This window comes from Mesocryomonas lacus, assembly GCF_055730105.2.
On sequence record NZ_JBUZWF020000001.1, the window covers coordinates 954,802 to 1,012,472 of the forward strand.

47 protein-coding genes and 1 pseudogene (2 of these 48 only partly in view) are annotated in these 57,671 nt (G+C 68.7%); 37 read left to right on the plus strand and 11 right to left on the minus strand.

The window, feature by feature from the left end; all coding sequences use genetic code 11:
• A protein-coding gene (locus tag ACZLZQ_RS04410; RefSeq protein WP_472948308.1) for an aq_1923 C-terminal domain crosses the window boundary here: on the minus strand, positions 1-1,280 show its 5' portion. It extends 448 nt beyond the left edge of the window; only the first 1,280 of its 1,728 coding nucleotides appear in the window; its start codon is at positions 1,278-1,280; its stop codon lies beyond the left edge, outside the window.
• Between the two features lie 247 nt (positions 1,281-1,527).
• Between ACZLZQ_RS04410 and ahcY the strand changes: the two genes are divergently transcribed.
• The 9 genes from ahcY to trxA all read left to right on the plus strand — a co-directional run bounded on the left by ahcY (position 1,528) and on the right by trxA (position 15,910).
• Positions 1,528-2,928, plus strand: a complete 1,401-nt coding sequence (gene ahcY / locus ACZLZQ_RS04415; RefSeq protein ID WP_472934347.1) for an adenosylhomocysteinase — start codon at positions 1,528-1,530, stop codon at positions 2,926-2,928.
• A gap of 228 nt (positions 2,929-3,156) precedes the next feature.
• Positions 3,157-5,730, plus strand: a complete 2,574-nt coding sequence (locus tag ACZLZQ_RS04420) for a PAS domain-containing sensor histidine kinase (protein ID WP_472948309.1) — start codon at positions 3,157-3,159, stop codon at positions 5,728-5,730.
• A complete protein-coding gene (gene tsaE / locus ACZLZQ_RS04425) occupies positions 5,727-7,253 on the plus strand; it encodes a tRNA (adenosine(37)-N6)-threonylcarbamoyltransferase complex ATPase subunit type 1 TsaE (RefSeq protein ID WP_472948310.1) in 1,527 nt (508 codons plus the stop codon). Before ACZLZQ_RS04420 ends, tsaE begins: the two co-directional genes overlap by 4 nt.
• 17 nt (positions 7,254-7,270) lie before the next feature.
• Positions 7,271-8,017 carry a nucleotidyltransferase family protein gene (locus ACZLZQ_RS04430; RefSeq protein WP_472948311.1) on the plus strand — a complete coding sequence of 249 codons (747 nt, stop codon included), beginning with the start codon at positions 7,271-7,273 and terminating at the stop codon, positions 8,015-8,017.
• Between the two features lie 96 nt (positions 8,018-8,113).
• Positions 8,114-8,311 (plus strand): hypothetical protein, encoded by a 198-nt coding sequence (locus tag ACZLZQ_RS04435; RefSeq protein WP_472948312.1) that lies wholly within the window; start codon positions 8,114-8,116, stop codon positions 8,309-8,311.
• Entirely contained in the window at positions 8,304-8,594 is a 291-nt protein-coding gene (locus tag ACZLZQ_RS04440) for a type II toxin-antitoxin system RelE/ParE family toxin (RefSeq protein WP_472948313.1), read from the plus strand. The genes ACZLZQ_RS04435 and ACZLZQ_RS04440 overlap by 8 nt, the downstream gene beginning before the upstream one ends.
• Before the next feature lie 76 nt (positions 8,595-8,670).
• Positions 8,671-11,829 (plus strand): double-strand break repair protein AddB, encoded by a 3,159-nt coding sequence (addB, locus tag ACZLZQ_RS04445; RefSeq protein WP_472948314.1) that lies wholly within the window; start codon positions 8,671-8,673, stop codon positions 11,827-11,829.
• Positions 11,826-15,530: a double-strand break repair helicase AddA gene (gene addA, locus ACZLZQ_RS04450; RefSeq protein ID WP_472948315.1), complete on the plus strand. Its 3,705-nt coding sequence runs from the start codon at positions 11,826-11,828 to the stop codon at positions 15,528-15,530. The genes addB and addA overlap by 4 nt, the downstream gene beginning before the upstream one ends.
• A 56-nt stretch (positions 15,531-15,586) precedes the next feature.
• A complete protein-coding gene (gene trxA / locus ACZLZQ_RS04455; protein WP_472934341.1) occupies positions 15,587-15,910 on the plus strand; it encodes a thioredoxin in 324 nt (107 codons plus the stop codon).
• 364 nt (positions 15,911-16,274) lie between these two features.
• Here trxA and ACZLZQ_RS04460 read toward each other — a convergent pair whose 3' ends face one another.
• The 4 genes from ACZLZQ_RS04460 to ACZLZQ_RS04475 all read right to left on the minus strand — a co-directional run bounded on the left by ACZLZQ_RS04460 (position 16,275) and on the right by ACZLZQ_RS04475 (position 20,449).
• Complete coding sequence (locus tag ACZLZQ_RS04460) at positions 16,275-17,609, minus strand: bifunctional folylpolyglutamate synthase/dihydrofolate synthase (protein WP_472948316.1); 1,335 nt, start codon at positions 17,607-17,609, stop codon at positions 16,275-16,277.
• A 120-nt stretch (positions 17,610-17,729) separates the two neighbouring features.
• Complete coding sequence (gene accD, locus ACZLZQ_RS04465) at positions 17,730-18,638, minus strand: acetyl-CoA carboxylase, carboxyltransferase subunit beta (protein ID WP_472948317.1); 909 nt, start codon at positions 18,636-18,638, stop codon at positions 17,730-17,732.
• A gap of 96 nt (positions 18,639-18,734) precedes the next feature.
• Positions 18,735-19,568: a tryptophan synthase subunit alpha gene (gene trpA / locus ACZLZQ_RS04470; protein ID WP_472948318.1), complete on the minus strand. Its 834-nt coding sequence runs from the start codon at positions 19,566-19,568 to the stop codon at positions 18,735-18,737.
• A 128-nt stretch (positions 19,569-19,696) separates the two neighbouring features.
• Positions 19,697-20,449 carry an SDR family NAD(P)-dependent oxidoreductase gene (locus tag ACZLZQ_RS04475; protein WP_472934337.1) on the minus strand — a complete coding sequence of 251 codons (753 nt, stop codon included), beginning with the start codon at positions 20,447-20,449 and terminating at the stop codon, positions 19,697-19,699.
• Between the two features lie 193 nt (positions 20,450-20,642).
• On the opposite strand from ACZLZQ_RS04475, the gene ACZLZQ_RS04480 reads away from it, so the two are divergent.
• The 9 genes and pseudogenes from ACZLZQ_RS04480 (at position 20,643) to ACZLZQ_RS04520 (ending at position 30,347) form a co-directional block, all read left to right on the plus strand.
• The gene (locus ACZLZQ_RS04480) at positions 20,643-21,866 is read left to right on the plus strand and encodes an ABC transporter substrate-binding protein (protein ID WP_472948449.1); all 1,224 of its coding nucleotides are present in this window, start codon (positions 20,643-20,645) and stop codon (positions 21,864-21,866) included.
• A gap of 313 nt (positions 21,867-22,179) precedes the next feature.
• Entirely contained in the window at positions 22,180-22,506 is a 327-nt protein-coding gene (locus ACZLZQ_RS04485; RefSeq protein ID WP_472948320.1) for a hypothetical protein, read from the plus strand.
• Between the two features lie 225 nt (positions 22,507-22,731).
• Complete coding sequence (locus ACZLZQ_RS04490; RefSeq protein WP_472948321.1) at positions 22,732-22,986, plus strand: type II toxin-antitoxin system Phd/YefM family antitoxin; 255 nt, start codon at positions 22,732-22,734, stop codon at positions 22,984-22,986.
• Positions 22,987-23,006: 20 nt separating this feature from the next.
• Positions 23,007-23,255: pseudogene (locus ACZLZQ_RS04495) on the plus strand (Txe/YoeB family addiction module toxin); the annotation flags it as partial.
• A gap of 40 nt (positions 23,256-23,295) precedes the next feature.
• Entirely contained in the window at positions 23,296-25,074 is a 1,779-nt protein-coding gene (locus tag ACZLZQ_RS04500; RefSeq protein WP_472948322.1) for an ABC transporter permease, read from the plus strand.
• On the plus strand, positions 25,074-25,766 hold the full coding sequence (locus ACZLZQ_RS04505; RefSeq protein ID WP_472948323.1) for an ATP-binding cassette domain-containing protein: 693 nt from the start codon (positions 25,074-25,076) through the stop codon (positions 25,764-25,766). Before ACZLZQ_RS04500 ends, ACZLZQ_RS04505 begins: the two co-directional genes overlap by 1 nt.
• Before the next feature lie 8 nt (positions 25,767-25,774).
• Positions 25,775-28,219, plus strand: coding sequence for an ATP-dependent helicase HrpB (hrpB, locus tag ACZLZQ_RS04510; RefSeq protein ID WP_472948324.1), 2,445 nt, complete (start codon positions 25,775-25,777; stop codon positions 28,217-28,219).
• A 139-nt stretch (positions 28,220-28,358) separates the two neighbouring features.
• Positions 28,359-29,639, plus strand: coding sequence for an ActS/PrrB/RegB family redox-sensitive histidine kinase (locus ACZLZQ_RS04515; RefSeq protein ID WP_472948450.1), 1,281 nt, complete (start codon positions 28,359-28,361; stop codon positions 29,637-29,639).
• A 132-nt stretch (positions 29,640-29,771) separates the two neighbouring features.
• Positions 29,772-30,347, plus strand: coding sequence for an ActR/PrrA/RegA family redox response regulator transcription factor (locus ACZLZQ_RS04520; protein WP_472948325.1), 576 nt, complete (start codon positions 29,772-29,774; stop codon positions 30,345-30,347).
• A 46-nt stretch (positions 30,348-30,393) separates the two neighbouring features.
• On the opposite strand, the gene ACZLZQ_RS04525 is transcribed toward ACZLZQ_RS04520, so the two are convergent.
• Positions 30,394-31,089, minus strand: a complete 696-nt coding sequence (locus ACZLZQ_RS04525) for a superoxide dismutase (protein WP_472948326.1) — start codon at positions 31,087-31,089, stop codon at positions 30,394-30,396.
• Between the two features lie 427 nt (positions 31,090-31,516).
• On the opposite strand from ACZLZQ_RS04525, the gene ACZLZQ_RS04530 reads away from it, so the two are divergent.
• The 8 genes from ACZLZQ_RS04530 to ACZLZQ_RS04565 all read left to right on the plus strand — a co-directional run bounded on the left by ACZLZQ_RS04530 (position 31,517) and on the right by ACZLZQ_RS04565 (position 38,125).
• A complete protein-coding gene (locus ACZLZQ_RS04530) occupies positions 31,517-33,112 on the plus strand; it encodes a peptide ABC transporter substrate-binding protein (RefSeq protein ID WP_472948327.1) in 1,596 nt (531 codons plus the stop codon).
• Between the two features lie 262 nt (positions 33,113-33,374).
• Positions 33,375-34,298 carry an ABC transporter permease subunit gene (locus tag ACZLZQ_RS04535; RefSeq protein WP_472934327.1) on the plus strand — a complete coding sequence of 308 codons (924 nt, stop codon included), beginning with the start codon at positions 33,375-33,377 and terminating at the stop codon, positions 34,296-34,298.
• Positions 34,295-35,215 (plus strand): ABC transporter permease, encoded by a 921-nt coding sequence (locus ACZLZQ_RS04540; RefSeq protein WP_472948328.1) that lies wholly within the window; start codon positions 34,295-34,297, stop codon positions 35,213-35,215. The genes ACZLZQ_RS04535 and ACZLZQ_RS04540 overlap by 4 nt, the downstream gene beginning before the upstream one ends.
• 2 nt (positions 35,216-35,217) lie before the next feature.
• The gene (locus tag ACZLZQ_RS04545; protein WP_472948329.1) at positions 35,218-35,478 is read left to right on the plus strand and encodes a hypothetical protein; all 261 of its coding nucleotides are present in this window, start codon (positions 35,218-35,220) and stop codon (positions 35,476-35,478) included.
• Positions 35,475-36,482 carry an ABC transporter ATP-binding protein gene (locus ACZLZQ_RS04550; RefSeq protein ID WP_472948330.1) on the plus strand — a complete coding sequence of 336 codons (1,008 nt, stop codon included), beginning with the start codon at positions 35,475-35,477 and terminating at the stop codon, positions 36,480-36,482. Before ACZLZQ_RS04545 ends, ACZLZQ_RS04550 begins: the two co-directional genes overlap by 4 nt.
• Positions 36,475-37,530, plus strand: coding sequence for an ABC transporter ATP-binding protein (locus ACZLZQ_RS04555; RefSeq protein WP_472948331.1), 1,056 nt, complete (start codon positions 36,475-36,477; stop codon positions 37,528-37,530). Before ACZLZQ_RS04550 ends, ACZLZQ_RS04555 begins: the two co-directional genes overlap by 8 nt.
• Before the next feature lie 69 nt (positions 37,531-37,599).
• Complete coding sequence (locus ACZLZQ_RS04560) at positions 37,600-37,842, plus strand: type II toxin-antitoxin system ParD family antitoxin (protein WP_472948332.1); 243 nt, start codon at positions 37,600-37,602, stop codon at positions 37,840-37,842.
• A complete protein-coding gene (locus tag ACZLZQ_RS04565) occupies positions 37,823-38,125 on the plus strand; it encodes a type II toxin-antitoxin system RelE/ParE family toxin (protein ID WP_472948333.1) in 303 nt (100 codons plus the stop codon). The genes ACZLZQ_RS04560 and ACZLZQ_RS04565 overlap by 20 nt, the downstream gene beginning before the upstream one ends.
• A gap of 22 nt (positions 38,126-38,147) precedes the next feature.
• Here ACZLZQ_RS04565 and ACZLZQ_RS04570 read toward each other — a convergent pair whose 3' ends face one another.
• The 3 genes from ACZLZQ_RS04570 to ACZLZQ_RS04580 form a co-directional block, all read right to left on the minus strand.
• A complete protein-coding gene (locus tag ACZLZQ_RS04570; RefSeq protein WP_472934321.1) occupies positions 38,148-38,930 on the minus strand; it encodes an ATP-binding cassette domain-containing protein in 783 nt (260 codons plus the stop codon).
• The gene (locus tag ACZLZQ_RS04575; protein WP_472948334.1) at positions 38,927-40,018 is read right to left on the minus strand and encodes an ABC transporter permease; all 1,092 of its coding nucleotides are present in this window, start codon (positions 40,016-40,018) and stop codon (positions 38,927-38,929) included. The genes ACZLZQ_RS04570 and ACZLZQ_RS04575 overlap by 4 nt, the downstream gene beginning before the upstream one ends.
• Before the next feature lie 241 nt (positions 40,019-40,259).
• Positions 40,260-41,294 (minus strand): sugar ABC transporter substrate-binding protein, encoded by a 1,035-nt coding sequence (locus ACZLZQ_RS04580; protein ID WP_472948335.1) that lies wholly within the window; start codon positions 41,292-41,294, stop codon positions 40,260-40,262.
• A gap of 421 nt (positions 41,295-41,715) precedes the next feature.
• Between ACZLZQ_RS04580 and ACZLZQ_RS04585 the strand changes: the two genes are divergently transcribed.
• Positions 41,716-42,954 carry an ROK family transcriptional regulator gene (locus tag ACZLZQ_RS04585; protein WP_472948336.1) on the plus strand — a complete coding sequence of 413 codons (1,239 nt, stop codon included), beginning with the start codon at positions 41,716-41,718 and terminating at the stop codon, positions 42,952-42,954.
• 21 nt (positions 42,955-42,975) lie between these two features.
• Here ACZLZQ_RS04585 and ACZLZQ_RS04590 read toward each other — a convergent pair whose 3' ends face one another.
• Positions 42,976-44,592: a bifunctional metallophosphatase/5'-nucleotidase gene (locus ACZLZQ_RS04590; protein WP_472948337.1), complete on the minus strand. Its 1,617-nt coding sequence runs from the start codon at positions 44,590-44,592 to the stop codon at positions 42,976-42,978.
• 165 nt (positions 44,593-44,757) lie between these two features.
• On the opposite strand from ACZLZQ_RS04590, the gene betI reads away from it, so the two are divergent.
• The 6 genes from betI (at position 44,758) to ACZLZQ_RS04620 (ending at position 51,732) form a co-directional block, all read left to right on the plus strand.
• Positions 44,758-45,381: a choline-binding transcriptional repressor BetI gene (betI, locus tag ACZLZQ_RS04595; RefSeq protein WP_472948338.1), complete on the plus strand. Its 624-nt coding sequence runs from the start codon at positions 44,758-44,760 to the stop codon at positions 45,379-45,381.
• A gap of 72 nt (positions 45,382-45,453) precedes the next feature.
• On the plus strand, positions 45,454-47,118 hold the full coding sequence (gene betA, locus ACZLZQ_RS04600) for a choline dehydrogenase (RefSeq protein ID WP_472948339.1): 1,665 nt from the start codon (positions 45,454-45,456) through the stop codon (positions 47,116-47,118).
• A 40-nt stretch (positions 47,119-47,158) separates the two neighbouring features.
• Positions 47,159-48,139: a small ribosomal subunit Rsm22 family protein gene (locus ACZLZQ_RS04605; protein ID WP_472948340.1), complete on the plus strand. Its 981-nt coding sequence runs from the start codon at positions 47,159-47,161 to the stop codon at positions 48,137-48,139.
• A gap of 187 nt (positions 48,140-48,326) precedes the next feature.
• Positions 48,327-50,492, plus strand: coding sequence for a malate synthase G (locus tag ACZLZQ_RS04610; protein ID WP_472948341.1), 2,166 nt, complete (start codon positions 48,327-48,329; stop codon positions 50,490-50,492).
• A gap of 90 nt (positions 50,493-50,582) precedes the next feature.
• Positions 50,583-50,813: a hypothetical protein gene (locus ACZLZQ_RS04615; RefSeq protein ID WP_472948342.1), complete on the plus strand. Its 231-nt coding sequence runs from the start codon at positions 50,583-50,585 to the stop codon at positions 50,811-50,813.
• Positions 50,814-51,045: 232 nt separating this feature from the next.
• Entirely contained in the window at positions 51,046-51,732 is a 687-nt protein-coding gene (locus tag ACZLZQ_RS04620; protein ID WP_472948343.1) for a ceramidase domain-containing protein, read from the plus strand.
• Between the two features lie 173 nt (positions 51,733-51,905).
• Here ACZLZQ_RS04620 and ACZLZQ_RS04625 read toward each other — a convergent pair whose 3' ends face one another.
• Positions 51,906-52,700: a L,D-transpeptidase gene (locus ACZLZQ_RS04625; protein ID WP_472934310.1), complete on the minus strand. Its 795-nt coding sequence runs from the start codon at positions 52,698-52,700 to the stop codon at positions 51,906-51,908.
• A gap of 243 nt (positions 52,701-52,943) precedes the next feature.
• Here ACZLZQ_RS04625 and cueR point away from each other — a divergent pair, with 243 nt between their 5' ends.
• From cueR to dnaJ, 4 genes are all read left to right on the plus strand, one after another.
• A complete protein-coding gene (cueR, locus tag ACZLZQ_RS04630; RefSeq protein WP_472948344.1) occupies positions 52,944-53,369 on the plus strand; it encodes a Cu(I)-responsive transcriptional regulator in 426 nt (141 codons plus the stop codon).
• A 125-nt stretch (positions 53,370-53,494) separates the two neighbouring features.
• Positions 53,495-53,995: an MmcB family DNA repair protein gene (locus tag ACZLZQ_RS04635; protein WP_472948345.1), complete on the plus strand. Its 501-nt coding sequence runs from the start codon at positions 53,495-53,497 to the stop codon at positions 53,993-53,995.
• Positions 53,996-54,442: 447 nt separating this feature from the next.
• Entirely contained in the window at positions 54,443-56,404 is a 1,962-nt protein-coding gene (gene dnaK / locus ACZLZQ_RS04640) for a molecular chaperone DnaK (RefSeq protein ID WP_472948451.1), read from the plus strand.
• Positions 56,405-56,669: 265 nt separating this feature from the next.
• A protein-coding gene (gene dnaJ, locus ACZLZQ_RS04645; protein WP_472948346.1) for a molecular chaperone DnaJ crosses the window boundary here: on the plus strand, positions 56,670-57,671 show its 5' portion. It continues 144 nt past the right edge of the window; 1,002 of the gene's 1,146 nt are visible here — the first part of the coding sequence; it begins with the start codon at positions 56,670-56,672; the stop codon falls past the right edge of the window.

The following is a 57,671-nucleotide window of genomic DNA, read 5'->3' on the forward strand; positions in this document are numbered from 1 at the left end:
GCGGCGCTGTCGGGCGTCACCGCAGAATCCGGGTCGAGCACGATGCCGCGCACGACGATGGCCGAGGCTTCCGGCTTGCCGGCCGCGATGTCGGACAGCGCCAGCGCGACGCCGCGGCGGACGTCCTGCGGAAGGCCGACGCCCTCGACCAGCCGCCGCGCCAGCGGCATGTCGGCAAGGCCGGCGGCGGTGCCGGCCGCCTGGCCCGATGCCGGATCGACCAGCGCCGTCCGCTCGCTAGCCGCGGCCGAAACCGACGGATTGAGGGCGAGGATCATCGGCTCGTCGAGCTGCACGCCGGGCTTGATCCGGCCGAGGTCGAAAGGCGTCTCCGGCTGGAAGCGGATCTCGATGTGCTCGGGCTTGGCGAGATAGGTCTGCAGCGCGCCGGACCAGCCGACCGCCCGCTCCATCAGTGCCGGGCTGGCACCGCCCGGCATGTCCTGGAACAGGCTGGAGATCATCGGCGTCAGCATGGTGGTGATCGCCCCTTGCAGCTGGCCGGCCGTGAGGTTCTGCGCCTCGGCGGCGATCCCGAAGCCGACGGCGGTGAGGCCGGCATCGTCGTAGCGCAGCGTCGCGCTGTGCAGCTTGCCGACGACCACCGGCGCATCGCTCGCCGGCACCGGCTCGGCGGGCATCTCGCCATCGGTGACCGGCGGCCCCTCAAGATCGGCGGCGACCTCGTCCAGCGGCACCAGCACGTGAAACCCCTCGACCTTGGCGGCAAGGCTCAAGGCGCCGATGTTGCGGAACGTCGCCTCGACGTCGACATCGTAGGTGGCGGAACCGACATCGGCATCGACGGACGCGACGATGTCGCCGCGGATGACCTCGGAATCCAGCTTCTTCAGCGTATCGCGGGCCTCGGCGTCCATCGGGATCGCGCGGGTGTCGACCGAGATGCCCTCGTAGAGCTGGTTCTCGGCGTTGATCCGGATCCGGTCGACGGCGACGTCGACGCCCGCCCGCCCGATCTTGAGGCCGGACACGACGAAGTCGCGGGTGACGGGATCGTAGCCGCGCGACTGGTAGGTGATCACCGCGGCGCTGCGGCCGAAAGTGACGACCACGTCGAAGATCATCGGGGCATAGGGCAGCAGCCATTGCGAGAAGCTGAGGTCCGGCGCGCCCGCCAGGCCGGCCAGCGGCGCCATCGCGCCGAGCGCCTCGGCACCCGCCCCTTGGGCACGCGCCGGCGCCTGCCCGACGACGAGCGCTGCAGCGCAGCAGCCGGAGAGCGCCAGATGGCGAAGGGCGCGATGGGTCGGACGGGACATTCGGGGATCTCCAGGCAGCGGTGACGGCGACGATAGCCGGTTTTTCCGGTGGCGTGAAAGGGATTGGTTCAGGATGTCATATAAAGAAATGCTTATATCCGCTTGTGTCGATCTGGGCCGGCTGGTACACCATGGCGGACGCCACGGCCCTCGACGGCCGCGCATTGGAGGCCCCGCGCCCCTCCCCGCATTCGCTGGACGCAGAGGGCCGAGGCCCTCCCTCATTCTCTTCAGGAAGGACTTTCCCATGGCATTCGCCCAGGACTACGTCATCAGGGATCCCGAGCTCGCCTCGTGGGGCCGCAAGGAAATCGAGATCGCCGAGACCGAGATGCCCGGCCTCATGTCCTGCCGCGAGGAATTCGGTTCGGACAAGCCGCTGACGGGTGCCCGCATCACCGGCTCGCTGCACATGACGATCCAGACCGCCGTGCTGATCGAGACGCTGCAGGCGCTCGGCGCCGAGGTCCGCTGGGCCTCCTGCAACATCTTCTCCACCCAGGACCACGCCGCCGCCGCGATCGCCGCGACCGGCACCCCGGTCTTCGCCGTCAAGGGCGAGAGCCTCACCGAATACTGGGACTACACCGACAGGATTTTCCAGTGGACCGATGGCGGTCTCACCAACATGATCCTCGACGATGGCGGCGACGCCACGATGTACATCCTCACCGGCGCCCGCGCCGAGGCCGGCGAGGACGTCCTGTCCAGCCCCGGCAATGAGGAAGAAGAGATCTTCGTCGCGCAGATCAAGAAGCGCATGGCGGCCAGCCCCGGCTTCTTCACCAAGCAGCGCGACGCCATCAAGGGCGTCACCGAGGAGACCACGACCGGCGTCAACCGGCTGTACCAGCTGCAGAAGAAGGGCCTGCTGCCGTTCCCGGCGATCAACGTCAACGACAGCGTCACCAAGTCGAAGTTCGACAACAAGTACGGCTGCAAGGAGAGCCTGGTCGACGGCATCCGCCGCGCCACCGACGTGATGATGGCCGGCAAGGTCGCGATCGTCTGCGGCTATGGCGACGTCGGCAAGGGCTCGGCCGCTTCGCTCCAGGGCGCCGGCGCCCGCGTCAAGGTGACCGAGGTCGATCCGATCTGCGCGCTGCAGGCGGCGATGGACGGCTTCGAGGTCGTCCGCCTCGAGGATGCGGCGCCGACCGCCGACATCATCATCACCACCACCGGCAACAAGGACGTGGTGACGCTCGCCACCATGCGCCTGATGAAGGACATGGTGATCCTCGGCAATATCGGCCATTTCGACAACGAGATCGAAGTCCTGTCGCTGCGCAACATGAAGTGGACGAACATCAAGCCGCAGGTGGACATGATCCACTTCCCCGACGGCAAGCGCATCCTGCTGCTCTCCGAGGGTCGCCTCTTGAACCTCGGCAATGCCACCGGCCACCCGTCCTTCGTGATGTCGGCCTCGTTCACCAACCAGACGCTGGCGCAGATCGAGCTGTTCACCAAGGGTGAGAAGTACGGCAACGAGGTCTACGTGCTGCCGAAGCACCTCGACGAGAAGGTCGCCCGCCTCCACCTCGCCAAGCTCGGCGCCAATCTCACCGAGCTCAGCGAAGAGCAGGCCGCCTATATCGGCGTGACGCCGCAAGGCCCGTTCAAGGCCGAGCACTACCGCTACTAGGACCCGGCAGAGACCATCAGGGTCTCTTCGGATTTCCCGATTCAGAAAGGCCGCCGGCGAGCAACCCTCCCGGCGGCCTTTCTTTTTGCGTGTCAGCGCCTTCGCATGCTTTGCCCGGATTCGCGTTGGGGTTAGGTTGCTCGAATCGCGCGGGACCGGAAGGGACGCCGTCCGCAGCGACGGGGCCACGGCCCCTCCCATTCCAATGCGACTGCGAAGGACGAGGGTATGCCTTCGATCATGCGATTGACCGGCTCGAGACATGCCGCGGACGCCGGACGACCGAAGCCCCGCACGGCCAGGGCTGCGGCCCGTTGGGCGCGGCTGCCGCTTTCCCGCGGCGGCTGCGGGCTCGGTGCTGCTATCGGCCTAGCGCTGACCGCGACCGCCGCCCGGGCGCAGAGCATGGAGGAGAGCCTCGGCATCGCGGTGGCGCCGAACGACATGCTCTACCTCGCGCTGTTCGCGCTCTCGGTCGGGGCCGCCATGCTGATCGCCGTCTGGCTGATCCGGCAGCGCTCGCTCGTCATCGCCGAGAACGGCACGCTCCGCGCCGCGCTGGCCGAACGAAGCTTCGAGGCCGACAAGCGGGCGGCATTGCTCGCCGGCGACGACCAGCGCGTCGTCATCTATGCCGGCAACGGCCAGCCCGAAGTCCTCGGCACTCTGCCCGCCGCCACCGGCGCCCCCGCCGACAACCGCCGCTTCCTCGCCTTCACCGACTGGCTGCCGCGCGAAACCGCAGTGCGGCTCGACGCGGCGATCGAGCGGCTGAAGGGCAAGGCGGAAGCCTTCAAGATGACGCTCGCCGACAGCGAGGGCCAGCCGGTCGAGGCGGTGGGCCGCACCCATGGCGCGCTCGCGGTCGTCCGCTTCACGCCGCTGTTCGGGGTGCGCGAGGAACTGACCCGGCTGCAGGTCGAGCATGCGCGGGTGATCGCCACCATCGAGACCATGCAGCGGCTCTGCGATGCCCTGGACATGCCGGTCTGGCTGCGCGACCGCGAGCGGCGGCTGGTCTGGGTGAACCGCGCCTATGCCGGCGCGGTCGATGCCACCGGCGTCGCCGACGCGGTGGACCGCCAGATCGAGTTCCTGACCGAGACCGACCGGGGCGCCATCGCCGCGGCGGTGGAGACCAAGGGCGTCTTTGCCGACCGCATCTCGACCGTCGTCGACGCCGACCGGCGCAATTTCAGCGTGGTGGATGCCGCGGGGCCGCTCGGCTCGGCGGGTGTCGCCACCGACATCTCCGAGACCGAGGCGGTCCGGATGGAATTGAAGCAGACGATCAAGAGCCATTCCGAGACGCTCGACCACCTGACGACGGCCGTCGCCCGCTTCGACGACAAGACGCAGCTGATCTACTACAACTCCGCCTTCCAGCGGCTGTTCGACCTTGCCGGCACCTATCTCGACACCGCGCCCGACCATGTCGCCATGATGGACCAACTGCGCTCGCGCGGCACGCTGCCGGAAGACCGGCCGCTGCGCGACGTCAAGGCCGAGATCATGGCCGCCTACCGCGCGACCGAGCCGACCGAGCTGCTCTGGCACCTCGCCGACGGCCGCACGCTGCGCATCTTCGCCAGCCCCCAGCCGCAAGGCGGCGCCACCTGGGTGTTCGAGGACCTCACCGAGAAGCTCGAGCTGGAGAGCCGCCTCAACGCGCTGGTCCGGCTGCAGGGCGAGACGCTCGACTTCCTCAACGAGGCGGTGGCGGTGTTCGGCCAGGACGGCAAGCTGCGTCTGTCGAACCCGGCCTTCGGCGAGCTCTGGGGCCTTTCCGACGAGTTCCTCTCCGCCAAGCCGCACATCAAGACGCTGTCGAAGACCACCTCGACGCCGATCCGCCGGGCCGAGGACGGCGAGGACGGCGTCGGCTGGCCGGAATTCTGCCAGGCGGTCACCGCCTTCGACGAGGGCGCGCGCACCGCGACCGCCGGCGAGTTCGTCTTCGCCGACGGCCGCGTCGCCAGCTACGGCATCGTGCCGCTGCCGAACGGCCAGACCATGCTGACCTTCGCCGACATCTCCGATGCCCGCCGGGCCGAGCTGATGCTGCGCGAGCGCAACGACGCGCTGGAGGTCGCCGACCGCATCAAGACCGACTTCGTCAAGCACGTGAACTACGAGCTGCGCTCGCCGCTGACCAACATCATCGGCTTCTCCGCGCTGCTGCGCTCGACCGAGACCGGCCCGCTGACGGCGCGCCAGAGCGAATATCTCGACTACATCTCGGTCTCGACGGCCTCGCTGATGACCATCGTCAACGACATCCTCGACCTCGCCTCGATCGACGCCGGGACGATGGACCTCGAGATGACCGACGTCGACATCGCCGAGACCGCAGAGAAGGCCGCCGAAGCGATCCGCGACCGGCTGAAGGAGAACGACATCAAGATCGCGGTGGACGTCGCCGGCGCCGGGGCGACGCTGCGCGCCGACGAGCACCGGGTCACCCAGATCCTGTTCAACCTCCTATCCAACGCCGCCAATTTCGCGCCGGCCGGCTCGACCATCGGCCTCAAGGCCGTGCGCGAGCCCGGCGCCGTCGCCTTCCTGGTGCGCGACGAGGGCCCGGGCATCGCCCCCGACCAGATCGCCCGAATCTTTGAGCGCTTCGAGTCCGACCCCGTCGGCGGCCGCAGCTCCGGCGCCGGCCTCGGCCTGTCGATCGTCAAGAGCTTCCTCGAGCTGCACAAGGGCTCGATCGATATCGAATCTTCTGAAAACGGCGGCACCACCGTCATCTGCCGCTTCCCCGTCGCCGACCGGGCCATCGATTTGGCGGCCGAATGATGGATGCTGCGACCGACACCCTCGTGACCCTGTCGCTGGCCGACGAGGCCGCCACGAAAAGGCTTGGCGAGGACCTGATCCTGGCGCTGCGCGCCGGCGACGTCGTGGCGCTGTCCGGCGATCTCGGCGCCGGCAAGTCGACGCTGGCCCGCGCGATGATCCGGACGCTCGCCGACGATCCGGACTTCGAGGTGCCTTCGCCCACCTACACGCTGGTGCAGGTCTACGAGACGGACCCGCCGATCGCCCATATCGATCTCTACCGTCTCGGCGACGGCTCGGAGCTCGCCGAGCTCGGCTTCGACGAGGCGGCCGAGGCCGGCATCGTGCTCTGCGAATGGCCTGAGCGCGCTCCCGAGGTCGGCGAGCGCGCGAGGCTGCAGGTGACGTTGGAAACCACGGGCGACGGTCGCACCGCGCAGGTTTCCGGCGCGCCCGCCACGATGGCGCGGGTCCGGCGCAGCCTGGCCTTGCGTGCCTTCCTCAATGCGCAGGTGCCGACAGCCGACAGCCGCCGCCGCTTCTTCGGCGACGCCTCGGCACGCCGCTACGAGACCGTGCAGCGGGCCGGCGCGACCGCCATCCTGATGGACGCGCCGCGCGTCAGCCAGGGGCTGCCGGTGCGGAACGGCCTGACCTATGCGCGGATCGCCCACATTTCCGAAGACGTCACGCCCTTCGTTGCCATCGCCCGCGCCTTGAAGGCGAACGGCTTCACCGCGCCTGAGGTTTTCGCCTGCGACCTCGATGCCGGCTTCGTGCTCCTGGAGCATCTCGGCGACGACACCCCGCTCGACGGCGAGGGCCGGCCGATCTCCGAGCGCTACGAGGCGACCGCGCTGACGCTGGCCGCCCTCCACGCCCGGACCTGGGATCCCGCCATGCCGGCGGCGGACGGCATCATCCACCACGTCCCCGATTTCGACCGCGGCGCGATGGCCATCGAGACCGAGTTGCTGCTCGACTGGTACGTGAAGCGCAGCCGCGGCACGCCGCCGACCGAGGCCGAGCGGGCCGACTACGTCGCGGTGTGGCGCGACCTCTTCGACCTCCTGCGCGACGCTGAGCCGAGCCTTCTCCTGCGCGACGTCCACTCGCCCAACATCATCTGGCGCGGCGACCGGATCGGTACCGACCGGATCGGCCTCATCGACTTCCAGGACGCGATGATCGGCCCCGCCGCCTACGACCTCGCCTCGCTGGCGCAGGATGCGCGCGTCGACATCGCACCGGAACTCGAAATGCGGCTGACGGCGGCCTATGTCGCGGCGCGTAAGGCGCAAGGACCGTTCGACCAGGAAGGCTTCGAGCGCGCCTATGCGATCATGGCGGCGCAGCGGGCGTCCAAAATTCTCGGCATTTTCGTGCGTCTCGACGAACGCGACGGAAAACCGCAATATCTGCGTCACATACCGCGGCTTAAGACCTATCTAGACAGGACGCTCGGGCATCCCTCGCTCGCCGCGCTCCGCCATCTCTACCAGGAATGGGGCATCGTCGGCCGTCCGCCGGGGTCCCGCTGACCGACAAAGGCCAGACCATGACGCCACGCGAAAAATTCCGCCCGAAGACCGCCATGGTGCTCGCCGCCGGCCTCGGCAAACGCATGCGGCCGATCACCTCGACCATTCCGAAGCCGCTGGTCGAGATCCGCGGCCGGGCGCTGATCGACTACGGCCTCGATGCGCTCGCGCGCAACGGCGTCGAGAAGGTGATCGTCAACGTCCACTACCTCGCCGACCTCATGCGCGCGCATCTGCGCCGCCGCAAGGACATGGAGATCGTCATCTCCGACGAGACCGACACGCTGCTGGAATCGGGCGGCGGCATCGTGCGCGCTTTGCCGCTGATCGGCGAGGACCCGTTCTTCGTGGTCAATTCCGACACGTTCTGGATCGACGGCTACCGCGACAATCTCGATCTGATGACCGACCTCTGGGACCCCGCCCGCATGGACGTGTCGCTCCTCATCGCCGACATGCGCCAGGCCACCGGCTACGACGGCAAGGGCGACTTCACCATGGACGTCGAGGGACGCCTCGCCCGCGTTGGCGAGCGCGACATGTCGCCCTTCATCTATGCCGGCGCGGCGATCCTGAAGCCCTCGTCCTTTGCTGGGATGAGGGAGGAGAAGTTCTCGCTCAACCGGATCTTCGACCAGGCGATCGAGGCCGACCGCCTGTTCGGCACCCGCCTCGACGGCCTCTGGCTGACCGTCGGCACCCCCGGCGCCATCGCCGAGGCCGAGGCGACCTTCACCGCCAGTGCCAGCGCCAGCGCGGCTTAGGCGGCGCGCTGTGCGAACGGGCGCGGCTTAGCTGGCTGTACGAGAGAGGCTTGGTGACGGCTTGATCGACCAAGGCCCCTCATGACACTCTGGCGCATGATCAGGACGCCATCGACGGCCGAGGCCGCAGCAATCTCCTCCGACGCGGCTCCCGCCACGCCCAAAGCCTCGGAAGAGGTCTTGGCATGGCAGGCGGAGAAGATCCGCGCCGGGCTGAAGGCCGCGGACGAGGGTCGCTTTGTGACGCCCGAGGCGGTCGCGGCCGTGGTGCAAAAATACAGCCGGAATGCATGAGCTGATCTGGACGGAGGATGCCCTCCAGGATCTCGACGACATCGGCGCCTTCATCGCTCAAGATAATCCCCGCGCCGCCGCAAACCTTGTGACGCGCATCGCCAGAAGCATCGCGTCCTTGGCCACACATCCGCAGTTGGGGCGGATCGGACGCGATCCCAGCACCCGCGAGCTTGTCGTGCCCGGGACGGCGTACATTGCGGCATACCGCTTGCGACAGCGGATCGAGGTCCTGGCGATCTTCCATGCCGCGCGCCGATGGCCGGATCGCTTCGAGGGTTAGACCGGACTGCTGCCGATCGGCGAAGGGCACGGTGCCCCCTGCTGCGAATCGCACGGCAAGGCTGTAGGCTCAGGCCATGTCAGCCAATCTCCTGTCGATCGCCCCGGGCCTGCCCTTCCTGAAGACGCTGGCGGAGGCGGTGCTGGATGGGCGCGTGCTCCGCGGCGCGGCGCCGCCGGACGATCCGCTGGCGCTGGCCGGCATCACCATCTACGTGCCGACGCGCCGCGCCGCGCGCACGCTCGCCACTGAATTCGTGCGCGCGCTCGGCGGCCGCGCGGCGATCCTGCCGGCGATCCGGCTGATCGGCGAGGAAGGTCCGGGCGCGCTGTTCGAGACCCCGGAGGCGGCGGGCCTTCTGCCCACCATCGGCGCCCTGGAGCGGCGCATGCTCGTCGCGCGCTTCGTCCGGCAGTGGAAGGCGAGCCTCAATGCCGACGCGCTGCAGGTGCTCGAAGGCGAGGACGTGGTGCTGCCGGCCTCGGCCTCGGATGCGCTCTGGCTCGCCGCCGATCTCTGCAGCCTGCTCGACGAGGCCGAGAACGAGAGCACCAGCCTTGCCGGGCTTTCGGCGCTCGCCCCGGACCGGCTGGCGCACTGGTGGCAGCTGACGCTGACCTTCCTCAACATCCTCACCGAGCATTGGCCGGAGATTCTGCGCCAGCGCGGCGTCGTCGACGAGGCCGGCGCGCGCAACGACTGGCTGCGGCGCGAGGCCGAGCGGCTCGCCCGCGAGGGCTCCGCCGGCCCGGTGATCCTCGCCGGCTCGACCGCCGCCGCGCCCGCAACCATCGCCCTGATGCGCGCCATCGCCAACCTGTCGAACGGCGCCGTGGTCCTGCCCGGCCTCGACCGGCACCTGGAGGACCGCGGCTTCGACGCGATCCGGCTCGGCGCCGCGCCCGGCACGTCGGGCACCGCACCCGGCCATCCGCAATACGGCCTGAAGCGCATCCTGACCGGGCTCCTGGTGCCACGCGAGGCGGTCGACCACATCGCCCCCGCCGACGGCGACACGCTGGCGCTGCGCGAGGCCTTCGTCTCCGACGCGCTGCGCCCTGCCGAGACCACGGACCTCTGGTCGGTGATGGAAGCCGCAGACCTCTTTAGCGATAGTGGCCTCCGCCACCCCCCCGCAGCCCTCGACGGCATCGCGCTGGTCGAGGCGGTCGACGAGCGCGAGGAGGCGCTGGCGATCGCCTGCGCCATGCGCGACGCTCTGTCGGCGGAGAACAGCACCGTCGCGCTGACGACGCCCGACCGGAGCCTTGCCCGCCGCGTCGTCGCCGAGCTCCGCCGCTTCGGCATCGAGGCCAATGATTCCGCCGGCCGCCCGCTCGGCGCGACGCCGCCGGGCACGCTGCTCTCGCTGGCCGTCGCGGTCGCGCTGCAGCCGGGCGATCCGATCGCCCTCGTCGGCCTCCTGAAGCACCCGCTGCTGCGGCTCGGGCAGAAGCCGGGTGCCGCCCGGCGTGCCGCCCGCGCGATCGAGCTGATCGCGCTCCGCGGCACCGTCGGCTTCGCCGATGCCGCCACCATGGCAAAACTGTTCACCGATGCCCGCACGGCGATCGAGACCGAAAACGCCCGCGTCGCGCGGCCCGTACGGTTGGTGCCGGACGAGGACCGGGACCTCGCCGAGGCCGTCGCGCTCCGGCTCGAGGCGGCGCTGAAACCGCTCACCGACCTGCGCGGCAAGGCGCCGGCCGAGATCGGCGTCTTCGCGCGGGCGCTCACCGAGGCCCTGGAGGCACTCGCCGCCGATCCCGAGGGGAATGCGTCCGAGCTCTACCGCGAGGAGGCGGGCGCCAGCCTCGTCGCCTTCCTGTCGGGCCTCGTCGCGTGCCCCGCCACCGGCTTCGACTTCGCGCCCTCGGAACTGCCGGACGTGATGGCGGCGCTGATGGCGGGCGAATCGGTGCGGCCGCGCGGCGGCCTGTCGGCCCGCGCCTTCGTCTGGGGCACGCTGGAGGCGCGGCTGCAGCATGTCGACACCATGGTGCTCGGCGGCCTCAACGAGGGCACCTGGCCGTCGCGCGCGACGTCCGACGCCTTTCTCTCACGCCTGATGCGGGCGGAGATCGCGCTCGACCCGCCGGAGCGGCGGATCGGCCTTGCCGCGCACGACTTCACCATGGCGATGGGCGCGCGGCGCGTGGTGCTGACCCGCGCGCAGCGGGCCGGCGGCGCGCCCGCCATCGCCTCGCGCTGGGTGCAGCGCCTCCTGACGCTGGCGGGCCCGGACGGCGCAGCCCGGCTGCGCGCCGAGGGCACGGCCTATCTCCAGCACGCCCGCCGCCTCGACGGCGTCACCGAGGTGGAACGGGTGCAGCGCCCCGAGCCGAAGCCGCCGCTCGCCGCCCGGCCGCGCCGCTACTCGATCACCGAGGTCGAGACGCTGATCCGCGACCCCTATGCGATCCACGCCCGCAAGATCCTGCGGCTGGAGCCGATGCCCGAGCTGATGCGCGATCCCGGCGCGGCCGACCGCGGCAATCTCTACCACGCGATCCTCGCCGAGTTCGTCTTCCGGCAGATCGACCCCGCCGACCCGGAGGCCGAAGCCCGGCTGATCGAGATCGCCGAGGAAAAATTCCTGGCCGAATCGCTGCCACCCGAGACCGAGGCGATCTGGTGGCCGCGCATGCTGGCGCTGGCTGCGAACTATATCGTCTGGGAACGGGGCCGCGCGCCGCGCGTCGTGCGGCGGTTCGAGGAAGCGCGCGGGCGGGTGACCTTCGAGGACATCGACACCACGCTGTCGGGCTTTGCCGACCGGATCGACGTGATGGAGGACGGCTCGATCGAGATCATCGACTTCAAGACCGGCACCAGCCCCTCGGTGAAGCAAGCGCGCACGCTGCTCGCGCCGCAGCTGCCGCTGGAGGGCGCAATGGCGCGGCTCGGCGCCTTCGAGGCGACGCAAGGCCCGGTGACATCGGTCTCCGACCTCCTCTATGTCCGCCTGCGCGAGCGCGAGCTCTACCAGGAGACGCTCCGCCACACCGACCGCGCCACCGGCACCGAGACCACCGGCGACAGCCTGTCGGACGAGGCGCTGCTGCGCTTCCGCGGGCTGGTCGCCGCCTATCAGGATCCGGGTCGCGGCTTCGTCTCGCGGCCGCGGCCCTTCCTCGCCGGCGATTTCTCCGGCCCCTACGACCATCTCGCCCGCGCGCGCGAATGGTCGATCGGCGCCGACGGCGGCACCGAGCTTGCAGAGGATGCCGAATGACCGCCTTCCAGGTCTCGCCGCGCACCGAGGAGGCGCAGCGCCACGCCTCCGATCCCGTTAGCTCGGTCTTCGTCGCCGCCAATGCCGGCTCCGGCAAGACGCATGTGCTGACCGAGCGGGTCGTCCGGCTGCTGCTGGCCAAGGCGCCGCCGTCGAAGATCCTGTGCCTGACCTACACCAAGGCGGCGGCCGCCGAGATGTCGAACCGCGTCTTCCAGCGCCTGTCCGGCTGGGCAACGGCGCCGCGCGATGCGCTCGCCCGCGAGCTGACGCGCCTCGTCGGCCGCCCGCCCTCGGACGACGAAATCGCCGACGCGCGAAAACTTTTCGCCGAGGCGTTGGAGACGCCGGGCGGGCTGAAGATCCAGACCATCCACGCCTTCTGCGAGGCGATCCTGCACCAGTTTCCGCTGGAGGCGAACGTCCCCGGCCATTTCGAGGTGATGGACGGGCCGACGAGCGCGCTGCTGCTCGCAGAGGCGCGCCGGCTCCTGATCACCGGCGCCGGAGATCACACCGCAGAGGAGCGCCGACGCCTCGGCGAGGCTTTCGCGACCGCGCTGTCGGTCGGCGGCGAGTTCGGGCTGGACCAGCTGATCTCGGAGATCGTCTCGAAGCGCGACGGCATCCGCCGGCACATCACCGAGGCTGGCGGCGTCGATGCGGCGATCGACCGGCTCTATGCCGCCCTTGGCACCCGGCGCGACGAGAATGCCGACAGCCTCCTCGCCGCCGCCGGAGACGCGCCGGGCTTCGACCCGTCTTTTCGCGAGGAGCTGTCGGCGCTGGCGATGGCGAGCAGCAAGGCGACCGACCAGAAGCTCGTCCAGAAGCTCACCGATCTCGAGGCCGCCGAGACGCCGGTGGCGCATCTCGCCGCGCTGAAGGCGCTCTGCCTGAAGAAGGACGGCGACCCGCTGAAGCCCTCGAGCGTCGCCACCAAGACGGTGACGGACAAGATCCCGGATTTCGCCGAGCGCCTGGCGCTCCTCGTCGAGCACATCCTCGACCTCGACGACCGGCTGACCACGCTGCGGCTGGCCGAGGCGAGCGCCGCCGCGCTCACCATCGCCGACCGGCTGGAGGCGGACTATGCGAGCCTCAAGCGCCGGCGTGGCCGGCTCGACTTCGAGGACCTCATCGTGCGCACCGCCGACCTCCTGTCGCGCTCGGAAGCCTCGGACTGGGTGCATTTCAAGCTTGACCAGGGCATCGACCACGTGCTGATCGACGAGGCGCAGGACACCAGCCCGCGGCAATGGCAGGTGATGCGCTCGCTGGTCGAGGAGTTCTTCACCGGCCCCTCCGCCCGCAACGTGCTGCGAACGGTCTTTGCGGTCGGCGACGAGAAGCAGTCGATCTACTCCTTCCAGGGCGCTTCGCCGGCGATGTTCGCCGAGGAGCGGCGGCGGCTCGGCGCGCGGGCGCTGGCGGCGCAGCAGGCCTTCGCCGAGGTGCAGCTGCACCAGTCCTTCCGCTCGGCCGCAGCGGTTCTGGCTGCCGTCGACCGGGTCTTCGCCGACCCCGCCAACCGCGTTGGCCTCTCCTCCGGCGACGAGGCGCCGGTGCATGCCTCGGCGCGCGGCGAGGAGCCGGGCCTCGTCGAGGTCTGGCCGGTGGTGCAGGCCGAGCCGAGCCCGGAGCCGGACGACTGGCTGCGGGCCGTCGACGTGCAGCCGCAATCCTCGCCGTCGAACCGCCTCGCCCGCCGCATCGCCGCAACGATTGCCGACTGGCTGGGCGACCCCGTCACGGTGAAGGGCGTCACCCGGCCGATCGGGGCCGGCGACGTGCTGGTGCTGGTGCGCAAGCGCTCGGGCTTCGTCGAGGCGATGGGCAAGGCGCTGAGGGACGCCGGCATTCCCGTCGCCGGCGCCGACCGGCTGGTGATCACCGACCACATCGCCATCCAGGACCTGATGGCGCTCGGGCGCACCGTCGCCAATGCCGAGGACGAGCTGTCGCTCGCCGCCGTCCTGAAGAGCCCGCTTTTCGGCTTTTCCGACGACGAGCTGATGGGGCTGGCCCTGTCGCGCGACTCGGCCGAGCCGCTCTATCTCGGCCTTCGCCGTCTCGCCGGGCCGGACGGCCTTGCCCGCGTGCCCGACGTCATCGCCGACGCCGAGACCGAGGCCTTCCTCGCCAAGGCGCGTGCCGCCTTCACCCGGCTGGAGACGCTGCGCGACCGCGCCGGCTTCGAGAGCGTCTTCGCCTTCTACGCCCGCCTGCTCGGCCCCGAGGGCGGGCGGGCGCAGCTCACCGCCCGGCTCGGGCGCGATGCCGGCGAGGTGATCGACGCCTTCCTCGACCTCGCGCTCGCCGAGGAGGAGGCCGGCCAGCCCGGCCTCGACGCCTTCCTCGCCGATCTCGCGGCCTCGCCGCCAGAGATCAAGCGCGAGATGGAGCATGGCAAGAGCGAGGTGCGGATCATGACCACGCACGCCTCCAAGGGGCTTGAGGCGCCCGTGGTCTTCCTCGTGGATCCTGGCTCGGCGCCGTTCAGCCACGCGCACGGCGCCCGGCTGATCGCCTGGCCGGACATGCCCGGCCTCTTCCCCGGACAGGCGCCGGGTTTTCTCTGGCGCGCCGACAAGTCGCTCGAGAACGGCCACGTGCTGGCGCTGAAGGAAGAGGAGAAGCGGCTGGCCGGCGAGGAATACCGGCGCCTCCTCTATGTCGGCCTGACCCGCGCCGCCGACCGCTTGGTCGTCTGCGGCACCGCCGGCACCCGCGGCCCGCATGAGGAGAGCTGGCTGCAGCGCGTCGAGGCGGCATTGCGGCCGGGGTCGGAAGAGATCCGCGATGCCGGCGGCACGGTCACCGCCTGGCGCCATGGCGGGATCGCGCCGGGCGGCAAGCGCGCGGCTGATATCGCCGAGGCCTTGGCGCCGCGGCCGATCGACCTCTCGCCGCTGCCGCCGGAGGCGCTGGCGCCGCGCCCGCTCTCGCCCTCCTCCGCCGGCGAGGCGCACCGGCTGGAGACCGACGACACCCCTGCCTTGGCGCCTGCTACCGGCTACGTCTCGCCGGTCCTGTCGGGCGGCGCGCTGCCGTCCTTCGCCATTCGTCGCGGCCTCGTCATCCACCGTCTGCTGCAGGTCCTCCCGGATCTGCCGAGCGGCGACCACGCCGCGGCCGCGCACCGTTACCTCGTCCAGGCCGCCCCGGACTTCTCCCCGCGCGAGCGCGATGCGATCGTCCTGTCGGTGCTCGCCGTCCTCATGGATCCGGCCTTCGCGCCGCTCTTCGCCGCGGGCAGCCGCGCCGAGGTCGCGGTCTCCGGCACGCTGGTGCTCGGCGTGCCCGGTGAGCTTAGCTCGCCCGGTGAGCTCCGCTCGCCCAGCGCGCCCGGCTCACTCAAAGAGCCCGGCTCACCCCGTCAACGCCGCTATGCCGTCACCGGCACGATCGACCGGCTGGCGGTCGCGGACGGTGTCGTCCACATCGTCGACTACAAGACCAACCGCCCGCCGCCGGCCTCCCTCGCCGAGGTGCCGCCGGCCTATATACTGCAGCTCGCGCTCTACCGCAGCCTGCTCGCGCCGCTCTATCCCGGCGCCGAGATCCGCGCCGGCCTCCTGTTCACCGAGGCCCCCGTTCTCATCGACGTTCCCGCGCAAGCGATGGCGGCGGCGATGCAGCGCCGCACCGCCGTCGCGGGAACGGGAACGGACCGTCAAGCATTGCCCGACGTCGCTTGATTTACCCGATCCGGCCCCATAGCTATCAGTTCTGACACCACCGTGAGGAGCCTTTCATGGCCACCAAGAAGATCGACAGCAGCAACTTCAAGTCCGACGTCCTGGAGGCCTCGCGCCCAGTGGTCGTCGACTTCTGGGCCGAGTGGTGCGGCCCCTGCAAGATGATCGGCCCGAGCCTCGAGGAAATCTCGGATGAGCTCGATTCGGTTGACATCGTGAAGCTGAACATCGACGAGAACCCGGACATTGCCGCCCAGTTCGGCGTCCGCTCGATCCCGACGCTGATGCTCTTCAAGAACGGCGAGCCCGCTTCTGTCCAGGTCGGCGCCGCCGCCAAGTCGAAGCTCCTCGACTGGATCAAAACCGCCTCCGCGGCCTGATCCGCGCACACTGTTTCACGTGAATCAAACCCGGGTGATGAGCCCGGGTTTTTTGTTGCGCAGATGGTGCGTGCCCGTTTGCCACAGCACGCTGGTATGGTTTGCAGGCGCTGCCCTCGAAGGTCGTCATCCTCGGCCGCAGGCCGGGGACCCATGCCTTCCGCGGTGTTGCCGCAGGGCGGTTCAGGTTGGGAATGTCGAACGAATCGCGTTCTTAAAGCGCGTCGACATGGGTCCCCGGGGCTCGCGCCCCGAGGATGACGAACCTGCGAGGTTTCCGCCCGTAACAGCACGCGTCAAGCCCGCGCGACCATAGCTGATGCAGCGCCTCACGCTTGGCGCCTGACGCAGCCGCTCGCTCCTCTTACGTCGGCGCGAGCCCGCTCAGCGCCAGCACTTCCCCCACCAGATACAGCGAGCCGCAGATCAGAAACCGCGGCGCGGGGGCGCTGGACCAGCCGGTGCAGACGAGGCGGATCGCTTCCTCGACGCTGTTGCAGGGTTCGGCGTCGAGGCCGGCCTCGATGGCGGCGTCGGCCAGCGTGTCGGGGTCGATCGCGGCGTCGGAATGGGCGACGGGCACGGTGAAGACGTGCCGCGCCATGCCGGAGAAGGCCGCGAAGAAGCCAAGCGGGTCCTTGGTGTTGATCATGCCGACGATGAGGAAGAGCGGCCGCTGCGTCTTGTCCTCCATGTCGGCGATGGCCTCGGCGATGACGAGGCCGGCGCCGGGATTATGCCCGCCGTCGAGCCAGATCTCGGTACCTGGAAACGCCGCCTCGGCGAGCGGCCCGGTGGTGATGCGCTGAAGCCGGCCGGGCCATTCGGCCGAAAGGATGCCCTTCTCGATCGCCTGTTCGTTCGGATCGAAGCCGGCGCGGCGAACGGCGGCGATGGCGGTCGCCGCGTTCGACAGCTGGTGCCGGCCGGAGAGGCGCGGCATCGGCAGGTCGAGAAGGCCCCGCTCGTCCTGGTAGACCAGCCTTCCGTGCTCCTCGAAGGCGAAGAAATCCTCGCCGTAGAGCCAGACCGGCGCACCGGCGCGGGCGGCGACCGACTTGATGACGTCGACCGCCACCGCCTCGCTCTGCTGGCCGATGATCACCGGAACGCCGCGCTTGATGATGCCGGCCTTCTCGGCGGCGATCAGCTCGACGCGGTCGCCGAGGAACGCCTGGTGGTCGAGCGAGATCGAGCTAATGACGGTGGCGACCGGGCTGTCGATGACGTTGGTCGCATCGAACCGTCCGCCGAGGCCGACCTCGAGCAGCACGGCATCCGCAGGATGCTCGGCAAAGAGCAGGAAGGTGACGGCGGTGAGGATCTCGAAGACGGTGATCGGCTGGTCGTCGTTCGCCTTCGCCACCCGCGCGATGGCGTCGGCGAGCACGGCGTCTTCGACCAGCCGCCCCCGGCCGCCGGCGACGCCCAGACGGTAGCGCTCATGCCAGTTCACAAGATGCGGCGAGGTGTGGGCGTGGACGGCGAGGTTTGACGCCTCGAGGATAGCGCGCGAGAAGGCGACGACCGAACCCTTGCCGTTGGTGCCGGCGACGTGGATCGTTTTCGGCATCCGCTGCTGCGGATCGCCCAGCGCCGACAAGAGGCGGCGAATGCGCTCCAGCGCGAGGTCGAAGCCCTTCGGATGCTTCAGCATCAGGCGTTCGATCTCGGCATTGGCGAGGTTTTCGAAGGTCATGGTCGCCTGCTTGTTCCGGCGCGGAGGGTGAGCGGCGGCGACGGCCGCCGTCTGGCGGATGGGCCGTCGGCTGTTGCGTCTCCGCCTGATCCGGTCAGGCGGCCTCTCCGCCTGGACCGGTCAGGCGGCCTCGACGTTCATTTCGCTCGGCGCCGTGTCGACAGGAACGTCCTGCGCGGCGGGAGCCTTGGTCAGCACCTTCAGAAGCGTCGCGATGGTCTTCTTCAGCTCGTGCCGGTGGACGACCATGTCGACCATGCCGTGGTCCATCAGATACTCCGCGCGCTGGAACCCTTCCGGCAGCTTCTCGCGGATGGTCTGCTCGATCACCCGCTGTCCGGCAAAGCCAATCAGCGCGCCGGGCTCGGCGATGTGGACGTCGCCGAGCATGGCATAGGAGGCGGTGACGCCGCCGGTGGTCGGGTTGGTGAGGACGACGATGTAGGGAAGCCCCGCCTCCTTCACCATCTCGACCGCGACCGTGGTGCGCGGCAGCTGCATCAGGGACAGGATGCCCTCCTGCATGCGCGCCCCGCCGGACGCTGCGAACAGCACCAGCGGCCGGTGCTGGGCGACCGCGGTCTCGGCGGCGGTGACGATCGCCTCGCCGGCGGCAAGGCCAAGCGAGCCGCCCATGAAGGCGAAATCCTGCACCGCGACGACGATCGGCAGCGTCTCGATCGCGCCGGTGGCGACGAGGATGGAATCCTCCAAGCCCGTCTTGGTGCGGCTGTCCTTCAGCCGGTCGGTATAGCGCCGCTCGTCGCGGAATTTCAGCGGATCGACCGCGACCTTCTTCAGCTCGATCGCCTCGAAGGCGCCGCCGTCGAAGAAGGATTTCAGCCGCTCCTTGGCGGAAATCCGCATGTGATGGCCGGAAGCGGGGATCACCCACTGATTGGCCTCGAGGTCCTTGTGGAACACCATCTCGCCGGTCTCGGGACACTTGATCCAGAGGTTTTCCGGCACTTCCGAGCGGGTCAGAAGGCTGGTGATCTTCGGGCGGACGTAGTTGGTGATCCAGTTCAAGGTCTTATCCCGTTCGGATGGGCAGGCGCGCGCGGTCCCTTTGAAAGCTCCAGCGGCGCGTTTCCGGCATCTATTCTGCCTCACATGGCCTTAAATTCAGGCCTCGGCAAGGCTTGGGCTTCGAACGCCGCCGGCAAGCGCCCGCACCAGCTGCAACACCGCCTCCTTTGTCGCGGGCGTGGCAAGGCCATTCTCCAGCGAATTCTCGAGCGCGGCGACGAGCGCCGAGCCGACAACGGCCCCGTCGGCGCTGTGGCCGATGGCGTGCGCCTGCTCGGGCGTACGAATGCCGAAGCCGACGCAGACCGGGAGATCCGTGTGGCGCTTGATCCGCGCCACGGCGGCGCCGACCTTGCCGGCATCGGGCGCGGCCGCGCCGGTGATGCCGTTGATCGAGACGTAGTAGACGAAGCCCGACGTGTTCTTCAGCACCGCCGGCAGGCGCTTGTCGTCGGTGGTGGGGGTGGCGAGGCGCACGAAGGCGAGGCCCTTGGCGAGCGCCGGCAGGCAAAGCTCGTCGTCCATCTCCGGCGGCAGGTCGACGACGATGAGGCCGTCGACGCCGGCCTTGAGCGCAGCGTCGACGAAGGCCTCGACGCCATAGATGTAGATCGGGTTGAAATAGCCCATCAGGATCACCGGCGTCGCCTGGTCCCCCTCCCGGAAGCGGGCGACCGTCGCCAGCGTCTTGCGCAGCGTCTCGCCACCCTTCAGCGCCCGCAGGCCGGCCTTCTGGATCGCCGGCCCGTCGGCCATCGGATCGGAGAAGGGCATGCCGAGCTCGATCAGATCGGCGCCGGCCGCCGGCAGCCCCTGCATGATCTCGAACGCCGTCTCACCGTCGGGATCGCCCGCCATCAGGAAGGTCACCAACGCCGGACGGCCTTCGGCGGCGAGGGATTTGAACCGGTCGGCGATGCGTTGGGTCATGACGGGCTTTCGGTCGGGATCGGCGGAAGCGTCTATTGGCATTTTCGCACGGGCTCCGTCAAAGCCTGGCGCGTTCCGCGCTCACCTTCAAGACACATCGGGTCCAGCGCCCAACAGCGCCATCGCCCTCAGACGTGCTGGCCGCCGTTGATGTGGATTTCCGAGCCGGTGACGTAGCTCGCCTGGTTGGAGCAGAGGAAGTAGATGATGTCGGCGACCTCGGAGGTCTGGCCGAGGCGGCGGAGCGGGATGTTCTCGATCATCTTCTCGGTGCCGGGCGACAGGATCGCGGTGTCGATCTCGCCGGGGGCGATGGCGTTGACGCGGATGCCGGCCGGGCCGAAGTCGGCGGCCATCTCGCGGGTCAGCGACGCCAGCGCCGCCTTCGACGTCGCATAGGCGGTGCCGGCGAAGGGGTGGACGCGGCCGCCGGCGATCGAGGTGACCGAGACGATCGAGCCTTGCGCCTTCGACAGCTCCTTGAACAGACCGCGCGCCAGCATGATCGGCGCGAAGAAGTTCACCTGGAAGACGTCGCGCCACATGTGCATCGGCGTCTGGATCGAATCGAGCCGCGAGCCGCTGTCGCCTTTCGGCGAGATCGCGGCGTTGTTCACGAGCGCCGAGAGGCTGGAGCCGTTGGCCTCGAGACGGCGGCGGATTTCGGAAATGGCGAAGCCGATATCCTCGGGATCGGACAGGTCGACCTGGATATGGTCCTCGGCGCCGGCCGGCCAGGGGCAATCCTCGGCGAAGGGCTGGCGCGAGCAGGTGATCACCCGCCATCCCTCGCGCGAGAAGCGCTTCACCGTGGCATGGCCGATGCCGCGCGAGGCGCCGGTGAGGACGATGGTCTTGCGGGTGTCGGTGGCGTCGCTCATCAGATCCTCGTCCGCGGCCCCGGGGCCGCTGTCACCGCGCATGTCCGTTCACATCGTCCGGCGCGGACGCCGGCGACGATTGCTTTCGCCGGGCCTGTTCGTTCATCTAGCCTGTCCGTTCATCTAGGACGTCACGGCGGCAATGTCGCGGCCGGAATGGCGCGAAACAGTCGCAGGAAGACAGATCATGCAAATGCCCCGCCGGCTATGGCCTTTTTGCACTGCACTCGTCCTCGCGACCAGCCTCTCGCTGGCGCCGGTGCGGGCCGAGGAGGCGCCCGGCTGGGACAGCGTGCTGAACGAGGCACGGGGCGAGACGGTCTATTTCAACGCCTGGGGCGGGTCCGAGCCGATCAACACCTATCTCGCCTGGGCTGGCGAGCGGCTGAAGGCCGAATTCGGGGTGACGCTGACGCAGGTGAAGCTCGACGATACCGCCAACGGCGTCGCCAAGATCGTCGCCGAAAAGGCGGCGGGCAAGGCGAGGGGCGGCTCGGTCGACCTGATCTGGATCAACGGCGAGAACTTTGCCGCCCTGCAGAGCCAGGGTCTCCTCTCGGAAGGCTTTGCGACAAGCCTGCCGAACTGGCGCTATGTCGACACCGTGAACAAGCCGACCGTCACCGTTGACTTCACCTTGCCGACCAAGGGCCAGGAATCGCCCTGGGGCATGGCCAAGCTCGTCTTCTTCGCCGACACCGCCCGCACCGGTCCGGTCGAGGCGATGCCGAAGTCCGCCGCCGAGCTTCTCGCCTGGGCAAAAGCCAATCCCGGCCGCTTCGCCTATCCCGCCCCGCCGGACTTCATCGGCGCGACCTTCCTGAAGCAGGTGCTCTCGGAAACCGTGGCCGATCCCGCCGTGCTGCAGAAGCCGGTCGACGAGGCCCGCTTTGCCGAGGTGACGGCCCCGCTCTGGGCCTATCTGGACGCGCTGACGCCGGTCCTCTGGCGGCAAGGCAAGGCGTTTCCGGAAAACTACCCGGCGATGAAGCAGATGCTGGCCGATGGCGAGCTCGGCGTGATCTTCGCCTTCAACCCGGCGGAGGCGTCTGGCGCGATCGCCACCGGCGAACTGCCGGACAGCGTCCGCTCCTTCACCTTTGCCAAGGGCACGCTCGGCAACACGCATTTCGTCGCCATCCCCTTCAACTCGGACGCCAAGGCCGGCGCCAAGGTGGTGGCGAACTTCCTCCTCGCGCCGGAAGCCCAGGCGCGCAAGGAGGATCCTGCAATCTGGGGCGACCCGACGGTGCTGGCCATGGACAAGCTCCCGCCGGAAAACCGCGCCGCCTTCGCCGCCATCGACCGCGGCGTTGCGACGCTCCCCCCCGAAGCGCTCGGCCCGGTGCTCCCGGAGCCGCACCCGAGTTGGACGGTCCGGATCGCCGCGGAATGGCTGAAGCGGTACGGGGTGTAGCGCTCCGGCCGGGCGCATGACGGAAGGCGGGCCATTTCTGAGTTTCGAGCGATTGCTGTCGGACTTTTGGGACGTCGTCGAAAGGGAGCGCGGTCATGGATGAAGTAAAGCTGCGGGTGGAAAGCCGGGAAGCGTTCCGTGAGAGAACGATGGCAATAGCCCGGAGGATCGATGCAGCGGTGGTCGTGAGCCCTGGTCCGAACTTTGCGCTCATTTCCCGATTGTCCATTTCCGGTGCCCGTCCCGCCGCGCTTCCGGAGCTCGATCCGGGAAAGTGGCTCCTTCCTTGGCGAACACATGGAACGCAGCCCCGATGTTCGTGCTGCTGACGCTCTTTTCACTTGGTGGCGTGCTGGCGCTCGTCGCGACTCTCGTCCGCAAGGGGCGTGCCCGTGCGTTCGCGGGTACTCCGTTTCTCCTGCTGATGACCTTGGGCGCCTGCTACGTCGCGGGCTTCCTCGCGATCTCGGCCGATCCGTTCTTCGACGACAACGGCTCGCCCGAGTTCATCGAACTGAGGTTCCGCTGGGTCTGGGCCGCGGTCTTCGGCGGTATGTTCTCGTTCGTCGCCGTTCCGCTGGCCCTTACGGGGAAAGCCGCGTGGCAGTGGTGGCGGCGGCGAGACGTAGGCTCCCGGTAGTCCCCTGGAGTGCATTTGAGGAAGCTTCCGGCGCAGGACATTTTAGTGGCTTTTGCTACCGAATGACGAAGATTTCCGCTGAGATGGATGTGGGCGAGACCGCCTGATCCGGGCAGCCGGCGCGATCGGAGCGGCCGCCGAACAGGGACATCCATCTGGATGCCACCGACTTGAGGAAACGACGCGTGATCTGTACTTTATGACGTACAGATCAGGAGGAGATGCATGCGGCCGGTCAGTCTCACGGAGCTTCGCGCCAACATGGCCGCGCATTTCGATCGGATCGAAGCCGACCGCACCGAGCTCGTGGTGACGCGGCAGAACCGCGAGCCGATGGTGATCATGGCTCTCTCGGAATGGGAGGGCATGCGTGAAACGCTGCACCTCCTCAACTCCCCCGCCAATGCCGAGCGCCTGCGCCGCTCCATCGCCGCGCTGGATGGAGGGCAAGGCGAGGTCGCCGATCTCGCCCGGGAGTAAAGCTCGTCTTTTCCGCCAACGCCTGGGCCGACTATCAGGTGTGGGTGGCCAAAGGCGGTGCCGAGCTTGCCCGGGTCAACGAACTGATCGAGCAGTGCCTGCGCATGCCGTGCAAGGGCATCGGCAAGCCGGAGCCGCTGATGGGGAACCTCAAGGGCTGGTGGTCACGCCGGATCACCCAGGAGCACCGGCTGGTCTACCGGGTCAGTGGCACGGGCGACAGCCAGAGCCTGGAGATCGCCACATGCCGCTTTCACGACACCCGCTGACGTCCGCATCCTGGGCAGTGCTTCCCCGGAGGTCACCGTGGTGAGCGTCGGCCAGCCCGCAAGGCCCGACCGCTGGCGGCTTGGGGGTTCGGCCCCTCCGCTGCTGGCGGCCATTCTCGCGCTGCCCGTGCTGGTGGGCCTTGCTGGTGCCGTGCTGCCGGCCTTCGGCTATTTGCCGGCGCTCGGCGGCACCATGCTGTCGCTGCAGCCTTTCCGCGACCTCCTCGCCGTGCCTGGTCTCTGGACCTCCGCCGGCCTCAGCCTCGCCAGCGGCCTCCTCACCACCTTGATCTCGGTCGGCGCGGCGCTGCTCTTCGTCGCGGGGTTTGCCGGCACGCCGGCCTTCCGCCGGGCGCGGCAGGCGATGGGGCCGCTGATGGCGGTGCCGCATGCGGCGGCCGCCCTCGGCGTCGCGCTGCTGATCGCGCCGTCCGGCCTGCTCGTCCGCCTCGCCGCCGGCCCGCTTGGCCTCAATGCACCGCCGGACCTGCCGGTGCCCGGCGATCCGCTGGGCCTCGCCATGATGGCGGGCCTCGTCGTCAAGGAACTGCCCTTCCTGCTCCTCGTCATCTTTGCCGCCTTGCCGCAGGCCGATCCGGAACGCCGGCTGCGGCTGGCGCGCGCGCTCGGCTATGGCCGGATGGCGGGCTTCACGCTGGCGGTCTGGCCGGCGGTCTACCGCCAGATCCGCCTGCCGGTGCTGGCGGTCGCGGCCTACGCTTCCTCGGTGGTGGATGTGGCGGTGATCCTCGGGCCCTCGACGCCGGCGCCGCTCGCGGTGCGGCTGGTTGACTGGATCGGCGATCCCGACCTGTCGCTGCGCTTCATGGCCTCGGCCGGCACGCTGCTGCAATGCGCGGTGACGCTCGCGGTGCTCGGGCTCTGGCTCGGCCTTGAGCTGGCCGGCGCCCGCCTCTGCCGAAGCATGGCCGCCAGGGGGTGGCGGGGACAGGCTGATGGTGGGCTCAGACGCGTGTCGATCGCGCCGGTGCTGCTGGCGGGCGGGCTCACTCTGTTCGGCCTCGCGGCGCTGGCGCTCTGGTCCTTCGCCGGTCACTGGGGCTTTCCATCTCTCCTCCCGACGACGCTTACCGCGCGCGCCTGGACCTCGGCGCTCGCCGGCGCGGCCGGTCCGCTCGGCACCAGTGCGCTCGTCGCGGGAGCGTCGGCAGGCTTGGCGCTCGTCCTCGTCGTCGGTCTGCTCGAAGCGCGACGCCGGAACCGCGCCCGCCCCCGGGCGCCGGGCGACGCGACAGGCGAGACGCCGGGCGCGCTTCCGCGAAAGGCGCCGGCGCTCCTGACGCCGACGGTCGCCGGGTTGCTCTATCTGCCGCTGATCGTGCCGCAGGTCGCCTTCGTCTTCGGCCTGCAATGGCTGGTGCTCGTGGCCGGCCTCTCGCCCAGCCTGCCGCTCCTCGTCGGCGTCCACCTCGTCTTCGTCGTGCCCTATGTGGCGCTGGCGCTGGCGGCGCCTTTCGAGGCGCTGGACCCGCGCTACGAGCGGATGGCGGCATCGCTCGGCCGCCCGCGCTGGAATGTCCTCGTCCGGATCCGGCTGCCGCTGCTGCTAGCGCCGCTCGCCACCGCCTTCGCCATCGGCTTCGCCGTCTCGGTCGGTCAATACCTGCCGACGCTGCTGATCGGCGCCGGACGGCTGCCGACCATCACCACCGAGGCCGTGGCGCTGGCGAGCGGCGGCAACCGGCGGCTGATCGGCGTCTACGCGCTGCTGCAGACGGCCCTGCCTTGCCTGGTGCTGGCCGCCGCAACGCTCCTGCCGGCCTTGCTTCACCGCCAGAGGCGCGGCATGAGGGCGTGATGCTCGTCCTCGACGCCCTCACGATCGCCCTAGAGGGCCGCCGCTTGCTGACGCTCGACCGCAGCATCGCGCCCGGCGAGATTTTTAGCGTCATGGGCCCGTCGGGCGCCGGCAAGTCGAGCTTCCTTGCCTTCGTCGGCGGCTTCCTCGACCCCGCCTTCACCGCGACCGGACGGGTGCTCCTGGGCGGCCGCGACGTGACCGCGCTGCCGCCGGAAGCGCGCGGCATCGGCCTTCTCTTCCAGGACGCGCTGCTGTTTCCGCATTTCTCCGTCGGCGAGAATCTCGTCTTCGGCCTCAGCCCCGCGGTGAAGGGACGCGCCCGCCGGCGGGCGGAGGCCGAGGCCATGCTGGCGCGGATCGGCCTTGCCGGCGCCTTCGACCGCGATCCCGCGACGCTCTCCGGCGGCGAGGCGGCCCGGGTGGCGCTCGGCCGCACGCTGCTCGCCGCCCCGAAAGCCTTGCTCCTCGACGAGGCCTTCGCGCGGCTCGACACGGCGCTCCGAGAGAGCGTGCGCGGCCTCGTCTTCGCGATGATCCGCGAGACCGGCATTCCCGCCATCCTCGTCACCCACGACCGCGCCGACGCCGAGGCCGCGGGAGGCGCCGTGTTCGACCTCGGCACCGGCGAGATCTCCATCAGATTCACCGGCTCGCGCTCCAACACGCCGGTCACAGGGGCGGCACGATGAAGCCCGCGATGCCCCACCTACCGGTTGCAGATGTCCTGCCGCAGCTCGCCGACGCCCTCGAGACCGGCCGCAACGCCGTGCTGGTCGCCCCGCCGGGCGCCGGCAAGACCACGCTGGTGCCGCTCGACCTCCTCGGCGCCGGCTTTCTCGCGGGGCGCAAAATCGTGCTGATCGAGCCGCGGCGGCTGGCGGCGCGGGCGGCGGCGCGGCGCATGGCCGAGCTCCTCGGCGAGGAGGTCGGTGGCACCGTCGGCTGGCGGATGCGGATGGACACCAAGGTCTCCGCCCGCACCCGCATCGAGGTGGTGACCGAGGGCGTCTTCACCCGCATGATCCTCGGCTCGCCCGATCTCGAAGGGGTCGGCCTCGTCGTCTTCGACGAGTTCCACGAGCGCTCGCTCGACGGCGACTTCGCGCTGGCGCTGGCGCTCGACGTGCAAGGCGCGCTGCGCGACGACCTGCGCCTCCTTGTGATGTCGGCGACGCTCGATGGCGCGCGCGTCGCGAGCCTCCTTGGCGAGGCCCCGGTGATCGAGAGCCTCGGCCGCGCTTTTCCCGTCACCGTCCGCCACCGCGACCGCCCGGCGGCGCAGCCGATCGAGGACGTTGTGGCCGAGGCGGTGCGGGTGGCGCTCGCGGAGGAGACCGGCAGCCTCCTCGTCTTCCTGCCGGGCCAGCGCGAGATCGAGCGCGTCGCCGAGCGCCTCGCGCCGCTGGCCTCGTCGACCCTCGCCGTCGCGCCGCTGTTCGGAGCGATGGAGGGCGCCGCGCAAGACATCGCCGTGCGGCCGGCGCCGGCGGGGTCGCGCAAGATAGTGCTGGCCACCTCGATCGCCGAGACCTCGCTCACCATCGACGGGATCGGCGTCGTCATCGACTCAGGCTTGCGCCGCCAGCCGCGCTTCGAGCCGGCGACCGGGCTGTCGCTGCTGGAGACGGTGCGGGTGTCGAAGGCTTCCGCCGACCAGCGCGCCGGCCGCGCCGGCCGCACCGGGCCGGGCACGGCGATTCGGCTGTGGCGCGAGGAGCAGGCGCTGGAGCCGTTCGACCGGCCGGAGATCCTGTCCTCGGACCTTTCCGGCCTCGTCCTCGACGGCGCGGCCTGGGGGGTCGCGGACCTGCGGACGCTTGCCTTCCTCGATCCGCCGCCGATCCCGGCGCTGACCGAGGCGAAGCTCCTGCTGCAGGACCTCGGGGCGCTGGATGGGGACGGCCGACTGACGGCGGACGGCGCGGCGATGCGCATCCTGCCGCTGCCGCCGCGGCTGGCGCGCATGGTGGTCGGCGCCGGGCCGGCGCGTCGGCTGGCGGCGGAGATCGCCGTGCTCCTCACCGAGCGCGGCCTCGGCGGCACCGAGGTGGACATCACCGAGCGGCTGCGGCGTTTTCGCGCCGACCGCGGCCCGCGCGGCCGAACGGCGATGCAGCTGGTGCGCCGCATCCTCGACCAGTCCGGACCGGCGGGGGATGACGACAGCGCCGACGCCCTCGACGCGGGCGGCCTCCTGGCGCTGGCCTTTCCCGACAGGGTGGCGGTGGCGCGCGGGGCACGGGGAAGCTTCGTCCTCGTCAATGGCCGCGGCGGCATGGTCGACGGCGCGTCGGGCCTTGCGGCGGCGCCGCTGCTGGTGGTGGCCGAATTGCAGGGGCAAGCGAAGGCCGGGCGGATCTTCTCGGCCGCCGGCGTTTCACGTGAAACACTGGAGTCGCTGTTCGCCGGGCGGATCACTGACGAGATCAGCGTCGTCTTCGACGTCCCGAGCGGCCAGGTCCGGGCGAAGCGCCTCAGGCGGCTCGGCCGCGCGACGCTGTCGGAGGCGCAGGTGCCGGTGCCGGACGGGGCGGCCGCCACGGCGGCGCTCACCGGCGGCATTCGCGAGCGTGGGCTTGCCTGCCTGCCTTTCGGGACCGAGGGCGAACGCCTGCTGCGGCGCCTGCGCTTTCTCGCCGCCGCCATCGGCCCACCTTGGCCGGACATGGCCGAAGCCGGACTGCTGGCGACGCTGGAGGACTGGCTGATGCCCTTCCTGCCGGGGGTGACGAAGCTCTCGGCGATCCCACCCGGAGTGCTCGCCGAGGCGCTGAAGGGGCGCGTGCCACATGATCTGCAGCGGCGGATCGACGCGCTGGCGCCCTCGCACTTCGACGCGCCGACCGGCTCGCATCTGCCGATCCGCTATGAGGAGGAAGGGCCAGTGCTGGCGGTGCGGGTGCAGGAGCTGTTCGGCCTGACGACGCACCCCGCGATCGCCGACGGGCGGTTGCCCCTGACGCTCGAACTCCTGTCGCCGGCGCACCGGCCGATCCAGATCACGCGCGACTTGCCCGGTTTCTGGGCTGGCTCCTGGCGCGACGTCCGGGCGGACCTGCGCGGCCGCTATCCCCGCCATTCCTGGCCGGAGAACCCGGCCGAGGCGCCGCCGACCGCCAGGGCGAAGCCACGCGGCACTTAAGGGCGTGGCCAGCGCCCGCAGGGCGGCTTGCCGCGCGCCGGGTCTGGTCGCCGGGCAGCGGCGGGAGTATGGCTGGAACATGCTGGAAGATACCGCCCGATCGAGCTTCACCATCGGCCTGCCGCGCTACGTGACGGGCATGCACGAAAGCCAGCGCCTTCGGCTGGCGACGCTGACCAAGCTGCGCTGGCTGTCGGTCGCCGGCCAGACCGCCGCTTGCGCCTTCGTCGCCTGGGGGCTGTGGTATCCCTTCCCGGTCGAGCTGTGCTTCATCCTGATCGGGCTGTCGGCGGCGCTGAACATCGTGTTGACGCTGCGCTATCCGCTCAGCCGGCGGCTGTCGCCCTGGGCGGCGGTGGCGATCCTCACCTTCGACGTGCTGCAGCCGACCGGGCTCCTCTACATCACCGGCGGCATCCAGAACCCGTTCTCGGTCTTCCTCATCGTGCCGGTGGTGATGGCCTCGGCGACGCAGCCGCCGCTGACGACCGTGGGCCTTGCCATCCTGTCAATCCTGGCGGCGACGGTGCTCGCCTTCTCGCACCTGCCGGTGCCTTGGCCGCACGGCGCCGAGCTGACGCTGCCGCCCTCCTATGTCGGCGGCCTCTGGTTCGCGATCGTCTCGACGCTGATCTTCTCTGGCCTCTACGTCTACCGCGTCGCGGCCGAGGCGCGCTCGCTGTCCGAGGCGCTCGCGGCGACCGAGCTGGTGCTGCAGCGCGAGCAGCATCTCTCGGCGCTCGACGGCCTGGCCGCCGCCGCCGCGCACGAGCTCGGCTCGCCGCTCGCGACGATCAGCCTCGTCGCCAAGGAGATGGGCCGGCTGACGCGTGCCGGCGATCCGCAGCGCGAGGACGTCGACCTCCTGATCGCGCAGTCCGACCGCTGCCGCGCCATCCTGCGGCAGCTGACGACGCTGTCGTCGGAAGAGCACATGGCGCGGCTGCCGCTGCTCTCGCTGGTCGAGGAGGTATCGGAACCGCACCGTGATTTCGGCGTCGCCATCCACGTCGCGGCGGGCGACCAGGGCGACAGCGAGCCGGTGATGCACCGCAATGCCGGCGTCGTCTACGGGCTCGGCAACATCGTCGAGAACGCCGTCGACTTCGCCGAGACCGAGGTGACCATCCATGTCGCCTGGTCGGAGCGAAACGTCCGGCTGCTGGTGCTCGACGACGGGCCGGGCTTCTCGTCGGAGACGCTGGCGCGGATCGGCGATCCCTACATGTCGCACCGCGAACGCAGCGATCGCAAGGCCGGCGGCGGGCTGGGGCTCGGCCTGTTCATCGCCAAGACGCTGCTGGAGCGCTCGGGCGCGAGCATCGCTTTCGGCAACCGCCGGGATGCCCGCGGCGCCTCGGTCGAAATCGTCTGGCCGATCGCGACCTTCACCGAGAGACAGCGCAGGCCGCGGGACTGAGGGTCACGGTGACGTCACAAGCCTTGCCGCCACAGGCCTGCCGCGCCACTTGCCCTTGGTCTGCCACAGTTCGATATCGCTGAAAATTCATCGCAGGCCGGGCGCCGATGGTCCGGTAGAGGGAGAACGGGAATGCCCATGGACGAAGAAATCGGCGGGCTCGCCCAGGTTCATTTTCCCGGCGGCGACCACTCGCTGCTGGTCGTCGACGACGACCGGCCGTTCCTGCAGCGGATGAGCCGCGCGCTCGAGCAGCACGGCTTCAGCGTGCGCACCGCCGACAGCGTAGCCCAGGGAATCGCCGAGATCACCGCGGCCGCGCCGGCCTTCGCAGTCGTCGACATGCGGCTGGGCGACGGCAACGGGCTCGACGTCATCGAGGCCCTGCAGCGCCTGCGCGCCGATGCGCGCGTCGTGGTGCTCACCGGCTACGGCAACATTGCGACCGCGGTGACGGCCGTGAAGCTCGGCGCCATCGACTATCTCGCCAAGCCCGCCGATGCCGACGAGGTCATCGCCGCGCTGATGCGCCTGCCCGGCGACCGTGCCGAGCCGCCGGCGAACCCGATGTCGGCCGACCGCGTGCGCTGGGAGCATATTCAGCGGGTGTACGAACTTTGCGAGCGCAACGTCTCGGAGACGGCGCGGCGCCTGTCGATGCACCGGCGCACGCTGCAGCGAATCCTCGCCAAGCGCGCGCCGCGTTGACTTGATGCACTGGCCAGATCCAACTGGCCAGTGCTGGCGGAAAGGCTCAGGCCTTCATCTGGTCGCCGACGAACTTCCAGTTGACGAGCTTGTCGAGGACCGCCTGGACGTGGGCCGGGCGGCGGTTCTCGTAGTCGAGATAATAGGCGTGTTCCCAGACGTCGATGCCGGCCAGCGGCGTCTTGCCCTCGGCGATCGGGTTGCCGGCATCCTGCAAGCCAAGGATCTCGAGCTTGCCGCCATCGGCGACCAGCCAGACCCAGCCGGTGCCGAACACCTTGCCGGCCTGCGCGACCATCGCCTTCTTCAAGCCGTCGACGCTCTCGAAATCGCGGTTCACCGCCTCGAGGAAGGCGCCTTCCGGGGCAGCAGCGCCGCCTTCGAACTGTTTCCAATAGAAGATGTGGTTCCAGGCTTGGCCTGCATTGTCGAAGATCGCCTGGTCGCCCTTGGCCTTCGACTCGGTGATCATCTTTTCCAGCGTCATGTCGGCATAGGGCGTGCCGGGCGCGAGTTCGGCCAGCTTGTCGAAATAGGACTTGTGGTGCTTGCCGTAATGAAGGGCGACGGTGCGGGCGGAAATCGTCGGCGCCAGCGCGTCTTCGGCATAGGGGAGCTTGGGCTGCTGCAGGGCAGCGTTCGCAGCGCCAGTCGCCGCGGTGGCTGGGCGAAGCGGTGTGACGAGGCTTGCGGCCGCGGCGGCGCCCGTGAGCGTCAAGAGGGTCCTGCGGTCGATCGGCATGGTGTTCTCCCTGGTTCAGGCTGCCCATTGCAACCTGTCGAGGGCGCTGCGCTCGGCGCATACACCCTTGCCGGAATGCGGTGGACCAGCCGGGGTTTCATTGCTCACGCAGGTGTCAGGCACGGTCGGGGCACAGACAGCGAAGCAGGCGGGCGCGATGGAATTGCTAAGTCAGCCTTTGAAAAATGACCCCGTCCGCCACGGAACATGACAGCTGGGCAACGTCATCAGAAGCATTCCAGACTGCACTAACCCCCTGATCTGATAATTGTTTTACGCTTCAGCGCGGGGGACCACACGTGTAGAAAGCTGACCGTCAGTTCGACCTGCCATGGCTGGACAAAGGCGAGAAGAGGATGATTGATGGCCCAAAGACGGCAGCCGCCGTCGCCAACGGCAACCGGTTTGCCCAGCTGAGAGGTCGACGATGACGCTTTTTCAGAGGTCCTTCACCCGCACCGCCAGTGTCTTCGCTCTGGCGACGGTCCTTGGCCTCAGCGCAGCGCAGGCCAACCAGCTGAACCTCCACAATGGCGGCGACGTCACCTCACTTGATCCGCAGAAGCTCTCGGGCGACTGGGAGGACCGCGTGTCCGGCGACATCTTCGAAGGCCTGATGACCGAGGACGCCAAGGCCGAGCCGATCCTCGGCCAGGCGGAAAGCTACACCCTCTCCGACGACAAGCTGACCTACACGTTCAAGCTTCGCGCCGACGACAAGTGGTCGGATGGCCAGCCGGTGAAGGCATCCGACTTCGTGTTCTCGTTCAAGCGGCTGATGGACCCGAAGAATGCGGCCGAATATGCCTACCTGCAGTATCCCATCAAGAATGCCGAGGGCATCAACACCGGCAAGATCACCGACATCGACCAGCTCGGCGTCAAGGCGATCGACGACAAGACGCTGGAGATCACGCTGGAACGGCCGACGCCCTATTTCCTCGGCGCGCTGACCCATTACACCGCCTATCCGCTGCCGGAGCACCTGATCAAGGAAAAGGGCGACGCCTGGGTCCAGGTCGCCAACATCGTCACCAACGGCCCGTACAAGCCGGTTGAGTGGATCCCCGGCAGCCACGTGCTGACGGCGAAGAACCCGGAATGGCGCGGCGCCAAGGACCTAAAGATCGACGGCGTGAAGTTCTTCACGCTGGAAGATCAGGCGGCGGCGCTCCGCCGCTACCGCGCCGGCGAGTTCGACGTGATCACTGCCTTCCCGACCGACCAGTACCAGTGGCTGCAGGAGAACATGCCGGGCCAGGCGCATGTCGCCCCGTTCGCCGGCCTCTACTACTACGTCGTCAACTCCTCGAAGCCGCCGTTCGACGATGTCCGCGTGCGCCAGGCGCTGTCGATGGCGATCAACCGCGAGGTGATCGGCCCGCAGATTCTGGGCACCGGCGAGCTGCCGGCCTATGGCTGGGTGCCGCCGGGCATGGCGAACTACGAGGGCGCCGACCAGCGCGTTGACTGGGCGGACCTTTCCTATGGCGAGAAGCTGGAAAAGGCGAAGGCGCTGCTGACGGAGGCCGGCTTCGGCGCCGACAAGCCGCTGACTTTGCAACTGCGCTACAACACCGACGAGAACCACAAGCGCCTGGCGGTCGCCATCGCCTCGATGTGGAAGCCGCTCGGCGTCAATGTCGAGCTGACCAATACCGAGGTGAAGGTGCACTATGCAGACCTCCGCCAAGGCTCCTTCGACGTCGGCCGCGCCGGCTGGCTCGCCGACTACAACGATGCCGACAACTTCCTGAACCTCCTGAAGTCCGGCGTCGAGATGAACTACGGCAAGTGGTCGAACCCCGACTTCGACAAGCTGCTCGACGAGGCCAACGCCACCACCGACATGGCGGCGCGGGCGAAGCTCATGAAGCAGGCCGAGAAGATCGCCCTCGACCAGTCCGCCGCGATCCCGATCTACTTCTACGCCTCGCGCAGCGTCGTCTCTCCGAAGATCACCGGCTACGAGGACAACGCCTTCGACAAGCACCGCACGCGCTGGCTGACCAAGGCGGAGTAGGACAGACGGACCTGTCCGGCAGACCGATCTCCCCCCTTGAGGGGGAGATGCCCGTCAGGGCAGAGGGGGGTGCGCACCGCGCACTCTGCCTCTTGACCGGCTTGCCGCAGTTCGACCCGATCGCATCCCCGCGCTTTGCGAACCTCGGCGGCAGGCACCCCCCTCTGTCGCCTGGCGGCGACATCTCCCCCTCAAGGGGGGAGATCGGGCGCCCGCCTATCCAAGGTTCGTCGTCACCGCGCTGTCCAACCGAGGAGCGCGCATGCTGCGTTTCGCCTTCCACCGTCTGCTGACCGCGATCCCCGTGGTGCTGATCGCGGTGACCGTTTGTTTCTTCGTGCTGCGCCTTGCGCCGGGCGGGCCGTTCGATATGGAGCGGGCGCTGCCGCCGCAGATTCTCGAGAACCTGCGCGCGCACTATCATCTCGACCAGCCGCTGATTGGCCAGTATCTCAGCTACCTCGCCGGCCTCCTGCGGGGAGACCTCGGGCCCTCCTTCACCACCGACGACTTCACCGTCTCCGAGCAGATCATGATCGGCCTGCCCTACACGCTGATCCTCGGCGGCGGGGCGATGGTGCTGGCCGTCGTCGTCGGGCTCGCCGCCGGCATCTACGGGGCGCTTTACCAGAACAAATCAGCCGACTTCCTGATCGCCGGGGTGATCATGGCGGGCCTCGTGGTGCCGAGCTTCCTTGTCGCGCCGATCCTTCAGCTGGTGTTCGGGCTGAAACTCGGCTGGCTGCCGGTCGGCGGCTGGGGCGACGGCTCGCCGCGCTTCCTCGTGCTGCCGATGGCGGTGCTCGCGCTGCCGCACGCCGCGCGCATCTCGCGGCTGATGCGCGGCTCGATGATCGAGGTGCTGAACGCCAACTTCATCCGCACCGCGCGCGCGAAAGGCATCGGCGTGCGCCGCATGGTGCTCGGCCACGCGCTGCGGCCGGCGCTGACGCCGGTGGTCTCTTATCTCGGCCCGGCGGCCGGCTATCTCCTCACCGGCTCGATCGTCGTCGAGGAGATCTTCGGCATTCCCGGCATTGGGCGGTACTTTATCCAGGCGGCGCTGAACCGCGACTACGGCATGGTGCTCGGCACGGTGGTCTTCTACATGATCCTGATCGTCGTCCTGAACCTCCTGGTCGACCTCGCCTATGCCTTCCTCGATCCGAAGGTTCGAACCCGATGAGCCTCTTCGTCGACAAGCGCGAGGCGCTGGCGCCGTTCGCCGAGAACCAGAGCGCGGCGCTCGCCGGCAAGCCGCGGTCGCTGACCCGCGATGCCATGCGGCGCCTCGCCGCCAACAAGGCGGCGATGGTGTCGCTGTTCGTTCTCGCGTTCATCATCCTCGCCGCCATCATCGGCCCCTGGCTGATCCCCTTCGACTACGAGACGCCGGACTGGGCCGCCTTCCGCGCCCCGCCCTCCTTTGAGAGCGGGCATTATTTCGGCACCGACCAGAACGGCCGCGACCTCCTCGCCCGCACACTCTACGGCACCCGCGTCTCGCTGATGGTCGGGCTGATCGCAACGCTCGTCTCGGTCGTCGTCGGCGTTCTCTACGGCGCCGTCGCGGGTTTTCTCGGCGGGCGGATCGACGGCGCAATGATGCGTTTCGTCGACGTCATGTACGCGCTGCCGTACATCCTCTTCGTCATCCTGCTGATGGTGATGTTCGGCCGTAACGTCTACCTGCTGTTCGCCGCCATCGGCCTTCTGGAATGGCTGACCATGGCGCGCATCGTGCGCGGCCAGACGCTGTCCCTGAAGGAGCGCGAGTTCATCGAGGCGGCGCGCGCCTCGGGCGTCTCGACCTTCACCATCATCCGCCGCCACATCGTTCCCAATCTCGTCGGCCCGGTGGTGATCTTCGCGACGCTGACCGTCCCCGAGATCATCGCCACCGAGAGCTTCCTCTCCTATCTCGGCTTTGGCGTGCAGGAACCGCTGACCTCGCTCGGCACGCTGATCTCCGAGGGTGCCGACACGATGGAGACGATGCCCTGGCTGCTTGGCTTCCCCGGCGCCACCCTCGTCGCTCTGCTGCTCGCCTTCGCCTTCGTCGGCGACGGCCTGCGCGACGCCTTCGACCCGAAGGACCGGTGAGGATGACGATGACGATGACGCTTTCGACTGCAGGAAACGCGCGCCAACCCATCAGCTTCGTCATCCCGGACTTGATCCGGGGTCCATTCCAAATGTTTGAACGCAATCGAGGACGGTGGACCAGCGCATTGCAGCGATTTGGCAGTGGAAGCGAAGAGGAATGGATCCCGGATCAAGTCCGGGATGACGAAGCTGCGGCGTTTGCGCCCCGTTCTGACAAGGACCGGACCGCCATAAACTCCGCATTGGAGGCCTGTCTTTGACCGCCCCCCTCCTCCACCTGAAAAACTACTCCGTTCGCTTCGCGACCCCCGAGGGCGAGGTGGCGGCCGTGTCCGATCTCGATCTCGCCGTCATGCCGGGCGAGACGCTGGCGATCGTCGGCGAATCCGGGTCGGGCAAGAGCCAGACCTTCAACGGCGTCTTCGGCCTCCTCGCCCGCAACGGCGTGAGCAGCGGCAGCGCGGTGATGGACGGCACCGACCTTCTCGCGCTGAAGCCGCGCCAGCTCGACAAGATCCGCGGCAAGGACATGGGCATGGTGTTCCAGGACCCGATGACCGCGCTGAACCCTTCGATGAAGATCAAGCGGCAGCTGTCGGAACTCCTCGAGGTGCACCAGAGGATGGGCCGGCGCGAGGCCGAGGCGGCGGGGCTCGCCATGCTGAAGCGCGTTGGCATTCCCGAGGCGGAGCGGCGCTTCCAGCAGTATCCGCACGAGCTCTCCGGCGGCATGCGCCAGCGCGTGGTGATCGCCATGGCGCTGCTCTGCCGGCCAAAGCTGATCGTCGCCGACGAGCCGACGACGGCGCTCGACGTCACCATCCAGGCGCAGATCCTCGACCTCTTCCGCGACCTAACCGCCGATTTCGGCACGGCGCTGGTGCTGATCACGCACGACCTCGGCGTCGTCGCGGGCATCGCGACGCGCGTCGCGGTGATGTATGCGGGGCGGGTGGTCGAGGAGGCCGGCGTCGACGATCTGTTCGAAGCGCCCGCCCATCCCTATACCGCGGCGCTCCTGCGCTCGATCCCGCGCGTCGACCGCGACATCGCGGGCGTCGATCCGATCCCCGGCCGGCCGCCGAGCCTGCAGCACCTGCCGACGGGCTGCGCCTTCCATCCCCGCTGCCGGCACGCCACCCAGCGCTGCGCCGACGAGCGGCCGCCGCTGGCCGAAGTCGGCCCCGGCCGGCGCGCCGCCTGCTGGCATCCCTTCGCCGACGCCGCCGTGAACGCCGTCCCCGCCGGAGGCCTCCATGCCTGACCTGTCACACGTGAAACAGAGCATCCTCGACGTCGAGAATCTCTCGACCAGCTTTGCCATCCGCAGCCGCACGTTGTTTGGCCGCGGCGCTACGCTGAAGGCAGTGAACGACGTCTCGTTCAGCCTCGGCCAGGGCGAGACGCTCGGCATCGTCGGGGAATCGGGCTGCGGCAAGTCCACCCTCGGCCGCTCGATCTTGCGCCTGATCCAGCCGACCGCCGGCCGCGTCGTCTGGCAAGGCCGCGACCTCACCGCGCTCTCCGAGGCCGAGATGCGCAAGGCGCGGCGCGACCTCACCATCATCTTCCAGGACCCGATCGCCTCGCTCGACCCGCGCATGACGGTCGGCGACATCATCGCCGAGCCGCTGGAGGTCGCAGAGCCCGGCTTGCGCAAGGCCGATCGGCGCGAGCGGGTGCTGCAGGCGATGGACGAGGTCGGCCTCGCGCCGGAGATGATCGGGCGCTACCCGCACGAGTTCTCCGGCGGCCAGGCGCAGCGCATCGGCATTGCCCGGGCGATCATCACCCGGCCGAAGCTGATCGTCTGCGACGAGCCGGTCTCCGCGCTCGACGTCTCGATCCAGGCGCAGATCATCAACCTCCTGACCGGCCTCCGCGACCGGCACGGGCTGAGCCTCATCTTCATCAGCCACGACCTCTCGGTCGTCCGGCTGATCTCGGACCGGATCATGGTGCTCTACCTCGGCCGCATCGTCGAGATCGGGGCGCGAAGCGATGTGTTCGAGAACCCGGCGCACCCCTATGCCCGCGCGCTTCTCTCCGCCGCACCGATCCCCGACCCGGCGATCGCCCGGCAGCGCGGCCGCACCCTCCTCCTCGGCGACCCGCCCTCGCCGATCGACCCGCCCTCCGGCTGCGCCTTCCGCACCCGCTGCCCGATCGCCGAGCCGGTTTGTGCCGAGGTCCTGCCGCCGCTGGTCGAGGTGTCGCCGGGGCATTCTGGCGCCTGCCATTTTGCGGGAGACGAGGCGGCGCGGCGGATGGCGGCGAAGGCGGGAAGAGCATCGGTGCCAGCTCAGCAATGACCCTGCCGGCTTTGCTTGAGGTGGACGGCGCCCGGGGTTATGTCTTGGGTCCGTCAGGAGCCAGAGACGATGTCAAAGACAACCCCGGTCGTTCTCGATGATCACTTCACCGCCTTTGTCGCCGCCTCGGTAGACCAGGGCCGCTACGCATCGGTCAGCGAGGTCGTGCAGGCCGGGCTGGAACTCCTGGAGCGGGAGAACAAGCGGCAGGCCCTGCGGGAGGCGCTGATCGAAGCGGAGGAGAGTGGACCGGCGATGCCGTTCGACAGCCAGGCTTTCCTCGCCGATATGCATGCCAAATACGGGCTATGAGCTTCTTCTAAACCCGAAGGCAAGTGCCGACCTTGACGGCATCTTCCTCTACTCGGCCGAGCGGTGGTCTACCGACCAAGCCGATCGCTATATCCTCGAAATCGGCAGTGCCATGCAGCGACTGGCCCGCTCTCCCGAACTTGGCCGGAGGGTCGACGAGATCAGGCTCGGCTACTACCGCTACCCCGTGAGGTCACATCTCATCTTCTACCGACGCGTTGATGCCGGCATTGAGATTATGCGCGTCCTTCACCAGCATATGGACGTCGACACTCACCTTTGACGACGCCCACGATCGCGCGGCCTTACGCCGCCATCATCGTCGCTTCCGGTGCCTTCGCCCCCGTCATCAGCGCCACCGCGTCGGACATCGACGCGCTTTTCGGGTCGATGACGCAGAGGCGGCGGCCGAGGCGGTGGATGTGGATGCGGTCGGCGATCTCGAAGACATGCGGCATGTTGTGCGAGATGAGGACGATCGGCAGGCCGCGCGAGCGCACCTCGAGGATGAGGTCGAGGACGCGGCGGGACTCTTTCACGCCGAGGGCCGCGGTCGGTTCGTCGAGGATCAGCACCTTGGAGCCGAAGGCGGCGGCGCGGGCCACGGCGACGCCCTGGCGCTGGCCGCCCGACAGCGTTTCCACCGGCTGGTCGATGTTCTGGATGGTCATCAGCCCAAGCTCGGAGAGCTTTTCGCGGGCGATGCGGCGCATGGTCGGCTTGTCCAGCATGCGCAGGAACTCGCCGAGGAAGCCCTTGCGGCGAATTTCGCGGCCCAAGAACATGTTGTCGGCAATCGAGAGCGCGGGCGAGAGCGCCAGCTGCTGGTAGACCGTCTCGATGCCGGCGTCGCGCGCGCCTTGCGGGTTGGTGAAGGTGATCGGTGCGCCGTCGAGCAGGATCTCGCCGCCGTCGGGAATGACGGCGCCGGAGACCGCCTTGATCAGCGTCGACTTGCCGGCGCCGTTGTCGCCGATGACGGCGAGGATCTCGCCGGCCCGAAGATCGAAGTCGGCATGGTCGATGGCGACGACGCGGCCGTATTTCTTGACGAGGCCGCGGGCGGAGAGAACGAGCTGCGGGGTCATGCGGAAGCCTTTCTGATCCACTGGTCGGCGGCGACGGAGAGGATGATCAGCGCGCCGACGGTGAGCTGCGTCCATTGCGGGTCGGTGCCCCAGATGCGGAGGCCCATGGCGAAGACGCCGACGATAAGGGCGCCGATCAGCGTGCCGAACACCGAGCCCCGGCCGCCGAAAAGCGAGGTGCCGCCGATCACCACCGCGGTGATCGACTGGATGTTCGCCTCCTGGCCGGAGGTCGGGCTGACCGAGCCGATGCGCCCGATCAGCGCCCAGCCGGCGAGGCCGCAGATGAAGCCGGCGACGACGTAGACCGAGATCAGCGTCTTCGTCGTCGAGATGCCGGACAGGCGGGCGGCGTCCGGATCGTCGCCGAGGGCGTAGACGTGTCGTCCCCATGCGGTGTTGTTGAGGATGTAGAAGAACAGGACAACCAGCAGCACCATGAACACAGCGCCGTAGCTGAAGGTGGCGCCGAAGATCTTGAAGGTCTGGCCGAGGAACTGCAGCAGCGGCGCGGCGCTGGCGATGTCTTGGGCGCGGATCGTCTCGTTGGCGGAATAGATGAAGTTCGTCGCCAGGAACACCGACCAGGTGCCGAGGGTGACGATGAAGGGCGGCAGCTTCAGCCGGGCGATGAGGAAGCCGTTGATGAAGCCGCAGAAGGTGCCGACGGCGAGGCCGCAGGCGATGGCGAGCGGCGCCGGCAAGCCGTAGCGGGTGGCGAACTGGCCCATCACCACCGAGGACAGCACCATGATCGCGCCGACCGAGAGGTCGATGCCAGCGGTGACGATCACGAGGGTCTGCGCGACGCCGATGATGCCGACGAGCGTCACCTGCTGCAGGATGAAGTTCAGCGTCTGCGGGCTGAAGAACCGGCTGCCGAGCAGCACGCCGAACACCGCCACGCTGACCAGCAGCACCAGGACCGGCACCATGGTGGGGTTGGCGTGCAGGAAGTGCTGGAAGCGGGCAAGGCCGCCGCCATTGTTCGTCTCGAACTCGGCAACCCGCGTATCGTTCTTTGCCGCGGCCGCCTCGAAGTCACTGGGGCTGCGCTGCGGGGTCGCCGGGCGGGGGGTGTCGCTCATCGCCTCACCTTTCGAAGTCTGTCCGGGAATATCGGGAAAAGAGAGCCGCTGGCCCGATGGGCGTGGCCCCCGCATCGGCGGGAAGGCGCGAACGCGCCCTCCCGCCCGCAGTCTCGCGGGACGTGCGGATCGACGCCGGCAAGCCGGGTCATGCCGGCCGGGCCGATGACGTCACCCGCCCCGGCAGAGCCGACCGGGCCAGCAGAGCCGGCCGGGCCAGCAGAGCCGCTCGGGCTATCAATCAGCCCCAGCAGGCCTTCAGCGCGTCGGCCGAGGTCATCGACTTCTGGCCGTCGACCGGCTTGTCGGTGACGAGGTCAGCGCCGGTATCGGTGAAATTCAGGCCTTCGGTGACCTTCGGCTTCTCGCCGGTGTCGGCGAACTTCTTGATCGCCTCGACGCCAAGCGCGGCCATCTTCAGCGGATACTGCATCGAGGTCGCGCCGATGATGCCGTCCTTGACGTTGTTGACGCCCGGGCAGCCGCCATCGATCGAGACGAGCAGCACATTGCCCTCGGCGCCGACCGCCTTCAGCGCCTCGTAGGCACCGGCCGCCGCCGGCTCATTGATGGTGTAGACGACGTTGATCGTCGGATCCTTCTGGAGAAGGTTCTCCATCGCGGTCCGGCCGCCTTCCTCGTTGCCATTGGTGATGTCGTGGCCGACGATGCGCTTGTCATCCTCGTCGCCGATGACGTTGGCATCCTTGGTGTCGATGCCGAAACCCTTCATGAAGCCCTGGTCGCGCAGCACGTCGACGGAGGGCTGGGAGGGGATCAGGTCGAGGAAGGCGATGCGGGCATCGGCGGCCTTGTCGCCGAGCGTCGACTTGGCCCACTGGCCGATCAGCTCGCCGGCGGTGAAGTTGTTGGTGGCGAAGGTCGCGTCGGCGGAGTCGATCGGCTCAAGCGAGGTGTCGAGCGCGATCACCATGATGCCGGCATCGCGTGCCTGCTTGACCGAAGGAACGATGCCCTTGGTGTCGGACGCAGTGATGAGGATGCCCTTGGCGCCGCCGGCGATGCAGCTCTCGATGGCCGCGACCTGGCTCTCGGTGTCGCCGTCGATCTTGCCGGCATAGGTCTGCAGCGTGACGCCGAGTTCCTTGGCTTTCGCGAGCGCGCCTTCCTTCATCTTGACGAAGAACGGGTTGGTGTCGGTCTTGGTGATCAGGCAGACCAGCGGGCTGGTCTGGGCGCTGGCCGGGGTGGCAAGCACGCCGAGTGCGGCGAAGCCGGCAATGGCGGTGGTGGCGAGAAGCGAACGAAGCGTCACGGATATCCTCCCAGATATGATCCGATGCCGCCGCGCTCCCGCACGGCGACGGTTGACCGCGTCACGGCGCGCCGCCGCGACAGGTTGGCGGCAAGGAAAGCGGCAAAGTGACGCCCTGTCAACTTAAATAAATCAAGTGGATTTAAATATTGACACCCCGAAGGCGCTGGACCAACTTCCGGATGAAGCTGGTCAAGGTCTTGCGTCCTTGCCCGGGTGCCGCTGAACTGTCTGCCGACAGGCCCCCACAACGATGGTCAGCAAGGATGACCTGAAGCAGACGGGCTGGCAAGTCGGGATGGCAGGTCGCGACAGCACCGGGCAGCGCGATTCAGTGGGCTTGCGCGCACTTCAAGAAACGTTCGGCGGCGGAGGTGGGGCGGCCGGGAAAGAACCCAGCTGCGCCGTAGGGGGGAGAGAGATGAGCGACGTGACCGAGCCATTCGCGGAGGAAGGGGCGGGAGAGCGCATGCGCGGCTCCAACCAGTCCGGGCTGCGGGCCCACAACGAGCGGGCCGTGCTGTCGCTGATCCGGCGTAACGGCGTGCTGGCCAAGGCCGACATCGCCCGGCGCACCGGCCTGTCCCCGCAGACGGCCTCGGTGATCATGCGCGAGCTCGAGCGTCAGAAGCTGGTGCTGCGCGACGCGCCGCGACGCGGCCGGGTCGGCCAGCCCTCGATCCCGATGCGGCTCAATCCCGATGGCGCCTTCTCGCTCGGCCTGAAGCTCGGCCGGCGCTCGGTGGAACTCGTACTGATGGATTTCGTCGGGGTGATCCGCGAACGGCGGCGGGCGAGCTATCCCCTGCCGGTGCTCGGCGCGATCAAGCAGTTCGTCGTTGCGGCGGTGGAGGAGCTGCGCCAGACGCTGGATGCCGACGGCCGCGCCCGCATCGCCGGCGTCGGCGTCGCCATGCCCTCGGCGATCTGGGAATGGGGCGAGGAGATCGGCGCGCCGGCCGGCGAGATGGACGAGTGGCGCGGGCTCGACATCACCGCCGAGCTGGCGAGCCTCACCGGCTATTCCGTCGACCTCGCCAATGACGCGACGGCCGCCTGCGCCGCCGAGCATGTCTTCGGCACGACGCGCAGCACCGATTACGTCTATTTCTACGTCGGCACCTTCGTCGGCGGCGGCATCGTCATCGACGGCAATCTGGTGGTCGGCCGCAACGGCAATGCCGGCGCGCTGGGCTCGATGCCCGTGCCGCGGCCGGCCGGGCCGGATGGCGCCCCCGCCGGCCACCGCCAGCTGATCCACTCCGCCTCGATCCATCTTCTGGAGCAGGAGATGCGCGCCGCCGGCATGAACCCGCGCGATCTCTGGAACGATGACGGCCAATGGCCCGAGCTCGGTCCGCTGCTCGACCGCTGGCTGGAGACGGCGGCTTTCGGCCTCGCCCACGCCATCGTCTCGGCAATGTCGGTCTACGACTTCGAATGCGCAGTGATCGACGGCTCGATCCCGCTCGACGTGCGCGACCGCCTGGTGGCGGCGACGCAGGCAAAGCTTGCCGAGATCCGCCGCGAGGGCCTGTCGCCGATCCGCGTCCAGCCCGGCACGATCGGCGCCAGCGCCCGCGAGATCGGCGCGGCAAGCCTGCCGTTCTTCGCGAAATTCCTGCTCGACCACCGCGTGCTCTTCACCGAGCGGGGCTGATCTCGCGCCGGCGGCCGCGCCTTACGGCACCAGCCTGATCCGCACGCCCGCCGGCGGCGCGAACGGGCCCTTGGCGAGATGGTCGGCGACGACGCTGTCCAGCGTCGGGCCGAAGTCGTAGGCGTCGCGGCCGGCCGAGGCGAAGACGGCATAGCCATCGCCGCCATTGCGCATGAAGTTGTTGGTGACCACCCGGTAGTCCGCCGCCGGGTCGATCGGCGCCGCGCGGCCGTCCTTGACCACCCGCACCGCCTTGATGCGGCTCTCGCCCGCCTTTCCGGCGAGCGACCAGTCGAATTCGAGGCCCGCGACCTGCGGGAAGCGGCCGCCACCGGTCTCGACCTGCGAGACGCCGTTCTCCAACGCCGCGACGATGTCGGCGCCCTTCAAGGTGAAGCTCGCCAGGGTGTTCTGGAACGGCAGCACGGTCAGCACCTCGCCCATGGTGATCTCGCCGCCGTCGATCGAGGCGCGCAGGCCCCCGCCATTGGTGATGGCGATCTCGATGCCTTGGTCCTTCACCTTGGCGAGCATCGCGTCGGTGACGAGGTCGCCCATGGTGCATTCCTGCGTCCGGCAATAGGCGGCGCTGCCCTCTATCGGCGCCGCCGTCTTTCCGACCACGGTGTTGCGGACGGCGTCGAGCGGTTTGGCGAGCTCGGCGATCCGGGCCTTGATCGCCGGGTCCTCCGGGATCGCCTGGTCGAGAAGGATCGGCTCGCCGACCGCCTCGGTGACGACGCCCTTGTCGTCGAAGACGAGGTCGACCTTGCCGAGATAGCGGCCATAGGCGCCGGTCTGGACGATCGGCACTTTCGTGCCGTCGGGGGCGGCGACGAAGGTCGGCGACGGGCCGCCGGCGGTCGGCACGCTGTTCGACAGAAGGGTATGCGAGTGGCCGCCGACGATGAGGTCGATGCCGTCGACCTCCGCGGCGATCCGCTGGTCGACGGTGTAGCCGGAATGGCTGAGGAGTATGATCTTGGTCACCCCCTCGGCGGTGAGGGCCGCGACCTCGCGCCGGGCGGTGTCGACCGGGTCCTGGAAGGCGATAGTCGTGCCGGCGCTGGTCAGTTCCTGGTTGTTTTGGGGCGTCAGGCCGATCACGCCGATCTTTTCGCCGGCGACGGTGAGGACCGCGTGCGGCTTGATGCGGGCGGCAAGGCCGGGTTCCTTCGAGAGATCGGCATTCGCCATCAGAAGCGGAAACCCGATGGCTTCGGCGAAGCGCTGCAGCACCGGCACGCCATTGTCGAACTCGTGGTTGCCGACCGCCATGGCGTCGTAGCCGAGGCGGCCCATCAGCTCGGCGACCTCCTGGCCGAGATAGTGGGTGTAGAACAGCGAGCCCTGGAACTGGTCGCCGGCATCAAGCAGCAGCGAGGCGGGCAGGCGATCGCGGGCGATCGCGGTGGCGAGCCGCGCGGTGCCGCCGAAGCAGGCGCCGGCGGCCTGGTCCTTCGCGCCGCAGGTGGAATCCTGCTTGTTGATCGGCTCCAGCCGCGAGTGGATGTCGTTGGTGTGGAGGACGCGCAGCCGGAACTCGGCGCTGGCGGGGCCGGCGAGGCAGACTGCGGCCAGCATGGCCGCAAGACCGGCGGGCAGGCTTGCGGAACGTCGGGCGAAGGGCTTCGTCATGGCGGTCTCCGGGAAGGACGCGATGCGGGCCAGCCTATACGCCCCGCGTGACGGTTCAACGCCCGCGCCGCCGCTCTCCCCGAAACTTGCCGCCCTCCGCTGGTTGATTGATCAGTCAATCAACAATACGCTTGCCCGGAAGAGACAGGCGACGGGACGGCGGCTATGACGAGACGCAGCATGGAGGACGAGCGGCGCGGCGCCCTGATCCGCGCGGCGATCGACGCCATCGACGGCGAGGGCTCGCTCAGTGTCACCATGGCCGAGATCGCCCGGCGCGCCGCGGTCTCGCCTGCGCTGGCGCATCACTATTTCGGCGGCAAGGACGACCTCCTGATCGCCGCCATGCGCCATCTCCTCGGCGGCTACCGTGCCGGCGTGACGCAGCGCCTGCGCACGGCCGAGACGCCGCGCGCGCGCATTTCGGCGATCGTCGAGGGCTGCTTCGATCCCGACCAGTTCTCCGTCGAGGCGATCTCCGCCTGGCTGGTCTTCTACCTCCACGCCCGCCGCAACGCCGAGGCGGCGCGGCTGCTCGCAGTCTACTTCCGGCGGCTGGAGTCAAACCTCGTCGATGCGCTGGCGCCGCTGATCGGACGCGACCGCGCCCGGCCGATCGCCCAGGCGGCCGGCTCGATGATCGACGGCGTCTGGCTGCGCCATGCGCTGGTCTCGCCCCGCCGCGGCGCGCCGCTGCACGGGCCCGACCGGCTGGCGGCGATCGCCGTGATCGAGCGCTTCATCGATGCCGAGACCGCCCGCTCGGCATCCCGGGCGGCCGGCGCATGAGCCGCCGCGCGACAAGAACCTTGCCCTTCCGTTCCACCGCGCCGGCGCGCGCCCTTCCCGCTGGAGTTCTGCATGCGTGAGATCGACGAAGCCGACTACGTCGTCATCGGCTCCGGCTCGGCCGGGGCGGCGATGGCCTATCGCCTGTCGGAGGGCGGCCAGTACGACGTTCTGGTGATCGAGGCCGGCGGCACCGATGCCGGGCCGTTCATCCAGATGCCGGGCGCCCTCTCCTATCCCATGAACATGAAGCGCTACGACTGGGGCTACCGCGCCGAGCCCGAGCCGGCGCTCGGCAACAGGAGCCTGGCCACGCCCCGCGGCAAGGTGATCGGCGGCTCGTCGTCGATCAACGGCATGGTCTATGTCCGCGGCCATGCCCGCGACTTCGACCACTGGGCGGAGTCCGGCGCGCACGGCTGGGCCTATGGCGACGTGCTTCCCTACTTCCAGCGGATGGAAGCGATGGAAGGCGGGGACGCCCGCTGGCGCGGCCTCGACGGCCCGCTGCACATGAAGCGCGGCGCGATGCAGAACCCGCTCTATCCCGCCTTCATCGAGGCCGGGCGGCAGGCGGGCTTCCCGGTGACCGACGACTACAATGGCGAGCAGCAGGAGGGTTTCGGCCCGATGCAGCACACCATCTGGCGCGGCCGCCGCTGGTCGACGGCCAATGCCTATCTCCGCCCCGCCATGCGCCGCGGCAATTGCCGGCTGCTGGCGGGCGAGGCGGTGCGGCTGGTCTTCGAGGGCGACAAGGCGGTCGGCGTCGCGGTGCGCCGTCCACGGCGCCTGCCGGGCATCGTGCGGGCGCGGCGCGAGGTGGTGGTCGCCGCCGGCGCGATCAACTCGCCGCTGCTGCTCTTGCGCTCCGGCATCGGCGATGCGGCCGAGCTTGCCGCCGTCGGCGTCGAGCCGAAGTTGCACCGGCCGGGCGTCGGGCGGAACCTGCAGGACCATCTCGAGGTCTACGTGCAGCAGGAATGCACCCAGCCGATCACCCTCAACGGCTACCTCAACCTCTTCGCCAAGGGCCGCGTCGGGCTGGAATGGATGCTGCTGCACACCGGCCACGGCGCCACCAATCATTTCGAATCCTGCGCCTTCGTGCGCTCGGCGGCCGGCGTCGACTATCCCGACATCCAGTACCACTTCCTCCCCGCCGCGGTGCGCTACGACGGCACCTCGGCGTCCAAGGGCCACGGCTTCCAGGCGCATGTCGGGCCGATGCGATCGAAATCGCGCGGTGCGATCCGCCTCACCGGCAGCGGGCCGTCGGACAGGCCGTCGATCCGCTTCAACTATATGAGCCACGCCGATGACTGGCGCGACTTCCGCACCGCCATCCGCCTGACGCGGGAAATCTTCGGGCAGGCGGCGTTCGCGCCCTTCCGCGGCGCCGAGATCCAGCCGGGTGCGTCGTTCCGGAGCGACGACGATCTCGACGGCTTCATCCGCGACCACGCCGAGAGCGCCTATCACCCCTGCGGCGCCTGCCGGATGGGCGATGCCGACGACATCGACGCCGTGGTCGACCCGGAATGCCGGGTGATCGGCATCGAGAACCTGCGCGTTGCCGATTCGTCGATCTTTCCGCGCGTCACCAACGGCAACCTCAACGGCCCCTCGATCATGGTCGGCGAGAAGGCCGCCGACCATATCCTCGGCCGGACCATGCTGCCGGCCTCGCCGCTGAAACCCTGGATCAATCCGAACTGGCAGGAGAGCCAGCGGTAGGCTAATCCTCGCCGGCATTGCGGGGTGGCGAAGAGATCCGATGGCAGCTGAACTTCCTGAGGCGCTGACGGCAGCGATCACGGCGCTGATGGAGGGCCGCTCGCGAAAAGATCTGTCGGAGCGCTCCGGGAAGATCTCGAAGCGTTACCGCGAGGGCGGCTCGTCGACCGGCGTCGTCGAGGGCGAGGCGGACGCCATGGCCTATGCGGTGGCGCGGATGCCCGCGACGTTCGCCGCCGCGAGCGAGGTGTTCGAGCGCCTCCTGGAACGCTGGCCCGATTTCGCGCCAGCGCGCGTGCTCGACGTCGGTGCGGGACCCGGCACGGCGAGCTGGGCGATGGCCGATCTCTGGCCGGCGATTACCGAGATCGTCCAGGTCGACCGCAACACCGCCTTTCTCGACCTCGCCCGGACGCTGGCCGAGGATGCCGAAAGCGCCGCCCTCAAAACCCCACGCCAGATCACCGCCGACCTCGTCGCCTGGGCGGGTCCGGCCGAGGCATTCGACCTCGTCGTCCTAGGCTATGCCCTGACCGAGCTTCCGCCCGCCCGCCTACCGGCGCTGATGCAGATGCTTTGGGCGAGTTGCACGGGCGCGCTGGTCGTGGTCGAGCCCGGAACGCCCGCCGGCTACGCCCGCATCCTCGGCGTCCGCGACGGGCTGCTGGCCGCCGGTGCGCGGATCCTGGCGCCCTGTCCGCACGAGGCGCCTTGCCCGCTGACGCCGCCGGACTGGTGCCATTTCGCCGTGCGCCTGCAGCGCAGCCGCGACCACATGAGCGCCAAGGCGGCGACGCTGTCCTACGAGGACGAGAAGTTCAGCTATCTCGTCGCCGTCCGGCCGGCGCTGTATGAGGCGCCCGAGGAGGCCCGCATCCTAGACCGGCCGGAGACCAGCAAGATCGGCGTCGCGGTCAAACTCTGCGGCACCGGTGGCGGCGTGCACCTCGCCACCGTGCCGAAGCGCGACCGCGACGCCTTCGCCCGCGCCCGCAAACGCAAATGGGGTGATCTCCTCTAGATCCGAGAAGATCCGGTCTTGTTTTCTGCGTCTTTTCCAGCGCCCACCGCTCCCGCTTTGCACCCGCGTTCCCACAGTCCCGCGGCCTGGCCCGAGGCGGGCCCAAAGCCCTCTTGGGCTTTCGCATGATTGACAGGACGGGGTGCAAGGTCGATTTGCGGGGCAACACGGGAAAGGAAGCCGCTACATGTCCGATACGATCGACGTCCATGGCCTGACAGTCGCCGACGAGCTGAAGACCTTCATCGAGACGGAGGCGCTGCCAGGCACCGGGATCGAGCCCGACCAGTTCTGGAAGGGTTTTGCCGGAATCCTCGACGATCTCGCGCCGAAGAACCGCGAACTCCTCGCTGTGCGCGACCGCCTGCAGGGCGAGATCGACGCCTGGCACCAGGCCCGCCGCGGCCAGCCGCTCGACGCGCCCGGTTACCGCGCCTTCCTGCAGGAGATCGGCTACCTCAAGCCCGAGGGCCCCGACTTCCAGATCGACACGGCCAACGTCGACCCCGAGATCGCCGCGATCCCCGGCCCGCAGCTCGTCGTTCCCCTGATGAACGCGCGCTACACGCTGAATGCCGCCAATGCGCGCTGGGCCTCGCTCTACGATGCCCTCTACGGCACCGACGCGATGGGCGACGCCCCGCCGTCCGGCCCCTATGACCGGGCCCGCGGCGCCCGCGTCGTGTCCTGGGCCAAGGGTTTCCTCGACGGCGTCGCGCCGCTCGACCGCATCAGCCACATCGACGTCACCGCCTATGCCGTCGAGGGCGGCTCGCTGGTCGCCGATTTCGGCGGGCCGAAGAAGGCGATGCTGAAGACCCCCGACGCCTTCGCTGGCTATGTCGGCGATCCCGCCGCGCCGACCGCGGTGCTGTTCAAGCAGAACGGCCTGCATATCGAGGTGCAGATCGACGCCGCCAACCGCATCGGCTCGCGCGACCGCGCCCATGTCGCGGATATGCTGATGGAATCGGCGGTCTCGACGATCTGCGACTGCGAGGATTCGATCGCCGCGGTCGATGCCGAGGACAAGACCGCCGTCTACCGCAACTGGCTCGGCCTGATGAAGGGCGACCTCGAGGATTCCTTCGAGAAGGCCGGCAAGACGGTGACCCGCCGCCTCAACCCCGACCGCAGCTATACAGCGCCCGACGGCTCGCCGCTGACGCTGCCCGGCCGCTCGCTGCTGCTGATCCGCAATGTCGGCCACCTCATGACCAATCCGGCCATCCACCTGAAGGACGGGTCGGAGGTGCCGGAGGGCATCATGGACGCCATGGTGACCGGCATGATCGCCTTGCACGACCTGAAGAAGACCCAAGGCATCCGCAATTCCCGCGCCGGCTCGGTCTACATCGTCAAGCCGAAGATGCACGGGCCGGACGAGGTCGCCTTCTCCGCCGAGATTTTCGGCCGCGTCGAGGCGGTGCTAGGGCTGCCCGAGAACACCATCAAGATGGGCATCATGGACGAGGAGCGCCGCACGACGGTGAACCTCAAGGAGTGCATCCGCGCCGCCAAGCACCGGGTCTTCTTCATCAATACCGGCTTCCTCGACCGCACCGGCGACGAGATCCACACCTCGATGGAAGCCGGCCCGATGGTGCGCAAGACGGTGATGAAGGACCGCACCTGGATCGGCGCCTACGAGGACTGGAACGTCGATGTCGGCCTCCTCTGCGGCCTCAAGGGAAGGGCGCAGATCGGCAAGGGCATGTGGGCGATGCCGGCGAAGATGCACGACATGCTGGCGGTCAAGATCGGCCATCCGCAGGCCGGCGCCAACTGCGCCTGGGTGCCGAGCCCGACGGCGGCGACGCTGCACGCCACGCACTACCACCGCGTCGACGTGCTCGCCTGGCAGGACAACATCGCCGCCAAGGGCCGCCGGGCGATCCTCGCCGACATCCTGACCATCCCGCTCGCCGGCCGCGCCAACTGGCCGAACGAGCAGATCGTCGCCGAGGTCGAGAACAATGCGCAAGGCATTCTCGGCTACGTCGTGCGCTGGGTCGACCAGGGCGTCGGCTGCTCGACGGTGCCGGACATCAACGATGTCGGACTGATGGAGGACCGCGCCACCTGCCGCATCTCCTCCCAGCACATCGCCAACTGGCTGCGCCACGGCGTCGTCTCGAAGGACGAGGTGATGGCGGCGATGCAGAAGATGGCGGCCAAGGTCGATGCGCAGAACGCCGGCGACGCCAAATACGAGCCGATGGCGCCGGACTTCGACGCCTCGATCGCCTTCCAGGCGGCTTGCGACCTCGTCTTCGAGGGCGCCGTGCAACCGAACGGCTATACCGAGCCGGTGCTGCACCGGCGCCGGCTGGAGAAGAAGGCGCGGGGCTGACGAAAAAGACCAGGGGGTGGGAGCAGGCCTTGCAGGCTCCCACCCCCTGAGCCGAGACTTCCTGGTCAGTGGGTGGGTGAGGAGCCGCAGGTGACGATCGTCCACAATGAGCAGACAAAACTCACGGCGGCAGCGTTCGACCGCGCTTCGACCGCCTGCGTCACGGTGGGCGTCCTCGCCCCGGTCGCGGCAACCTTCTACAGCGTTGGCGCCAGTCCGGTAGGCCTCGACACGCTCGTCATCGGCACGGCGATTTGGCTTGGTGCGGCGATTGCCCTACATTGGAGTGCGAGACGCCTGCTGCGGGGATTGCGCTCATGACCGGTACCGAGCTTTTCGCCTTCGTCATCCTGCCGATTTCCCTTGCCTCCGCAGCATGGGCCTACGTGCTGCTGAACGAGCGGACCCGGCGGAACAAGACGCCGCGCTGACCGGCTCCGTCGGCCGACGGGAAACCGGACTGCGCTGCGATCCGTTGCCGGGCATGCTTCCTGGGGTGTTCAATCCGCCCCGTGGCGGCCGATGATCGGCAGCCCTGAGGGAGTTCCGCGCCATGGCATGGACCGATCCGATCGATGCCTATTGCGAGCGGCTCGGCCCGGGCTTCTGGGCTGAGCCGGTCAATGCCGTCTCCAACCTCGCCTTCATCCTGGTGGCGGCGGCCGCCTTCGTCGCCTGGCGGCGGCGCGATGCGCTGGCGAAGCGTCGACGGCGTGACGTCGCGAGCCTTGCGCTGATCATCCTCGTCGGGATCATCGGCGTCGGCTCGTTCCTGTTCCACACCTTCGCCAACCGCTGGTCGAGCCTTGCCGACGTCCTGCCGATCACGCTGTTCATCGCAGCCTATCTCGGCCTCGCGCTGCACCGCTTCCTCGGCCTCGCCCGCTGGGCGGCAGCGCTCTGCGTCGCCGGCTTCTTCGGCCTGACGTTCTTGACGCGCGATGCTCTGGGACCAGTTTTCGGCAGTTCGGCCGGCTACATCCCGCCGGCGGTGGCGCTCTATGCCATCGGCCTCGCGCTCGCCTTCCCCAGGCGCTCGCCGGCGCGGCGGCTGCTGGCGGCGGCCGGCGTGTTCACCGGCTCGATCGCGCTGCGGATGGCGGACATGCCGGTCTGCGCCAGCTATCCGCTGGGCACGCATTTCCTCTGGCACATCCTCAACGCCACGACGCTCGGCCTGCTGCTCTCCGCCGCGATCCGCCACGGCGCGCGTCCCCGCCGCCACCGCATCACCGCCTGAGCCGCGCCCGCCGCCCAGCTTTCCCCAGTGGCGGCCGGACAAAAAAAGACCGGATGCTTCCCCCGAAGCACCCGGCCATGACGGTCCCCCGCCTTCCAAACTGTCGCCGGCGGATCTCTCCGCCGGGGTATCCTATCGGCGCGAACGCCAGTGCCTGCCTTAGCTGGTCTGCCTCAGCTGGCCTTCGCCTTCGCCTTGGTGCGGGCGGGCTTGGCCGGGGTCTGGTCGACCAGACGTTCCTTGCCCTGCAGGACGACGACGCGGGCGCCGAGCGGGATGCGCTCGTAGAGGTCGATGATGTCCTGGTTCATCAGGCGGATGCAGCCGGACGAGGCCGCGGTGCCGATGGAGCGCCACTCCGGCGAGCCGTGCAGGCGGTACAGCGTGTCCTTGTTGCCCTGGTAGAGGTAGAGCGCGCGGGCGCCGAGCGGGTTCATGACGCCGGGATCCATGCCCTTGCCGTCCTTGAACTTCTCGAGGTCGCTGCGGCGCTCGATCATCTCCTTCGGCGGGAACCAGCGCGGCCAATGCTGCTTGTCGCCGATCTTGGCTTCGCCGGCCCAAGAGAAGCCGGCCTTGCCGACGCCGATGCCGTAGCGCATGGCGGTGCCGCCGCGCTCGATGACGTAGAGGAAGCGGTTGCCGGTATCGACGACGACCGTGCCTTCCTCATAGCCGCCGGCATCGTAGACGACGCGCTGGCGCAGGAACTTCGGGTCGATCTTGTCCGACGGAATGGACGGCAGCGAGAAGCCGTCGTCGACCGTTGCGGCATAGGCGGTCGCGGGGGCGACGCCGAAGCTGCGGTCCTCGTTCGGGGTCGGCGAGGCATAGGCGGTGATCCGCGCCACGGCCGCCGAGGTGTTGTCCGCCATCTTCTGAGGCGTCGTCGTCGTCGCGCAGCCCGAAAGGACCGCCAACGATGCGAAAACAGCACCGAGGGATACGAGGTTCAGTCTGTTGGTCATGGGAGCCGGGTCCGCAGCGTCGGAGTAAGTGTTCGTTCGTGGCGCCACACTCGTTCGACGGGGCAAGCTATCCAGCGAAGACGCTCTCTGGATATGCCCTGCGGCAAGCCGTGACAACGCGAACAATAGACAGCGTTATGGTTAATAAAGTCTTTGTTGCCGCGCAGTCACAGTTGACGGCGGCCAGCCCCGCGACATCTTTCGGAGACTGGGATGATGCGTCGGACGCAGCGAGGACTTCTCATGAATATAGGGGAAGCAGCACGGCTTTCGGGCCTGCCGCCGAAGACCATCCGCTACTATGAGGAAGTCGGGCTGGTGCGGCCCGCGCGGGCGCAGAATGGCTACCGCGACTACCGCGAGCGCGACGTCCACATGCTGCGCTTCCTGCAGCGCTCCCGCTCCCTCGGCTTCACCATCGAGGAGGCGCGCAAGCTCCTCGCCCTCTACGCCGACGACCAGCGCCACAGCGAGGATGTCCGCCGGATGGCGAGCGGGCGGATGGCCGAGATCGACCGCAAGATCGAGGAGTTGCAGTCGCTGAAACGGGCGCTGTCGATCCTCGCCGAGCAGTGCCCGGGAGATGCCGGGCCGGACTGCCCGATCCTCGAGGAAATCGCCGGCGAGCGCCCCGGGCAGATTCTAAGGCCGTCGCACGGCGGGGCTTGAGCGCAGGCGGACGCTGCGCTCGCCCTTGGCTCCAGGCATGAAAGCGACGCCGGATCTGGCCAGCGTTTATGGTTTGTTCGGTTTTTCACTTGCGACGCAGGCGCGCGCCGGCCTAGTTTGCGGACATGCCGATCGTCTCGCCCAACCGCACCGAACCGCTCGTCGACGGGCGCCAGTCCGAGCGCGCCATGCTGGTGCGCCGCGGTGTCCAGCGGCTGATGGTGGAGCGGCGGGTATCGCTGCTCCCCGAAATGCCGCTCGCCTCCGGTCGGCGCGCCGACCTCGCCGGCATTACCGAGAAGGGCGAGGTGTGGATCGTCGAGATCAAGACCTCGATCGAGGACTTTCGCGTCGACCGCAAATGGCCGGAATACCGCCTGCACTGCGACCGCCTGTATTTTGCCACCCATCCCGGCGTGCCGACGGCGATCTTTCCGGAGGACTGCGGGCTGATCCTGACCGACGGGTATGGTGCCGAACTGCTGCGGGAAGCCCCGGAGCATCGCCTCGCCCCCGCCGCCCGCAAGGCGATGACGCTGCGCTTTGCAAGGCTCTCGGCCGACCGGCTGCAGCAGGCGGAATGGCGCGCCAACCCCTATATGACCGTCCTGCCGGACGAGGCCTGAGCTTCCATGAAAAAAGCCGCGCCCTTATCGGACGCGGCTTTGGCTCTGGTCGTCCGAACCGCGCGCTTCGGCTTCAAGCCTTTGCGCCGCGGCAAATGCGCTTAGCGCAGGCCGAAGAACGAGAGGACGGCGATGACCACGACCACGAGGCCGACGAGATAGATGATACCGTTCATGGCAGTTCTCCTTGAAAAGCCGAGAGCGGTGCGGTGCACGCCCGGCCTGATGGGGATGGAAAGTCCTGAAACCGCTAACGGTTCCGTGATACCCGCGATGGTTTCATCGCATTTCCTGGCGCGCGGCAGATTTTTCGTCCGGTGGAGAGCCCGTCTTGCGCGTCTCCCGAGCCCTTCATATATACCCTCCAGCCCCGACGGGATCGGTCATTGACCGGTAGAGACCGTCGATAACGTCAGCATATCGGGGGCTGCCCCTCTGGAACGCCTCATCGAGGGTCCGGGCAGTTCGCTCAACAAGGAGAAGAACATGGCGAAGGTGATCGGTATCGACCTTGGCACCACCAATTCCTGTGTGTCCGTCATGGACGGCAAGACTGCGAAGGTAATCGAGAACGCTGAAGGCGCGCGCACCACGCCGTCGATCGTCGCGTTCGCCGATGGCGGCGAGCGTCTGGTCGGACAGCCGGCCAAGCGCCAGGCCGTGACCAATCCCGAGGACACGCTGTTCGCCGTGAAGCGCCTGATCGGCCGTCGCTACGACGATCCGACCGTCGCCAAGGACAAGGACCTCGTCCCCTACAAGATCGTGCGCGCCGACAATGGCGATGCCTGGGTCGAGGCCGAGGGCGACAAGTATTCGCCGTCGCAGATTTCCGCGATGATCCTGCAGAAGATGAAGGAGACGGCGGAAGCCTATCTCGGCGAGAAGGTCGAGAAGGCCGTCATCACCGTGCCGGCCTACTTCAACGACGCCCAGCGTCAGGCGACCAAGGATGCCGGCCGCATCGCCGGCCTTGACGTCCTGCGCATCATCAACGAGCCGACCGCGGCAGCGCTCGCCTACGGCCTCGACAAGAACGACGGCAAAACCATCGCGGTCTACGATCTCGGCGGCGGCACCTTCGACGTCTCGGTGCTCGAGATCGGCGACGGCGTCTTCGAGGTGAAGTCGACCAATGGCGACACCTTCCTCGGCGGCGAAGACTTCGACATGCGCCTCGTCGACTACCTCGCGTCCGAGTTCAAGAAGGACCAGGGCATCGACCTGAAGACCGACAAGCTCGCGCTTCAGCGTCTGAAGGAAGCGGCCGAGAAGGCGAAGATCGAGCTGTCCTCGTCGAGCCAGACCGAGATCAACCTGCCCTTCATCACCGCCGATGCTTCGGGTCCGAAGCATCTGGCGATCAAGCTGACGCGCTCGAAGTTCGAGGCGCTGGTCGATGATCTCGTGCAGCGCACCGTCGGCCCGTGCAAGTCGGCGCTGAAGGATGCCGGCCTCACCGCCGCCGACATTGACGAGGTCGTGCTCGTCGGCGGCATGAGCCGCATGCCGAAGGTCCAGGAGATCGTCAAGCAGCTGTTCGGCAAGGAGCCGCACAAGGGCGTCAATCCGGACGAAGTCGTCGCCATGGGCGCGGCGATCCAGGCCGGCGTGCTGCAGGGCGACGTCAAGGACGTGCTGCTACTCGACGTGACCCCGCTGTCGCTCGGAATCGAGACGCTCGGCGGCGTGTTCACCCGCCTGATCGACCGCAACACGACGATCCCGACCAAGAAGAGCCAGGTGTTCTCGACCGCTGAGGACAGCCAGAACGCCGTCACCATCCAGGTCTTCCAGGGTGAGCGCGAGATGGCGCAGGACAATAAGAGCCTCGGCCGCTTCAACCTTGAGGGCATCCCGCCGGCACCGCGCGGCATGCCGCAGATCGAAGTGACCTTCGACATCGACGCCAACGGCATCGTCAACGTCTCGGCCAAGGACAAGGGCACCAACAAGGAGCAGCGGATCACCATCCAGGCCTCCGGTGGCCTGTCGGATGCCGACATCGAGGCGATGGTGAAGGAAGCCGAAGCCAATGCCGAGGGCGACAAGAAGCGTCGCGCCGGCGTCGAGGCGAAGAACCAGGGCGAGTCGCTGATGCACTCGGCCGAGAAGTCGCTGAAGGACTATGGCGACAAGGTCACCGAGGCCGACCGTTCGGCCATCGAGGTAGCGATCGCTGCGCTGCGCACCGAGCTCGACGCGCCTGAGCCGGATGCCGATGCGATCAAGGCCAAGAGCGAAATCCTCGCCGAAGCCTCGATGAAGCTCGGCCAGGCGATGTACGAGGCCTCGCAGAACGACCAGGCCGATGCCGCGGCGCAGCCGACCGGCAACGAAACGCACGACGACGTCGTCGATGCCGACTTCGAAGAGGTGAACGACGACGAGCGCAAGAAGTCGGCCTAACCGGTCGTCTTCGACAGTTCGAGAAGCCCCGGCAGGCAACTGCCGGGGCTTTTGCTTGGTGGACAACCCTTCCGGCGGCCGTGAACCGCGGGGATGTTAATCTTGGCAAGATTGCGCTGACGCTGTGGCCGCAGGACGCTTTCCGAGAGGCGGCCGGCTATGGTAACGCGCCGGAAACGTCCCCACATGCTCGGCATTGGTGGGCCTTCCGCAAGAACAGCCGAACCTCTCCCATGATCTCGCGACAACCGATGGACCAGTCTCGATGAAAGTCGATTATTACGAGATGCTCGGCGTCACCAAAGGGTGCGACGAGAAGACCCTCAAGAGCGCGTTTCGCAAGCTCGCCATGCAGTTCCACCCGGACAAGAATCCGGGGGACGCGGCGGCGGAGGCGAAGTTCAAGGAGCTCGGCGAGGCCTACGAGGTCCTGAAGGATCCGCAGAAGCGCTCGGCCTACGACCGCTATGGGCATGCCGCGTTCCAGAACGGCGGCCAGGGCGGCGGCGGCTTCCGCGGCGACTTCGGCTCGTCGATGGCCGACGTCTTCGACGACATCTTCGGCGAGATGATGGGCCAGCGGCGGGGCCGTGCGGCCGGCGCCGGCGGCGGTGGCCGCGAGCGCGGCTCGGACCTGCGCTACAACATGGAGATCTCGCTCGAGGAGGCGTTTGCCGGCAAGACCGCCGAGATCGGCGTGCCGACGACCATCCAGTGCGATGAGTGCACCGGCACGGGTGCCCGGCCGGGCTCTGCGCCAAAGCTCTGCCCGACCTGCGGCGGCGTCGGCCGCGTGCGCGCCGCGCAAGGCTTTTTCTCGATCGAGCGGACCTGCCCGACTTGCCAGGGCCGCGGCCAGATGATCTCCGACCCTTGCGGCAAGTGCGGCGGCGACGGGCGTCTTGCCGAGGAGCGCCAGCTGTCTGTCAACATCCCCGCCGGCATCGAGGACGGCACCCGCATCCGGCTTGCCGGCGAGGGTGAGGCGGGCTTGCGCGGCGGCCCCGCCGGCGATCTCTACATCTTCCTGACCGTGCGCCCGCACGAGTTCTTCCAGCGCGACGGCGCCGACCTCTACTGCAGCGTGCCGGTGTCGATGACGACGGCGGCGCTCGGCGGCAGTTTTGAGGTGACGACGCTCGACGGCGCGATGACCCGCGTCAAGGTTCCCGAGGGCACGCAGAGCGGCAAGCAGTTCCGCGTCAAAGCCAAGGGCATGACCGTGCTGCGCTCGCCGCAGACCGGCGACCTGTTCATCCAGGTGCAG

Bases quoted from the DNA above. Each gene is read 5' to 3' on its own strand.
- ACZLZQ_RS04590 (WP_472948337.1), bottom strand. From the start codon at position 44,592: ATGACGAAGCCCTTCGCCCGACGTTCCGCAAGCCTGCCCGCCGGTCTT.
- ACZLZQ_RS04430 (WP_472948311.1), top strand. From the start codon at position 7,271: ATGACGCCACGCGAAAAATTCCGCCCGAAGACCGCCATGGTGCTCGCC.
- ACZLZQ_RS04435 (WP_472948312.1), top strand. From the start codon at position 8,114: ATGATCAGGACGCCATCGACGGCCGAGGCCGCAGCAATCTCCTCCGAC.
- ACZLZQ_RS04540 (WP_472948328.1), top strand. From the start codon at position 34,295: ATGAGCCTCTTCGTCGACAAGCGCGAGGCGCTGGCGCCGTTCGCCGAG.
- ACZLZQ_RS04440 (WP_472948313.1), top strand. From the start codon at position 8,304: ATGCATGAGCTGATCTGGACGGAGGATGCCCTCCAGGATCTCGACGAC.
- ACZLZQ_RS04505 (WP_472948323.1), top strand. From the start codon at position 25,074: ATGCTCGTCCTCGACGCCCTCACGATCGCCCTAGAGGGCCGCCGCTTG.
- ACZLZQ_RS04490 (WP_472948321.1), top strand. From the start codon at position 22,732: ATGCGGCCGGTCAGTCTCACGGAGCTTCGCGCCAACATGGCCGCGCAT.
- cueR (WP_472948344.1), top strand. From the start codon at position 52,944: ATGAATATAGGGGAAGCAGCACGGCTTTCGGGCCTGCCGCCGAAGACC.
- ACZLZQ_RS04620 (WP_472948343.1), top strand. From the start codon at position 51,046: ATGGCATGGACCGATCCGATCGATGCCTATTGCGAGCGGCTCGGCCCG.
- ACZLZQ_RS04480 (WP_472948449.1), top strand. From the start codon at position 20,643: ATGCCCCGCCGGCTATGGCCTTTTTGCACTGCACTCGTCCTCGCGACC.
- ACZLZQ_RS04460 (WP_472948316.1), bottom strand. From the start codon at position 17,609: ATGACCTTCGAAAACCTCGCCAATGCCGAGATCGAACGCCTGATGCTG.
- ACZLZQ_RS04625 (WP_472934310.1), bottom strand. From the start codon at position 52,700: ATGACCAACAGACTGAACCTCGTATCCCTCGGTGCTGTTTTCGCATCG.
- betA (WP_472948339.1), top strand. From the start codon at position 45,454: ATGCGTGAGATCGACGAAGCCGACTACGTCGTCATCGGCTCCGGCTCG.
- ACZLZQ_RS04530 (WP_472948327.1), top strand. From the start codon at position 31,517: ATGACGCTTTTTCAGAGGTCCTTCACCCGCACCGCCAGTGTCTTCGCT.
- ACZLZQ_RS04610 (WP_472948341.1), top strand. From the start codon at position 48,327: ATGTCCGATACGATCGACGTCCATGGCCTGACAGTCGCCGACGAGCTG.
- trxA (WP_472934341.1), top strand. From the start codon at position 15,587: ATGGCCACCAAGAAGATCGACAGCAGCAACTTCAAGTCCGACGTCCTG.
- ACZLZQ_RS04515 (WP_472948450.1), top strand. From the start codon at position 28,359: ATGCACGAAAGCCAGCGCCTTCGGCTGGCGACGCTGACCAAGCTGCGC.
- ACZLZQ_RS04520 (WP_472948325.1), top strand. From the start codon at position 29,772: ATGCCCATGGACGAAGAAATCGGCGGGCTCGCCCAGGTTCATTTTCCC.
- addB (WP_472948314.1), top strand. From the start codon at position 8,671: ATGTCAGCCAATCTCCTGTCGATCGCCCCGGGCCTGCCCTTCCTGAAG.
- tsaE (WP_472948310.1), top strand. From the start codon at position 5,727: ATGATGGATGCTGCGACCGACACCCTCGTGACCCTGTCGCTGGCCGAC.
- ACZLZQ_RS04545 (WP_472948329.1), top strand. From the start codon at position 35,218: ATGACGATGACGATGACGCTTTCGACTGCAGGAAACGCGCGCCAACCC.
- ACZLZQ_RS04555 (WP_472948331.1), top strand. From the start codon at position 36,475: ATGCCTGACCTGTCACACGTGAAACAGAGCATCCTCGACGTCGAGAAT.
- ACZLZQ_RS04535 (WP_472934327.1), top strand. From the start codon at position 33,375: ATGCTGCGTTTCGCCTTCCACCGTCTGCTGACCGCGATCCCCGTGGTG.
- addA (WP_472948315.1), top strand. From the start codon at position 11,826: ATGACCGCCTTCCAGGTCTCGCCGCGCACCGAGGAGGCGCAGCGCCAC.
- ACZLZQ_RS04605 (WP_472948340.1), top strand. From the start codon at position 47,159: ATGGCAGCTGAACTTCCTGAGGCGCTGACGGCAGCGATCACGGCGCTG.
- ahcY (WP_472934347.1), top strand. From the start codon at position 1,528: ATGGCATTCGCCCAGGACTACGTCATCAGGGATCCCGAGCTCGCCTCG.
- betI (WP_472948338.1), top strand. From the start codon at position 44,758: ATGACGAGACGCAGCATGGAGGACGAGCGGCGCGGCGCCCTGATCCGC.
- ACZLZQ_RS04570 (WP_472934321.1), bottom strand. From the start codon at position 38,930: ATGACCCCGCAGCTCGTTCTCTCCGCCCGCGGCCTCGTCAAGAAATAC.
- ACZLZQ_RS04420 (WP_472948309.1), top strand. From the start codon at position 3,157: ATGCCTTCGATCATGCGATTGACCGGCTCGAGACATGCCGCGGACGCC.
- trpA (WP_472948318.1), bottom strand. From the start codon at position 19,568: ATGACCCAACGCATCGCCGACCGGTTCAAATCCCTCGCCGCCGAAGGC.
- ACZLZQ_RS04565 (WP_472948333.1), top strand. From the start codon at position 37,823: ATGCCAAATACGGGCTATGAGCTTCTTCTAAACCCGAAGGCAAGTGCC.
- ACZLZQ_RS04525 (WP_472948326.1), bottom strand. From the start codon at position 31,089: ATGCCGATCGACCGCAGGACCCTCTTGACGCTCACGGGCGCCGCCGCG.
- ACZLZQ_RS04485 (WP_472948320.1), top strand. From the start codon at position 22,180: ATGTTCGTGCTGCTGACGCTCTTTTCACTTGGTGGCGTGCTGGCGCTC.
- ACZLZQ_RS04585 (WP_472948336.1), top strand. From the start codon at position 41,716: ATGAGCGACGTGACCGAGCCATTCGCGGAGGAAGGGGCGGGAGAGCGC.
- ACZLZQ_RS04635 (WP_472948345.1), top strand. From the start codon at position 53,495: ATGCCGATCGTCTCGCCCAACCGCACCGAACCGCTCGTCGACGGGCGC.
- ACZLZQ_RS04560 (WP_472948332.1), top strand. From the start codon at position 37,600: ATGTCAAAGACAACCCCGGTCGTTCTCGATGATCACTTCACCGCCTTT.
- ACZLZQ_RS04475 (WP_472934337.1), bottom strand. From the start codon at position 20,449: ATGAGCGACGCCACCGACACCCGCAAGACCATCGTCCTCACCGGCGCC.
- hrpB (WP_472948324.1), top strand. From the start codon at position 25,775: ATGCCCCACCTACCGGTTGCAGATGTCCTGCCGCAGCTCGCCGACGCC.
- ACZLZQ_RS04575 (WP_472948334.1), bottom strand. From the start codon at position 40,018: ATGAGCGACACCCCCCGCCCGGCGACCCCGCAGCGCAGCCCCAGTGAC.